Origin of the sequence: Amnibacterium sp. (genome assembly GCF_036559085.1) — a bacterium.
In the GTDB taxonomy this organism is placed as follows: domain Bacteria; phylum Actinomycetota; class Actinomycetes; order Actinomycetales; family Microbacteriaceae; genus Amnibacterium.
The window spans coordinates 1-50,605 of record NZ_DATBTU010000057.1 but is presented as its reverse complement, the minus strand read 5'-3'; the positions used below and the strand labels follow the sequence as shown (position 1 = coordinate 50,605).

General features: G+C 72.0%; 51 protein-coding genes and 1 tRNA gene. 32 read left to right on the top strand and 20 right to left on the bottom strand.

Annotation, left to right across the window (positions count from 1 at the left end; translation table 11 throughout):
- The 3 genes from VIG76_RS10355 to VIG76_RS10345 form a co-directional block, all read right to left on the bottom strand.
- Nucleotides 1-731 (bottom strand): DUF222 domain-containing protein (locus VIG76_RS10355; protein ID WP_331953798.1); only part of this gene is annotated, 731 nt, incomplete at its 3' end.
- A gap of 190 nt (nt 732-921) precedes the next feature.
- Nucleotides 922-1,830, bottom strand: a complete 909-nt coding sequence (locus VIG76_RS10350; RefSeq protein ID WP_331953797.1) for a DMT family transporter — start codon at nt 1,828-1,830, stop codon at nt 922-924.
- A gap of 485 nt (nt 1,831-2,315) precedes the next feature.
- A tRNA-Leu gene (locus tag VIG76_RS10345) sits at nt 2,316-2,400 on the bottom strand.
- 100 nt (nt 2,401-2,500) lie between these two features.
- Here VIG76_RS10345 and mgrA point away from each other — a divergent pair.
- The 6 genes from mgrA to VIG76_RS10315 all read left to right on the top strand — a co-directional run bounded on the left by mgrA (nt 2,501) and on the right by VIG76_RS10315 (nt 9,607).
- Complete coding sequence (gene mgrA, locus VIG76_RS10340; protein ID WP_331953796.1) at nt 2,501-3,523, top strand: L-glyceraldehyde 3-phosphate reductase; 1,023 nt, start codon at nt 2,501-2,503, stop codon at nt 3,521-3,523.
- Between the two features lie 45 nt (nt 3,524-3,568).
- Complete coding sequence (locus VIG76_RS10335; RefSeq protein ID WP_331953795.1) at nt 3,569-4,378, top strand: DUF427 domain-containing protein; 810 nt, start codon at nt 3,569-3,571, stop codon at nt 4,376-4,378.
- A gap of 20 nt (nt 4,379-4,398) precedes the next feature.
- Nucleotides 4,399-5,694 (top strand): M20/M25/M40 family metallo-hydrolase, encoded by a 1,296-nt coding sequence (locus VIG76_RS10330; protein WP_331953794.1) that lies wholly within the window; start codon nt 4,399-4,401, stop codon nt 5,692-5,694.
- A 109-nt stretch (nt 5,695-5,803) separates the two neighbouring features.
- On the top strand, nt 5,804-6,796 hold the full coding sequence (locus tag VIG76_RS10325) for a pirin family protein (RefSeq protein ID WP_331953793.1): 993 nt from the start codon (nt 5,804-5,806) through the stop codon (nt 6,794-6,796).
- Nucleotides 6,797-6,831: 35 nt separating this feature from the next.
- On the top strand, nt 6,832-8,013 hold the full coding sequence (locus tag VIG76_RS10320) for an MFS transporter (RefSeq protein WP_331953792.1): 1,182 nt from the start codon (nt 6,832-6,834) through the stop codon (nt 8,011-8,013).
- Between the two features lie 58 nt (nt 8,014-8,071).
- On the top strand, nt 8,072-9,607 hold the full coding sequence (locus tag VIG76_RS10315) for a CoA-acylating methylmalonate-semialdehyde dehydrogenase (RefSeq protein WP_331953791.1): 1,536 nt from the start codon (nt 8,072-8,074) through the stop codon (nt 9,605-9,607).
- Nucleotides 9,608-9,695: 88 nt separating this feature from the next.
- Here the strand turns inward: VIG76_RS10315 and VIG76_RS10310 are convergent, their stop codons facing one another.
- Both VIG76_RS10310 and VIG76_RS10305 read right to left on the bottom strand, forming a co-directional pair.
- Nucleotides 9,696-10,520 carry an endonuclease domain-containing protein gene (locus VIG76_RS10310; protein WP_331953790.1) on the bottom strand — a complete coding sequence of 275 codons (825 nt, stop codon included), beginning with the start codon at nt 10,518-10,520 and terminating at the stop codon, nt 9,696-9,698.
- Between the two features lie 375 nt (nt 10,521-10,895).
- Entirely contained in the window at nt 10,896-11,819 is a 924-nt protein-coding gene (locus VIG76_RS10305) for a PAC2 family protein (protein WP_331953789.1), read from the bottom strand.
- Nucleotides 11,820-11,933: 114 nt separating this feature from the next.
- Here VIG76_RS10305 and VIG76_RS10300 point away from each other — a divergent pair, with 114 nt between their 5' ends.
- The 9 genes from VIG76_RS10300 (at nt 11,934) to lnt (ending at nt 21,798) form a co-directional block, all read left to right on the top strand.
- Nucleotides 11,934-12,605 (top strand): HAD family hydrolase, encoded by a 672-nt coding sequence (locus VIG76_RS10300; protein ID WP_331953788.1) that lies wholly within the window; start codon nt 11,934-11,936, stop codon nt 12,603-12,605.
- The gene (locus VIG76_RS10295; RefSeq protein ID WP_331953787.1) at nt 12,602-13,576 is read left to right on the top strand and encodes a tRNA (adenine-N1)-methyltransferase; all 975 of its coding nucleotides are present in this window, start codon (nt 12,602-12,604) and stop codon (nt 13,574-13,576) included. The genes VIG76_RS10300 and VIG76_RS10295 overlap by 4 nt, the downstream gene beginning before the upstream one ends.
- A 17-nt stretch (nt 13,577-13,593) precedes the next feature.
- Nucleotides 13,594-14,583, top strand: coding sequence for an FKBP-type peptidyl-prolyl cis-trans isomerase (locus tag VIG76_RS10290; RefSeq protein WP_331953786.1), 990 nt, complete (start codon nt 13,594-13,596; stop codon nt 14,581-14,583).
- A gap of 11 nt (nt 14,584-14,594) precedes the next feature.
- Entirely contained in the window at nt 14,595-15,581 is a 987-nt protein-coding gene (locus VIG76_RS10285; RefSeq protein ID WP_331953785.1) for a helix-turn-helix transcriptional regulator, read from the top strand.
- Nucleotides 15,574-16,548, top strand: a complete 975-nt coding sequence (locus VIG76_RS10280; protein ID WP_331953784.1) for a helix-turn-helix transcriptional regulator — start codon at nt 15,574-15,576, stop codon at nt 16,546-16,548. Before VIG76_RS10285 ends, VIG76_RS10280 begins: the two co-directional genes overlap by 8 nt.
- A gap of 93 nt (nt 16,549-16,641) precedes the next feature.
- Nucleotides 16,642-16,893 carry a twin-arginine translocase TatA/TatE family subunit gene (locus tag VIG76_RS10275; RefSeq protein WP_331953783.1) on the top strand — a complete coding sequence of 84 codons (252 nt, stop codon included), beginning with the start codon at nt 16,642-16,644 and terminating at the stop codon, nt 16,891-16,893.
- A 5-nt stretch (nt 16,894-16,898) separates the two neighbouring features.
- Nucleotides 16,899-17,690: a twin-arginine translocase subunit TatC gene (gene tatC / locus VIG76_RS10270; protein WP_331953782.1), complete on the top strand. Its 792-nt coding sequence runs from the start codon at nt 16,899-16,901 to the stop codon at nt 17,688-17,690.
- 26 nt (nt 17,691-17,716) lie between these two features.
- Nucleotides 17,717-20,155, top strand: a complete 2,439-nt coding sequence (locus VIG76_RS10265; protein ID WP_331953800.1) for a DEAD/DEAH box helicase — start codon at nt 17,717-17,719, stop codon at nt 20,153-20,155.
- Nucleotides 20,152-21,798 (top strand): apolipoprotein N-acyltransferase, encoded by a 1,647-nt coding sequence (gene lnt, locus VIG76_RS10260; protein WP_331953781.1) that lies wholly within the window; start codon nt 20,152-20,154, stop codon nt 21,796-21,798. The genes VIG76_RS10265 and lnt overlap by 4 nt, the downstream gene beginning before the upstream one ends.
- Before the next feature lie 53 nt (nt 21,799-21,851).
- Here the strand turns inward: lnt and VIG76_RS10255 are convergent, their stop codons facing one another.
- The 4 genes from VIG76_RS10255 to VIG76_RS10240 all read right to left on the bottom strand — a co-directional run bounded on the left by VIG76_RS10255 (nt 21,852) and on the right by VIG76_RS10240 (nt 24,580).
- Nucleotides 21,852-22,223, bottom strand: coding sequence for an RNA polymerase-binding protein RbpA (locus VIG76_RS10255; RefSeq protein ID WP_331953780.1), 372 nt, complete (start codon nt 22,221-22,223; stop codon nt 21,852-21,854).
- A gap of 125 nt (nt 22,224-22,348) precedes the next feature.
- The gene (locus VIG76_RS10250) at nt 22,349-23,077 is read right to left on the bottom strand and encodes a glycerophosphodiester phosphodiesterase family protein (protein ID WP_331953779.1); all 729 of its coding nucleotides are present in this window, start codon (nt 23,075-23,077) and stop codon (nt 22,349-22,351) included.
- 1 nt (nt 23,078) lies between these two features.
- Entirely contained in the window at nt 23,079-24,080 is a 1,002-nt protein-coding gene (locus VIG76_RS10245; RefSeq protein ID WP_331953778.1) for an SPFH domain-containing protein, read from the bottom strand.
- Nucleotides 24,077-24,580, bottom strand: a complete 504-nt coding sequence (locus VIG76_RS10240; protein WP_331953777.1) for an NfeD family protein — start codon at nt 24,578-24,580, stop codon at nt 24,077-24,079. The genes VIG76_RS10245 and VIG76_RS10240 overlap by 4 nt, the downstream gene beginning before the upstream one ends.
- A 65-nt stretch (nt 24,581-24,645) precedes the next feature.
- Here VIG76_RS10240 and VIG76_RS10235 point away from each other — a divergent pair, with 65 nt between their 5' ends.
- The 8 genes from VIG76_RS10235 to VIG76_RS10200 all read left to right on the top strand — a co-directional run bounded on the left by VIG76_RS10235 (nt 24,646) and on the right by VIG76_RS10200 (nt 31,112).
- Nucleotides 24,646-25,425, top strand: coding sequence for an SDR family oxidoreductase (locus tag VIG76_RS10235; protein WP_331953776.1), 780 nt, complete (start codon nt 24,646-24,648; stop codon nt 25,423-25,425).
- Nucleotides 25,422-25,871: an NUDIX hydrolase gene (locus VIG76_RS10230; RefSeq protein WP_331953775.1), complete on the top strand. Its 450-nt coding sequence runs from the start codon at nt 25,422-25,424 to the stop codon at nt 25,869-25,871. The genes VIG76_RS10235 and VIG76_RS10230 overlap by 4 nt, the downstream gene beginning before the upstream one ends.
- Before the next feature lie 11 nt (nt 25,872-25,882).
- Nucleotides 25,883-27,100 (top strand): MFS transporter, encoded by a 1,218-nt coding sequence (locus VIG76_RS10225; RefSeq protein WP_331953774.1) that lies wholly within the window; start codon nt 25,883-25,885, stop codon nt 27,098-27,100.
- A 111-nt stretch (nt 27,101-27,211) separates the two neighbouring features.
- Nucleotides 27,212-28,546, top strand: coding sequence for a DUF4397 domain-containing protein (locus tag VIG76_RS10220; RefSeq protein WP_331953773.1), 1,335 nt, complete (start codon nt 27,212-27,214; stop codon nt 28,544-28,546).
- Nucleotides 28,547-28,645: 99 nt separating this feature from the next.
- Nucleotides 28,646-29,194 (top strand): RNA polymerase sigma factor, encoded by a 549-nt coding sequence (locus VIG76_RS10215; protein WP_331953772.1) that lies wholly within the window; start codon nt 28,646-28,648, stop codon nt 29,192-29,194.
- A complete protein-coding gene (locus tag VIG76_RS10210) occupies nt 29,184-29,927 on the top strand; it encodes an anti-sigma factor (RefSeq protein ID WP_331953771.1) in 744 nt (247 codons plus the stop codon). Before VIG76_RS10215 ends, VIG76_RS10210 begins: the two co-directional genes overlap by 11 nt.
- A gap of 334 nt (nt 29,928-30,261) precedes the next feature.
- On the top strand, nt 30,262-30,690 hold the full coding sequence (locus VIG76_RS10205; protein ID WP_331953770.1) for a hypothetical protein: 429 nt from the start codon (nt 30,262-30,264) through the stop codon (nt 30,688-30,690).
- Complete coding sequence (locus VIG76_RS10200; protein WP_331953769.1) at nt 30,687-31,112, top strand: hypothetical protein; 426 nt, start codon at nt 30,687-30,689, stop codon at nt 31,110-31,112. The genes VIG76_RS10205 and VIG76_RS10200 overlap by 4 nt, the downstream gene beginning before the upstream one ends.
- A 12-nt stretch (nt 31,113-31,124) precedes the next feature.
- Here the strand turns inward: VIG76_RS10200 and VIG76_RS10195 are convergent, their stop codons facing one another.
- From VIG76_RS10195 to VIG76_RS10180, 4 genes are read right to left on the bottom strand one after another with little or no spacing between them, the layout of a single operon-like run.
- Entirely contained in the window at nt 31,125-32,222 is a 1,098-nt protein-coding gene (locus tag VIG76_RS10195; RefSeq protein WP_331953768.1) for a Gfo/Idh/MocA family protein, read from the bottom strand.
- Nucleotides 32,219-32,977, bottom strand: coding sequence for a ThuA domain-containing protein (locus VIG76_RS10190; protein WP_414640634.1), 759 nt, complete (start codon nt 32,975-32,977; stop codon nt 32,219-32,221). The genes VIG76_RS10195 and VIG76_RS10190 overlap by 4 nt, the downstream gene beginning before the upstream one ends.
- On the bottom strand, nt 32,920-34,128 hold the full coding sequence (locus VIG76_RS10185) for a Gfo/Idh/MocA family protein (RefSeq protein WP_331953764.1): 1,209 nt from the start codon (nt 34,126-34,128) through the stop codon (nt 32,920-32,922). The genes VIG76_RS10190 and VIG76_RS10185 overlap by 58 nt, the downstream gene beginning before the upstream one ends.
- 31 nt (nt 34,129-34,159) lie before the next feature.
- The gene (locus tag VIG76_RS10180) at nt 34,160-35,380 is read right to left on the bottom strand and encodes a kynureninase (protein WP_331953762.1); all 1,221 of its coding nucleotides are present in this window, start codon (nt 35,378-35,380) and stop codon (nt 34,160-34,162) included.
- 180 nt (nt 35,381-35,560) lie between these two features.
- On the opposite strand from VIG76_RS10180, the gene VIG76_RS10175 reads away from it, so the two are divergent.
- Both VIG76_RS10175 and VIG76_RS10170 read left to right on the top strand, forming a co-directional pair.
- On the top strand, nt 35,561-36,115 hold the full coding sequence (locus VIG76_RS10175) for a hypothetical protein (RefSeq protein ID WP_331953760.1): 555 nt from the start codon (nt 35,561-35,563) through the stop codon (nt 36,113-36,115).
- Between the two features lie 5 nt (nt 36,116-36,120).
- Nucleotides 36,121-37,410, top strand: a complete 1,290-nt coding sequence (locus tag VIG76_RS10170) for a YihY/virulence factor BrkB family protein (RefSeq protein WP_331953758.1) — start codon at nt 36,121-36,123, stop codon at nt 37,408-37,410.
- A gap of 35 nt (nt 37,411-37,445) precedes the next feature.
- Here VIG76_RS10170 and VIG76_RS10165 read toward each other — a convergent pair whose 3' ends face one another.
- The 4 genes from VIG76_RS10165 to dhaK all read right to left on the bottom strand — a co-directional run bounded on the left by VIG76_RS10165 (nt 37,446) and on the right by dhaK (nt 40,137).
- Nucleotides 37,446-37,631: a hypothetical protein gene (locus VIG76_RS10165; protein ID WP_331953756.1), complete on the bottom strand. Its 186-nt coding sequence runs from the start codon at nt 37,629-37,631 to the stop codon at nt 37,446-37,448.
- Nucleotides 37,632-37,820: 189 nt separating this feature from the next.
- Nucleotides 37,821-38,492 carry a dihydroxyacetone kinase phosphoryl donor subunit DhaM gene (dhaM, locus tag VIG76_RS10160; protein WP_331953754.1) on the bottom strand — a complete coding sequence of 224 codons (672 nt, stop codon included), beginning with the start codon at nt 38,490-38,492 and terminating at the stop codon, nt 37,821-37,823.
- A 3-nt stretch (nt 38,493-38,495) separates the two neighbouring features.
- Nucleotides 38,496-39,131: a dihydroxyacetone kinase subunit DhaL gene (gene dhaL / locus VIG76_RS10155; protein ID WP_331953752.1), complete on the bottom strand. Its 636-nt coding sequence runs from the start codon at nt 39,129-39,131 to the stop codon at nt 38,496-38,498.
- Nucleotides 39,132-39,141: 10 nt separating this feature from the next.
- Entirely contained in the window at nt 39,142-40,137 is a 996-nt protein-coding gene (gene dhaK, locus VIG76_RS10150; RefSeq protein ID WP_331953750.1) for a dihydroxyacetone kinase subunit DhaK, read from the bottom strand.
- A gap of 200 nt (nt 40,138-40,337) precedes the next feature.
- Here dhaK and VIG76_RS10145 point away from each other — a divergent pair, with 200 nt between their 5' ends.
- Complete coding sequence (locus tag VIG76_RS10145) at nt 40,338-41,096, top strand: MIP/aquaporin family protein (protein WP_331953749.1); 759 nt, start codon at nt 40,338-40,340, stop codon at nt 41,094-41,096.
- 45 nt (nt 41,097-41,141) lie between these two features.
- Nucleotides 41,142-42,656 (top strand): glycerol kinase GlpK, encoded by a 1,515-nt coding sequence (gene glpK / locus VIG76_RS10140; protein WP_331953748.1) that lies wholly within the window; start codon nt 41,142-41,144, stop codon nt 42,654-42,656.
- Nucleotides 42,657-42,713: 57 nt separating this feature from the next.
- Here the strand turns inward: glpK and trpD are convergent, their stop codons facing one another.
- The gene (gene trpD, locus VIG76_RS10135) at nt 42,714-43,766 is read right to left on the bottom strand and encodes an anthranilate phosphoribosyltransferase (RefSeq protein ID WP_331953746.1); all 1,053 of its coding nucleotides are present in this window, start codon (nt 43,764-43,766) and stop codon (nt 42,714-42,716) included.
- Between the two features lie 131 nt (nt 43,767-43,897).
- Between trpD and ctaE the strand changes: the two genes are divergently transcribed.
- From ctaE to VIG76_RS10110, 5 genes are read left to right on the top strand one after another with little or no spacing between them, the layout of a single operon-like run.
- Nucleotides 43,898-44,527, top strand: coding sequence for an aa3-type cytochrome oxidase subunit III (gene ctaE, locus VIG76_RS10130; protein ID WP_331953744.1), 630 nt, complete (start codon nt 43,898-43,900; stop codon nt 44,525-44,527).
- 14 nt (nt 44,528-44,541) lie between these two features.
- Complete coding sequence (qcrC, locus tag VIG76_RS10125; RefSeq protein ID WP_331953742.1) at nt 44,542-45,369, top strand: cytochrome bc1 complex diheme cytochrome c subunit; 828 nt, start codon at nt 44,542-44,544, stop codon at nt 45,367-45,369.
- A gap of 13 nt (nt 45,370-45,382) precedes the next feature.
- Nucleotides 45,383-46,450 (top strand): cytochrome bc1 complex Rieske iron-sulfur subunit, encoded by a 1,068-nt coding sequence (gene qcrA / locus VIG76_RS10120; protein ID WP_331953740.1) that lies wholly within the window; start codon nt 45,383-45,385, stop codon nt 46,448-46,450.
- Nucleotides 46,434-48,065 carry a cytochrome bc1 complex cytochrome b subunit gene (gene qcrB / locus VIG76_RS10115; RefSeq protein WP_414640633.1) on the top strand — a complete coding sequence of 544 codons (1,632 nt, stop codon included), beginning with the start codon at nt 46,434-46,436 and terminating at the stop codon, nt 48,063-48,065. Before qcrA ends, qcrB begins: the two co-directional genes overlap by 17 nt.
- Nucleotides 48,065-48,550 (top strand): NUDIX domain-containing protein, encoded by a 486-nt coding sequence (locus VIG76_RS10110; RefSeq protein ID WP_331953738.1) that lies wholly within the window; start codon nt 48,065-48,067, stop codon nt 48,548-48,550. Before qcrB ends, VIG76_RS10110 begins: the two co-directional genes overlap by 1 nt.
- A 152-nt stretch (nt 48,551-48,702) precedes the next feature.
- Here VIG76_RS10110 and ctaF read toward each other — a convergent pair whose 3' ends face one another.
- Both ctaF and ctaD read right to left on the bottom strand, forming a co-directional pair.
- Nucleotides 48,703-49,119 (bottom strand): aa3-type cytochrome oxidase subunit IV, encoded by a 417-nt coding sequence (gene ctaF, locus VIG76_RS10105; RefSeq protein WP_331953736.1) that lies wholly within the window; start codon nt 49,117-49,119, stop codon nt 48,703-48,705.
- Nucleotides 49,120-49,123: 4 nt separating this feature from the next.
- Nucleotides 49,124-50,605 (bottom strand): aa3-type cytochrome oxidase subunit I (ctaD, locus tag VIG76_RS10100; RefSeq protein ID WP_331953734.1); only part of this gene is annotated, 1,482 nt, incomplete at its 5' end.

Below are 50,605 nucleotides of genomic sequence, written 5' to 3'. Positions count from 1 at the left end.
GCGTGGTCGTACTGGGCCTTGGTGCGGTCCTCGCCGACTTCGTGCCATTCGGTGTCGTCGTCGCAGTCCTCCGCGGGCTGCTGCTTCCACTGCACACCCCGCCGGTTGGCGTCGAAGATGGCCCGTAGCAGCGCGGTCTCTTCGGTCGCGGTCAGCAGCACTGAGCGGGTGATCCCGTCAGGGCCTTCGATCCCGACCTTCACTCCCCGGTTCCGGTGGGCGGCGTCCTCGGCCGGCTTGGCGCCATCGGGGTCGAGGCGGGCCTGCCACACCTCGGCCTGCACCCGGAGCAGATCCGGTGACGTCGACGCCGCGTTCTCGACGAGGGCCTGCTCGGCGATCTCGAGCTCTTCCGCATCCGCCCGTCGGGCGATCGACCCGAGCGCGTCGACGATGACGTGGGCGGCGTCGACGGTGATCGTGCCCGCTTGAAGTGCGGCGCCCACGTGTGCCCACCTGCCGGGCAGCTCTTCGCCTTGCATGGACAGTCGCGACCGGACCCGGAGGCCAAGTGCGGTGCGCTTCCTGGCTTCCCGTCCGCTGATCAAGAGTTCGCGCGCGAGGAGGTCCGTGGCGTCTCGTTCGCCGGAGCGTCGGGCGAGTCCGTGCTCGCCGAGCTGCTCCCTGGACCGCCACGCGATCTCGCCTGCGATCGCGACCCGACGGGCGTCGACGAGCCGGCCCAAGGCTTCCCAGGCCTCGGCGTCCTCGAGCAGCTGCCGGTCACCCATCCCCGCCGGTCTGCACGGGAACTCGCCGACGACGGTGGTCGCCTGCCCGAGAGGTCCGTGGTTCTGCATGCGCACATCGTGACACCGGCCACCGACACTCCCCAGCACTCGAGACACGCGACCGACCAGGGATTCGTTCTCCCCGACAACCCCGGTGAAAGGCCCCTGTGGAGGAGAGGATCCCGCGGAGTCACGCCGCGCCGGACGGCTCCTGCTCGAGATCGGGTTCGGCGATCCGCCGGCGGCGCGGCGCCAGCGAGCCGAGTGCCACGCCCGCGAACACGAGCAGCCCGCCCGCGATCTCGGGCATCGTGAGGCGGGCGCCCATCGCCACCGAGATGATCGCGGTGAAGACGGTGATGAGGTTCAGTGACAGCCCAGCGCGCCCCGCGGGCACGTGCTTCGCGGCGAGGTTCCAGAGCGCGTAGGCCCCCACGGACGGCAGCAGCGCGATGAACAGCAGCGCCTCGACGGTCGGCGCCTGCGTGGGCCAGTGCGCGCCGGTGAGCAGTGCGACGGGTGCGAGCAGCACGGCGGTCATGGCCGCCTGCACGCCGGTCGCGGCGATCGGCGGCGCTGCGAGCGACCGTCCCGCGATCGTGTAGAGGCTCCACACCACGATCGCGCCGACCATCAGCAGGTCGCCCTCGTTCGGCGTGGTCGAGAGGATGCTCGCGATCCGGCCGTCCGTGATGACGAGCAGCACGCCGACCAGCCCGAGCACGAGCCCCGCGGCCGCGGCCACCCCGATCCGCTCGCGGAGCAGCACGGCGGCGAGCACCACCATGACGGCCGGATTCGCGGCGTTGATGAGGGAGGCGGAGAGCGGCGTCGTGAACTCGAGCGCGCTGTAGAGGAAGAGCGTGTAGCCCGCGACGCCGAGCACCGCCAGCAGCAGCAGGCGCGGCCACTCGACGAGCACGGGCCGCCACCTCGGCCGCTCGATGAGCTGCGCGAGCAGCAGCAGGGGGAGCGCGGCGAGCAGCCACCGGAACCAGGTGAGCGCGACCGGATCCATCGCGTGCACCGCGGCTCCGCCGACGACGTAGTTGCCGGCCCAGAGCAGGGCTGCCGCCACGAGCGCGAGCGTCGCCTTCATCCGTCGTTCGCTCCCGAACCGGTACCGCCCGTCGGAGTCGCCGAGGGGGACGACCAGGCTACGGGACGGCTCAGGCCGTGGTCGCGGCCATGACGCGACCGAATCGCTGCCGCGCAGGCGCTCCGCGCCGTACCCCGCTCCGTCCACCGTTCGGGGGACAAGTGGAACGATCGGTCTGCCCGTGCGACCATGGGTCAATGCCGGTTTGGGGAACCGTGCTGCTCGCCGTTCTCGGAGGGTGGCTCCTGCTCAGCGTCGTCGTCGCGCTCGCCGTCGGACGAGCCATCAGGATCGCGGACGAGCGATCGCCTCGGATGTCGCGCGCCCGTCTCAGGAGAGCCACTCGGCACCCCGCTCGCGACCGGGTCGACGTGGGCCTCAGGGAGGCCGGGCAACGGCGTGACCGGCCGAGGTAGCACGCGGCCGCGCCGCCCCGAAACGGCAGATCCCCGGCTCCGCTTCCGCAGGAGACCGGGGATCGTGTGTGTCCGAGGGGGGACTTGAACCCCCACGCCCGATAAAGGGCACTAGCACCTCAAGCTAGCGCGTCTGCCATTCCGCCACCCGGACAGGGTGCGCCTTCCGGCGCCGGAGGAAGACATTAGCACGGGGTCGGAGGCCGGTTCCGACGCCCACGCGGGGGCCCGGCGCGCCATGCCAGGCTGGATGCATGGCCTACGAACCCGCCCCGAACCGCTACGACGACTTCCCCTACCGCCGCACCGGACGCAGCGGCCTGCTGCTGCCCGAGGTGTCGCTCGGCCTGTGGCACAACTTCGGTGACGGCACCCCGATCGAGACGCAACGGGCGATCCTCCGCCGCGCGTTCGACGCCGGGGTCACCCACTTCGACCTCGCGAACAACTACGGGCCACCCTACGGATCCGCCGAGTCGAACTTCGGGCGGATCTTCGCGCAGGACTTCAAGCCGTTCCGCGACGAGCTCGTGCTCTCGACGAAGGCCGGCTACGACATGTGGGCGGGCCCCTACGGCGACTTCGGGTCGCGCAAGTACCTGCTCGCGAGCCTCGACCAGTCGCTGAAGCGGATGGGCCTCGACCACGTCGACATCTTCTACTCGCACCGCGCCGACCCGGACACGCCCCTCGAGGAGACGATGGGGGCGCTCGCGACGGCGGTGCAGTCCGGCCGCGCCCTCTACGCCGGCATCTCGAGCTACTCGCCCGAGCGCACCCGGGACGCCGCGCGCATCCTGGGCGAGATGGGCGTCCCGCTGCTCATCCACCAGCCGTCGTACTCGATGCTGAACCGCTGGATCGAGAAGGGCTTGCTCGACACCGTCGACGAGCTCGGCGTCGGGGTCATCGCCTTCTCGCCGCTCGCGCAGGGCCTGCTGACGGACCGCTACTTGCAGGGCATCCCCGAGGGCTCCCGCGCCTCCCGGGTCGAGTACATGCAGTCGATGATCACGGACGAGGCGCTGGGCCACGTTCGGGCGCTCAACGAGATCGCGGCCGGCCGCGGGCAGTCGCTCGCGCAGCTCGCGCTCGCGTGGGTGCTCCGCGACCGACGGGTCACGAGCGCCCTCATCGGCGCCTCCAGCGTGCAGCAGCTCGACGACAACCTCGCCGCGGTGCGCAACACGACGTTCACGGACGACGAGATCGCGGCGATCGACGAGCACGCGATCGACGGCGGCATCAATCTCTGGAAGCGCTCCAGCGACGTGTAGGCCGTCCCGCGTGCGCGGGGGCGACCCTCGTGCCAGCATGCGCGTATGGCGGTGCAGCTGGAGGACCGGGCGTGGCGGGAGCTGAACGAGACGCGGGTCGCGCGGTCGCCCTGGCGGCTCCGCGGCGTCGACGGGGACGAGGCGGTGATCGACACCCGCCGCGCCCTCCTCGTGTGGGAGCCGCGCCGCGTGACGCCTGCGTTCGCGGTGCCGGAGGAGGACGTGCAGGCGGCGGTCGAGCTCGTCGGGGCGCCGCGACCCCTCACCCGCGGGGAATCGGCCCGCCCGGTGCTCGATCCGAGCGTCCCGTTCGACGCGCACACCGCCATGGGGGAGGCGCTGCGGATCCGCACGGCGGCCGGCCGCGAGGTCGACGCGTTCCGGATCGAGGACCCGCAGCTGGAGGGCTTCGTGGTCGTGGACTTCGACGGGCTGGACTGGTTCGAGGAGGAGACGCCGCTCGTGGCGCATCCGCGGGATCCGTACCACCGGATCGACGTGCGCACGACGGGCGCGCACGTCGTCATGTCCCTCGACGGCGTGGTGGTGGTCGACACGGCCGAGGCGCGGCTGCTCGGCGAGACGATGCTGCCGCTGCGGTGGTACGTCGAGGCGAGCGCGGTCCGGGTCCCGCTGGAGGCCAGCACCACGATGACCGCCTGCGCCTACAAGGGCCGCGCCGCCTATCGGTCCGCGCGGATCGGCGAGCGGCTCGTCCGCGACCTGTTCTGGACCTACGAGCATCCGCTGTCCGACGGTCGCGACGTGCAGGGCCTCCTCGGCGTCTACGCCGAGCGGCTCGACGTCGTCGTCGACGGCGTCCCGCAGGCCCGGCACGGACTCCTGCGCCCCTGACGGCCGGTTAGCGTGATCGGGTGACCGACGAGCTGAGCCGCACCGCCCGCTTCGCGCAGGACCTCATCCGCTTCCCGAGCGTCAACTGGGGCAACGGGCGCAGCGACGGCGAGACCGAGGCCGCCGGCTATGTCGAGGCGGAGCTGCGGCGGCTGGGGCTGACCACGCGGTCGTTCGAGCCGCAGCCCGGGCGCGTGTCGGTCGTCGCGCGCGTCGAGGGGGAGCGGCCAGGGCCGGCGCTCGTGCTGCACGGCCACACCGACGTGGTGCCGGCGGACGCCGCGAACTGGTCCGTCGACCCGTTCGCCGGCGAGATCCGCGACGGGATGCTCTGGGGCCGCGGCGCCGTCGACATGAAGGACATGGACGCGATGATCCTCGCGTCCCTCGGCGCGATCCTCGAGTCCGGGCGTCGCCCCGCGCGGGACGTCGTGGTGGCCTTCTTCGCGGATGAGGAGGCCGGTGGCGTGCACGGCGCGCACTGGCTCGTCGACCACCACCCCGAGCTGTTCGCGGGCGCCACCGAGGCGATCAGCGAGGTCGGCGGCTACTCCACCGACCTGCACGGGCGCCGGGCCTACCTGCTGCAGACGGGGGAGAAGGCGCTGCTCTGGATCAAGCTGACCGCGCGGGGACCGGCGTCGCACGGATCCCGTCTCGTCAAGGACAACGCGATCACCCGCCTGGCCGAGGCGGTCGTCGCGATCGGCCGCCGCGACTGGCCGATCCGGCTCACCGAGACGACGCAGGCGCTCGTCGACGAGCTCGGCCGGCTGCTCGATCTGGACCCGGCGACGGTCGGTGCCGACGCCGTCGTGCGCGAGGCCGGAGCGGCGAGGAGCTTCATCCTGCCGACGCTTCGCACGACGACGAACCCGACCGTGCTCGAGGCCGGGTACAAGCACAACGTCGTCCCCGACGCGGCGAGCGCCCTCATCGACATCCGCACCCTCCCCGGGCAGGAGGAGGCGGTGCTGCAGGAGGTGCAGGAGCTCGTCGGCGCCGACATCGAGATCGAGACCGTGCACACGGACATCGGTCTCGAGAACCCGTTCGACGGCCCACTCGTCGAACGGATCGTCGCGCTCCTCGGCGAGCACGACCCGGGCGCCCCGGTGCTCCCGTACCTGATGTCGGGCGGCACCGACAACAAGTCGCTCGCGCAGCTCGGCATCCGCGGCTACGGCTTCGCGCCGCTGCAGCTGCCGCCCGAGCTCGACTTCCCGGCCATGTTCCACGGCGTCGACGAGCGCGTGCCGCTCGCCGCCCTCGACTTCGGCACCCGCGTCCTCACCGACCTGCTCCTGACCTACTGACCCATCGCGCCGTTCCGGAGAAATCGCGCGACACGCCGCCTCCGGCGCCTTCGGCCCGGGGTGTCGCGCAGGAACTCCGGAACGGCGCGATGGTGGGAGGATCCTGCGCATGAGCGTGACCGAGCGGAATCCCGTGCTCAGCGAGGGCGGACCGGCGGATGGGGGCGGAGTCCGCGGCACCGAGGTGCTGCTGCCCAGGGAGGTGCCGCTCGGTGGCCCCCGCGCGATGCTCGTGAACCGCACCCTCCCGCAGCGCAGGCGCTCCCTGATCGGCGCCTGGTGCTTCGTCGACCACTACGGCCCTCATGACGTCCGGCCGGGGAAGCCCGCGATGCAGGTGCCGGGGCATCCGCACATCGGCCTGCAGACCGTCACGTGGCTGTTCGAGGGCGAGGTCGAGCACCGCGACACGACGGGCACCGTCGCGGTCGTGCGGCCCGGCGAGGTGAACCTCATGACGGCGGGCGCCGGCATCGCGCACTCCGAGTACTCGCTGCCGACCACGACGCGCGTGCACGGCGCGCAGCTCTGGGTCGCCCTGCCCGACGGCGCGCGGACGGGGGAGCGGGCGTTCGAGCACTACGTCCCCGGGGTCCTGCACGTCGACGGCGCCGAGGTGCGTGTCTTCCTCGGCACCTGGCTTGGCGCGTCGGCCACGCCGCACACGTACACCCGCCTGCTCGGCGCCGAGGTCCGGGTGGCCGCCGGCACCACCTGGCGCGCGCCGCTCGATCCGGCGGATGAGGTCGGCGTGCTCGTCGACCTCGGCTCGGTCACCGTCGACGGCGTGCGGGCCGAGCGCTCTCAGCTCGTGGCGCTCGCCGCGGGCACCGGCGAGCTCGTCCTGACGACGGGCGACGAACCCGCCCGCGTGCTCGTGCTCGGCGGGGAGCCCTTCGGTGCGCCGGTCGTGATGTGGTGGAACTTCGTCGGCCGCGACCACGACGACATCGTCGCCGCCCGCGCCGACTGGCAGCGGCAGGTCGACGAGCAGCGCGCCACCGGACACGCGGACGGCCGGTTCGGCCCCCATCCGGACGCCTGGGACGACGTGCTCGCAGCCCCCGAGCTGCCGACCGTGCGGCTGAAGCCCCGCGCCTAGAGCAGCGCTGCCCGCCCGTCGGGCAGGATGCTGCGGTGCCGGACGCGAACGACGAGCGGATCGGCTTCGGCGCAGCGCTCGGGCTCGGCGCGCTCGTGCTGGCCACGTTCGTCGCGGTGACGACGGAGGTCGTCCCGGTCGGCCTGCTGCCCCAGCTCTCGCGGGCGTTCACGGTGCCGGAGTCGGTCACCGGCCTGCTCGTGACGGTCTACGCGGCGCTCGTCGCCGTGCTCGCCCTCCCGCTCACGCGGCTCACGGTGCGCCTGCCACGGAAGCCGCTGCTCGTGGCGACGATCGTGCTCTACAGCGCCGGGAACATCGTGATCGCGCTCGCGCCCACGTTCGCGTTGCTCTGCGCTGGGCGCGCGATCGGCGGGATCGCGCACGCCCTGTTCTTCTCGCTGTCGTCCGCCTACGCGGCAGCGCTCGTGCCGCAGCGGCTGCAGGGCCGGGCGCTCGCGATCGCCGCCTCCGGGGCGTCCCTCGGCTTCGTGCTCGGTGTGCCGCTCGTCACCTCGATCGGCGCGGCCGTCGGATGGCGGGCGGCCTTCGGCGCGCTCGCGGTCGGCGGGTTGCTCGCGGCCGTCGTCACCGCGTCGGCGCTGCCGTCCAGGACCGACTCCTGGACGTCGTCGCGGGGCGCTCGCGGCCGCCGCAGCGCGCTGGTCGGCGCCGCTGCGGTGGACGCCATCGCCTTCTTCGGGCACTACGCCCTCTACACGTTCATCGCGCGGGTGCTCCTCGACGCGAAGGTGCCCGAGGCCGCGATCGGTGCGGCGCTGTTCCTGTTCGGCGCGGGCGGGGTCCTGGGGCTGTGGCTCGCGGGGCTCGTCATCGATCGCCGCCCGCGAGCCGGCTTCCTCGCCGCGCTGCTGCTCGCCGCGGCGGCGACCGCCGCGCTCCTCGTGCTCGGCGCCGCGCCCGCCGGCACGCTGACCGCGGCCACCGTCTGGGTGGTCGGGTTCGGGGCGATCCCGGTCTTCTGCACGGCTGCATGCCTCCGGGCGCATGCGTTGTCCTCGGACCTTTCGGCTGCCGTCAACAACGCCGCGTCGAACGCAGGCATCGGGCTCGGGGCCGCGGTCGGCGGCGCTGCCTTCGCCGCGGCCGGCGTCCCGGCCGTGATCGTGCTCGCGGCGGCCGCCTTCCTCGTCGCCGCGCTGCTCGTCGTGGCCCTGCGCGACGCCTTCCCGGTGCGGCCGCCCCACCGCGCCTGAACCCCGGTCCGAGTGGGATGCTGGGCGCTGTGGGCGCATCCCGCCCGGAAGGAACGTCATGACGATCACCGCCGATGCCACCGATCTCACGACCACGGAGGGCGCCGCCCTCGTCCCGCACTGGATCGGCGGATCGCCCGCGCCGGGCACATCCGGCCGCACCGGCGACGTCTTCGATCCAGCCGTCGGCGTCGTGACGAAGCGGGTCGCGTTCGCGTCCGAGGAGGACGTCGCCGCCGCGGTCGCCGCCGCGAAGGCCGCGTTCCCCGAGTGGCGCGCCACCTCGCTCGCGAAGCGCCAGGCCATCGTGTTCCGGTTCCGGGAGCTGCTCGAGGCGCGGAAGGGGGAGCTGGCGGAGATCATCACCTCCGAGCACGGCAAGGTGCTCTCGGATGCGTTGGGCGAGATCTCCCGCGGCCAGGAGGTCGTGGAGTTCGCGACCGGCCTCGCGCACCACCTGAAGGGCGAGTACGCGGAGCAGGTGTCCACGGGGGTCGACGTCTACTCGGTCCGGCAGCCGCTCGGCGTGGTCGGGATCATCAGCCCGTTCAACTTCCCGGCGATGGTGCCGATGTGGTTCTTCCCGATCGCGATCGCGGCCGGCAACACGGTCGTGCTGAAGCCGAGCGAGAAGGACCCCTCGGCGGCGAACTGGCTCGCGGCGCTGTGGCAGGAGGCGGGCCTGCCGGACGGGGTCTTCAACGTGCTGCACGGGGACAAGGTCGCGGTCGACGGCCTGCTGGCGCATCCGGACGTCCGCTCGATCTCGTTCGTCGGCTCGACCCCGATCGCGCGCTACATCTACGAGACGGCCGCGCAGCACGGCAAGCGGGTGCAGGCGCTCGGCGGGGCGAAGAACCACATGCTCGTGCTGCCGGACGCGGACCTCGATCTCGTCGCGGACTCGGCGATCAACGCCGGCTTCGGCTCCGCGGGGGAGCGGTGCATGGCCGTCTCCGTCGTCGTCGCGGTCGAACCCGTGGCCGACGACCTCATCGCCAAGGTGAAGGAGCGGATGGCGGCGCTGAGGATCGGTGACGGCCGCCGCTCCTGCGACATGGGCCCGCTCGTGACGAAGCAGCACCGCGACAAGGTCGCCTCCTACGTCGATGTCGCGGTCGAGGACGGCGCCGAGGTGGTCGTCGACGGCCGCGGCATCGAGGTCGACGGCGACCCGAACGGCTTCTGGTTGGGCCCGACCCTGATCGACAGGGTGCCCACCTCCTCGCGCGTCTACACCGAGGAGATCTTCGGCCCGGTGCTCTCGGTGGTCCGCGTCGCCTCGTACGACGACGGCGTCGCGCTCATCAACTCGGGCGCCTTCGGCAACGGCACGGCGATCTTCACCAACGACGGGGGAGCGGCCCGCCGGTTCCAGAACGAGGTCGAGGTCGGGATGATCGGCATCAACGTGCCGATCCCCGTCCCGGTCGCGACGTTCTCGTTCGGCGGCTGGAAGCAGTCCCTGTTCGGCGACACCAAGGCGCACGGCGCCGAGGGCGTGAAGTTCTTCACGCAGCAGAAGGCGATCACCGCCCGCTGGCTCGACCCCGCCACGCACGGCGGGATCAACCTGGGCTTCCCGCAGAACTAGGCGCGCGATCCTCAGGATCGTGCGCGGTCTGCAGGACGGCGCGCCGCGTCGCGTCCTGCACACCGATCGCGATCCTGCAGACATCACGTCACGTCGCGAGCGCGGTGAGGATCGCTGACATGACGCCCGGCCAGTCGTCCATGACCTGCTGGTATGTGAAGCGGAGGGTCCGGTACCCGGCGCGGGCGGCTGCGGCGTCCCTGGCGCGGTCCACGGCGAAGCGCTCGCCGTGCCACTCCCGGCCGTCGAGCTCCACGATCAGGCGCCCTTCGAGCAGCAGGTCGACCCGCCCGACGCCGGGGATCTCCACCTGCGGCACGACGCGGACGCCGGCGAGCTCGAGCAGGTACCGCGCCGCCGACTCGATGCCCGACTCGCAGCGGCCGTCCGCCCGTCGCACCACCGCCACGAGCGGGCCGGGGAGGCGCTCGCGGAGTGCGGCGAGGTCAGCCGCCCGGATCCGGCGGTGGTGCAACGCCGAGTCGACGAGGCCGATCGCGAACTCGGGAGCGAACGTCAGCAGGACGTGCTCGAGCACGAGCAGGATCGGCGCGATCCGAGTGAGTGCGGACACCGGCGGGAGCGACTCGCCGATCCAGTGCACGCGCACCGGCGCGTTCCCGAGGGGCGCAGAGGGATCGTCCGGATGCCGCAGCCGCGAGGCCGTCGCCGGCACGGCCACCGAGAGCAGCTCGTCCTCGGGTGCCCAGATCTTGAGCGCCCGGGCGGCCGTCGCGCCCGTCGCGACACCGCCCACACGGACAGCGCGGACGACGTCCGGGTCCGCCGAAGGGAGGTGGAGGTGCCCCTTCCGGGCGACCATCAGACGCCCTGCGCGGACCTCCTCATCGATCCACCGGCGGGAGCGCCCGTGCGCCAGCAGCTCACCCGTCGTCCAGAACATCCGTTGCATGCCCAGGAGGATGCGCGACCCGGCGCCCGCCCGACCGGGGATGTGCGGACAGGGCGCCTCGAGCTCCCGTCGACCGGCCTGTGGAGGAGCGGACGCCCGATGCTTCCGGTCGGGGTTCAACCGCGATCAGCCGTCCCATGCGGGCCAGGACGCTTGAACGTTCTGCAGGCTGCCGGGCGATCTGCAGGACCCGACGTGGCGCGCCGTCCTGCACACCGTCCGCGATCCTGCGGAACGCACCGCGGACCGCCCTGCGGAGCCGACGACGCGTGAACGGTCTGCAGGATCCTGCGCGGTCTGCAGGACGAAGCGCGGCGCGTCGTCCTGCAGAGACCGTCCGCGGTCCTGCAGAACGCACGAGCTCGCGGGCTCGGGTCAGCTGCCGGGGCGCCAGGGCGGGCCGTCGTCGCGACCCTGCGGGCCGTCGCCGCGGCGCAGGTAGCGCTCGAACTCGCGGGCGATGGCCTCGCCGCTCGCCTCGGGGGAGTCGACGGTGTCGCGCGCCTTCTCGAGCTGCTCGATGTACGCGGCCATGTCCTCGTCCTCGTTTGCGAGCGCGTCGATGCCGCTCTCCCAGGCGGACGCCTCCGACTCGAGGTCGCCGCGGGGCACGTGGATGTCGAGCACGCCCTCCAGCTTCTCGAGCAGCGCGAGGGTCGCCTTCGGCGACGGGGCGTTGTGCACGTAGTGCGGCACGGACGCCCAGATCGAGATCGACGGGATCCCGACCCGCGCGGCGGCGTCGGAGAGGATCGAGAGGATGCCGACCGGCCCCTCGTAGGTGCTCTTCTCGAGGTCGAGGGCGGCGCGCACCTCGGCGTCCTCGCTCGAGGCGAAGGTGGAGATCGGCCGGGTGTGCGGCACGTCGGCGAGCATCGCGCCCAGCATGACGATGCCCTCGACGTCCGCGACGAGCGCCGCGTCGACGATCTCCGCGACGAAGCCGCGCCAGCTGCGCGACGGCTCCGTCCCGAGCAGCACGAAGAGGTTGCTGCGGTCGATCCGCTCCTCGGGCACGGTCGGCACCTCGGGGGCGACCCCGCGTGTGCGGGTGCGCCGGGCGGGGCCGTACATCGTCGCGCCGGGCCAGGTGATGCGCTTCTCGCCGTGCTCGTCGACGCCGACGACCGGCCGGTTGAACTGGTAGTCCATGTACAGCTCGGGGTCGACGTCGAGCACCGGCACGAGCGGCAGCGCGTCGCGGACCATCCGGACCGCGTTCGTCGCCGCCTCTCCGGCGTCGTTCCAGCCCTCGAACGCGACCACGAGGATCCGTCCGCGCTGGAACCGCTTCGTCATGGGCACCGCCACCGCTTCCGTCGCTCCGGCCCGCGCGGGCCGGGCTGCCAGACTACGGCTCGGCCCGTGGCGGCCCCCCGGTGTTCGCTGTCCGCGTGGCTATCGTGGTCCCTCGTGCCCATCGCTCCCGCTGCCGTGCTCTGGGACATGGACGGCACCCTGGTCGACACCGAACCCGAGTGGATGGCCGCAGAGACGGCCCTGCTCGCCCGCTTCGGCCGCCCGTGGACGCGGCAGCAGGGGCTCGCCCTGGTCGGCAGCGGGCTCGAGGACGCGGCGGTCGTGCTGCAGCAGCACGGCGCCGAGCTGTCCGTGCCGGAGATCATCGAGACGCTCACCGACCACGTCGTCGACCGGCTGCGGATGCACGTGCCGTGGCGGGCCGGCGCGCTCGAGCTGCTCGCCGAGCTGCGCGACGAGGACGTGCCGACGGCGCTCGTCACGATGTCGATCCGCCGGATGGCCGAGGCCGTCGCCGCGGCGATCCCGTTCCGGGCGTTCGACGTGATCGTCTCCGGCAGCGACGTCGCGCACCAGAAGCCCCATCCGGACCCGTACCTGCGGGCCGCCGCACAGCTCGGGGTCGACATCATCGCGACGGTGGCCATCGAGGACTCGCCGCCCGGGCTCGCCTCCGCCGTCGCGTCCGGCGCCGCCGCGATCGGCGTGCCGCACACGGTGGCCCTGCCCGACGGTCCCGCGTGGACGCTCTGGCCCACGCTCGCCGGCCGCACCCTCGCCGACCTCACCGGGGTGCTCGCCCTCCGCGACGCGGTGCAGCGATGACCGGCGTCTTCGCGCCCGGCGACCGGGTGCAGCTGACCGGCCACAAGGGCCGCCGCAACACCATCACGCTCCAGCCCGGCGCGGTCTTCACGACCCACCGCGGCTCGCTCGCGCACGACCAGCTGCTCGGGCAGCCGGACGGATCCGTCGTCACCGGCTCCGATGGCACGGTCTACCTCGCGCTGAAGCCGCTGCTCACCGACTACGTGATGTCGATGCCGCGCGGCGCCGCGATTGTCTACCCGAAGGACGCGGGGCAGATCCTCGCCGCCGGCGACATCGCCGAGGGCTGCCGCGTCGTCGAGGCCGGCGTCGGCAGCGGCGCCCTGAGCCTCTGGCTGCTGCGCGCCGTCGGCCCCTCCGGCCGGCTGCACTCGGTCGAGCGCCGCGCCGAGTTCGCGGCGATCGCCGCGGACAACGTGGCGGGCTTCTTCGGCGAACGCCCCGACCGCTGGAGCCTCACCGTCGGCGACCTCGCCGACGTGCTGGACGCCGGTGAGGCGGATGCCGCCGACCGCGTGGTGCTCGACATGCTCGCCCCCTGGGAGTGCGTGCAGGCGGTGGCCCGCGCCCTCGCGCCCGGCGGCGTCGTCGTCGCCTACGTCGCGACGGTCCCGCAGCTGAGCCGGTTCGTGGAGGCGCTCCGCGAGTCCGGCGACTTCACCGAGCCGCTCTCCACCGAGACCATGGTGCGCGGCTGGCACGTCGAGGGCCTGGCCGTGCGGCCGGACCACCGGATGGTCGCGCACACCGGCTTCCTCGTCACCTCCCGCCGCCTCGCGCCGGGCGCCGAGGCGCCCGAGCTACAGCGCCGCGCGTCGAAGGGGTCGTTCGCCGACGAGGACCTCGAGGCCTGGACGCCCGGCGCCCTCGAGGTGCGCGAGCAGAGCCCGAAGCGGCTGCGCAAGACCGCCAGGCAGGCCGCCGAGATCGCCGACGCCAGGTCGGCGCAGCCGGGGGCACCCGCCTGATCTGGCAGGATGCTGCGGTGCCGCTGACCCGCCCGCTCCGCCTCGCCGCGGCGCTCGCCGCCGCCGCACTGCTCTCGGCCGGTCTCGCCGGCTGCTCCGCGAAGGAACCCGGCGGATGCACGCCGGGCGCCACCGCGGGCTCGGGCAGCGACTCGGTGAAGGCGGCCGGCGCGTTCGGCACGACGCCGACCATCTCCTTCAGCACCCCCCTGCACGTCTCGAGCACCGAGGTGAGCACCCTCATCCCGGGCAGCGGCGCGGGGATCGTGCCGGGGCAGGAGCTGGTCGCCGATCTCACGATCCTCGACGGCACCACCGGCAAGGTCGTGACGAAGACCGACTACACCGGCAAGGCCGACGCGACCGGCAGCACGGGGCCCGCGACGATCGTGGTGGGCAAGTCGCTCCCGTCCGAGGGGCTGCGCAAGGCGCTGCTCTGCGCCCAGCCGGGGGAGCGGCTCGCCGCGGTGCTGCCGCCGAACCAGGGCTTCGTTCCCGGCAGCCTCGGCGCCGGCGTGGCCACGTCCGACTCGGTCGTGGTCGTCGTCGACGTGCGCAAGACGTACCTCGCCCGTGCGAACGGCACGAACCAGGTCATGGGTGACGGCCTCCCCGCCGTCGTGCTCGGGCCGGACGGGCGCCCCGGCATCACCATCCCGGCGGCTCCCGCCCCCAAGAAGCTGGTCGTGGCGGACCTGAAGAAGGGCTCCGGTGCGGTCCTGAAGAAGGGTGACACGGCCGTCGTCCACTACACCGGCGTGCTCTGGGACCCGAACAAGACGGTGTTCGACTCGACCTGGAAGAACGGGGCGCCGACGGCCCTGCCGCTGAAGACCGGGTCCGGCGGCGTCGTGAAGGGCTTCGTGTCCGCGCTCGCCGGCCAGCGGGTCGGCTCCCAGGTGCTCGCGGTGCTGCCGCCGTCGGAGGCGTACGGGGCGACGGGAAGCGGGTCCGTACCGGGCAACGCCACCCTCGTCTTCGTCGTCGACATCCTGGGCAAGGCCTGACCGGAGGTCTGGTGGCGGTCCCGGTCTCCAACGAGGAGCGGCTCTTCAGCCTCGTCCTCGCCCTGCTCGCGACGGAGACGGGGCTGACGAAGGCCGACGTGCTCTCGAGCGTCCAGGGCTACCGGCAGCGCTACCGGCCGGGCGGCAACAACGCGAGCCTCGAGCGGCAGTTCGAGCGCGACAAGGAGGACGTCCGCGACCTCGGCGTGCCGCTCGAGTCGATCGAGCTGCCCGCGGACCAGGGCGCGTCCCAGTACACCCGGTACCGGATCCCGAAGGGCGCCTACGACCTGCCGGCGGACGTGACGTTCACCCCGCAGGAGATCGCGCTGCTGAACCTCGCCGCACTCGCCTGGCGCGAGGGCTCGTTGTCGGGGGAGTCCCGGCGAGCCCTGATGAAGCTGCGCTCGCTCGGCATCGACTCCGACGAGCCGCTGCTCGGCTACGCGCCCCGGCTGCGCGCCAGGGACGCCGCGTTCGATCCGCTGTCCGGCGCGATCGAGCGGCACCACCTGGTCCGCTTCGGCTACCTGAAGCCGGGCGACACGCAGACCCGGCGCCGGCAGCTCGCCCCGCACGCCCTCGTGCAGTTCGGCGGCCGCTGGCACGTCCACGGCACCGACCAGCGCTCCGGCGAGGCGCGCACCTTCCTGCTCAGCCGCATCGTCGGGCCGGTCGAGGAGACGTCGATCGACTTCCCGGCGCCGGAGGGCGACCCGGCAGCGGATGCGCTGGCCTCGCTCCGCGAGGAGACCGCCCGCAACGTCGCGCAGGTCACGGTGGAGCCGGGCTCGGACGCCGCGGCCCGTCTCGGCCGCCGCGCAGAGCCGGCGGACGACGGGCTGCTCACGCTGCACTACACGGACCTGCAGGTCCTCGCCGACGAGCTCGCGTCGTTCGGGCCCGAGGTGCTCGTCCACGAGCCCGCGGCCCTCGTCGCGGCGGTCCGCGAGCGCCTCGAGGCCGTCGCCGCGGCGCACGGAGGCACCGATGGCTGACGCCCAGCCGCAGCGCGTCCAGGACCGGCTCGCCTTCCTGCTCGCCCTCGTGCCGTACCTGCTCGACAACGACGGCGTCTCCGTGGGCCAGGCCGCCGCGCACTTCCACGTGCCCGAGCAGCGCATCCGTGAGGCCGTCGAGCTGATCGCGGTGTCCGGCGTGCCCGGCGACAGCCGGCAGTACCAGCACGGCGACCTCTTCGACATCGACTGGGACCGCTTCGAGACCGACGACGAGATCGCGATCACCCACCAGGTCGCGATCGACGACTCGCCGCGCTTCTCCGCCCGCGAGGCCGCGGCCCTGATCGCCGGCCTGCAGTACCTCTCGGCGCTGCCCGAGAACGCCGACCGCGCCACCATCGCGACCCTGACCGCGAAGCTGACCCGGGCCGCGGCCACGACCCCGGCCGCCGTCGGCGTCGAGGGGGAGGCGGACGACCGCCTGGGCCTCGTGCGCACAGCGATCGCCGGCAGCGCGGTGCTGCGCTTCGACTACCTCAACGGCCGCGGGCTCCGCGAGGAGCGGGCTGTCGAGCCCCTCCGCGTCGAGTCCGTGGACGAGTCCTGGTACCTGCGCGCCTGGGACCGCTCACGCGGGGCGCTGCGCACCTTCCGGCTCGACCGGATGGCGGAGGTGCGGATCGACCCGGACGCGAGCGCCGAGCGCCCCGACGACCTCGAGCTGCCCGAGCGCATCTTCCAGCCCTCCAAGCAGGACCTCACCGTCGTCATCGAGCTGGCCGAGGCGGCGGTGCCGCTGCTCGCCGACTACCTCGGCGACCGGCCGGTGCTGGAGCCCGCGAAGCGGCGCGGATGGGTGCGCACCCGCCTCCGCATCTCCCACCTGCACGGCTTGAAGCGGCTCGTCACCCAGCGATCGGGCCTCGTCCAGGTGATCGAACCCGAGGAGGCACGGCGCACCGTCGCCGACTGGGCCGCCGCCGGAGCCGCCCGATACCGGTGACCGAACCGATGCATCCGCTGCACCGAATAGCTGGACGAGCGGTTTAGACTCGGCGCCGAGCGGGCCCGATGAAGGGCCGGACAGGAGCACATCATGCTGAGTGGATTCACCGGATGGCACTTCGTCATCATCGCCGTGGTGGTGCTGATCCTCTTCGGTGGTGCGACGCGCCTGCCCATGTTCGCCAAGGGCCTCGGACAGTCGATCAAGATCTTCAAGAAGGAGGTCGACGAGGTCCGCGACGACAGCAAGAAGTCCCGTGAGGAGCCCGCGGAGCCGGTGTACTACACGGCCGAGCCGCCCAAGGAGTCCGCACCCCGGACGCCGGGCTCCACCCGGAGCTGAGGCGCGTGGCGAACGCCACGCAGGTCAGCAGCACCGACCGGCGGATGCCGCTGGTCGAGCATCTCATCGAGCTGCGGAAGCGGCTCATGCGAGCGGCGCTCGGCATCATCGTCGGATCGGTGATCGGTTGGTTCCTGTCGGACCAGATCCTGCTGCTCATGAGCGCGCCCATCAACGGCGCGGGTGACGGCCGGCTGGCGAAGCTGAACTTCACGAACGTCACGAGCGCGTTCGACGTGCGGTTCGAGATCGCGCTGATCGCCGGCATCGTGATCACGAGCCCGATCTGGCTCTACCAGATCTTCGCGTTCATCACCCCTGCCTTCACCCGCCAGGAGAAGAAGTTCGTCTTCGGCTTCTTCTTCAGCGCGGTGCCGCTGTTCCTCGCCGGCTGCGCCGCCGGCTGGTTCGTGATCCCGCACATCGTCGTGCTGATGATCTCGTTCGCGCCGGGCAACAGCGCCTCCCTGCTCGACGGCAAGGAGTACCTCGACTTCGCGCTGCGCCTCATGCTGATCGTGGGCGTCGCGTTCGTCCTGCCGGTCTTCCTCGTGATCATGAACTTCGCGCGGCTGGTCCGGGGGAAGACGATCTTCAAGGCGTGGCGGTTCGCGCTGCTCGCGATCACCCTGTTCACCGCGATCGCGACCCCGTCCGCGGACGTCATATCGATGCTGCTGCTCGCGATCCCGATGGTGGCGCTGTTCTTCGCCGCGGTCGGCGTCTCCGTGGTCCACGACCGGCGCCTGGACCGGCGTGAAGCGGCTGCACTGGCGGGCGCGGGTACCCTGGAGTAGTGCCGTCCGAACGGGCGTCGGCCGGCGTGACGCCTCCCTCGCTCTCACCCGCCGAACGCTACGCCGCGTCCCGGCAGCGCGCCGGGCACCCGGGGGTGCAGGCGTTCCGGGACCGGCTGGCCTTCGAGCTCGACCCCTTCCAGGTGCAGAGCTGCGTCGCCCTCGAGGACGGCGAGAGCGTCCTCGTCGCGGCCCCGACCGGGGCCGGCAAGACGATCGTGGCCGAGTTCGCGGTGTTCCTCTCCATGGGGACCGCGCACGAGAAGGTGTTCTACACGGCGCCGATCAAGGCGCTGTCGAACCAGAAGTACAACGAGCTCGCCGACATGTACGGGCACGACTCCGTCGGCCTGCTCACGGGCGACACGTCGGTGAACCCGCGCGCCCGGGTGGTCGTGATGACCACCGAGGTGCTCCGCAACATGCTCTACGTCGGCAGCGACCTGCTGACCGACCTGAAGTACGTCGTGATGGACGAGGTGCACTACCTCGCGGACCGCTTCCGCGGTCCCGTGTGGGAGGAGGTCATCATCCACCTCCCGCAGGAGGTGCGGCTCGTGTCCCTCTCCGCCACGGTCTCGAACGCGGAGGAGTTCGGCGACTGGCTGAACGCCGTCCGCGGTGACACCCGGGTCATCGTCTCCGAGGAGCGGCCGGTGCCGCTCGACCAGCACGTCCTCATCCGCAGCCGCCTCGTCGACCTCTTCGACGCGAAGCACGCGGCCGCGGGCGGGGCGCCGCGCCTCAACCCAGAGTTCGCGGAGATCACGCGGATCCCGAGCAGGACCCCGCAGCAGCACGGCCGGGGCGGCCCGCGGAACGGCCCACGCCCGCAACGCTTCGGGATGCCGCGCAGCGACGTGGTCGACCTGCTCGCGGACCGGAACCTGCTGCCGGCGATCTTCTTCATCTTCAGCCGGGCGGGTTGCGACGCCGCGGTACGGCAGGCGATGCGGGACGGCATCCGTTTGACGACCGCGGATGAGCGCGCCGAGATCCGCGAGATCGTCGAGGAGCGGTGCCGCACCCTGCTCGACGAGGACCTCGCCGTGCTCGGCTACTGGGACTGGCTCGAGGGCCTGCAGCGCGGCCTCGCCGCCCACCACGCAGGCCTGCTGCCGGCGTTCAAGGAGGTGGTCGAGGAGCTCTTCCAGAAGAAGCTGCTGAAGGTCGTCTTCGCCACCGAGACGCTCGCGCTCGGGATCAACATGCCGGCCCGCACCGTCGTGCTCGAGCAGCTCGAGAAGTTCAACGGCGAGGCGCGGGTGCCCATCACGCCGGGGGAGTACACCCAGCTCACCGGACGCGCGGGCCGACGCGGGATCGACGTCGAGGGGCACAGCGTGATCCTGTGGCAGGAGGGGCTCGATCCCCAGTCGGTCGCCTCGCTCGCCTCGCGGCGCTCCTACCCGCTGAACTCCTCCTTCCGGCCGACGTACAACATGGCGGTCAACCTCATCGAGCGGTTCGGCCGGGACCGCACCCGCACCATCCTCGAGTCGTCGTTCGCGCAGTTCCAGGCGGACCGCGCCGTCGTCGACCTCGCAAGGAAGGTGCGCCAGCAGGAGGACTCCCTCGCCGGCTACGAGCGCGCGATGCAGGACGAGACCGGCACCCTCGGCGACGTCACCGAGTACGCCGCGCTCCGCCGCGAGATCACCGAGCTCGAGCGGGCGGGCGCAAGGCCGGGCGACCAGTCCGCGAAGTCGCGCGAGCGCCGCAAGCGGGAGCTGATCGCCCTCCGCCGCCGCCTGAAGGCCCACCCAGCGCACTCCTCGCCTCGGCGGGACGAGCTGTCCCGCTGGGCGGAGCGCTGGTGGCGGCTGAAGCGGCAGACCGAGTCCCTGCAGGGGCAGATCGCCACCCGCACCGGTGCGGTGGCCCGCATCTTCGACCGGGTGACGGAGGTGCTGATCGACCTCGACTACCTGCGGGTCGTCGACGACGGCCGGGTGGTCATGACGAAGCACGGCGGCATGCTCGCCCGCATCTACGGCGAACGCGACCTGCTGCTCGCCGAGAGCCTCCGCCGCGGCGTCTGGCACGGCCTCGACGTCCCCGCGGTCGCGGCGCTCGCGACCACGTTCGTGTTCGAGCCCCGCCGCGAGGAGGGCATCGTGAACGAGCGGTGGCTCCCGAAGGGCCCGTTCCGCGACGCCTGGAACCGGCTCGAGGGCCTCTGGGAGCGCCTCGACGACCTCGAGCGCTCGCAGAACCTGCCGGGCTCCGACCGGCCGTCGGTGGGACTCGTCAGCGCCATGCACCGCTGGGCGCGTGGCGGCGCCCTCGACGCCGTGCTCCGCGAGGCGGACCTGCAGGCCGGCGACTTCGTCCGCTGGACCAAGCAGGTGATCGACCTGCTCGACCAGGTGTCGCAGGTCGCCGAGGGCCAGACGTCCCGCACCGCCCGGCAGGCGCTCGACGCCATCCGGCGGGGGATCGTCGCCTACTCGAGCGTCCAGTGACCGCGCTCGAGGAGCGACCCCCGGCACCGCCCGTCACGGGGGTGCCGCCCATGCGTCCCCGGCGGCGACGCCGGCCGGTCGCCGATCGACCCCCGTACGCCCTCGCGCTGCTGCCCGCGCTGCTGCTGTCCGCGCTCTCCGGCTGGATCTACGCGTTCGCGTTCCCGGCCCCGAACGTGTGGGTGCTCGCCTTCGTCGGGGTCGGCGGCATCCTCGCCGCCCTTCGCGGTCGCGGCTTCTGGAGCGGCGTGCTCGTCGCGCTCGCGGGCGGCCTCGCCTTCTGGTTCACCCTGATCGGCTGGGTGACCCTGTTCCTCGGGGCGGCGCCGCTGCTCGCCCTCGGCACCCTGCAGGCGATCGAGCTGGCGATCGGCGGGGGCCTCATCGCGCTCGTGTACCGGTCCGTGCCGCTTTTGTGGCCGTCGCGGTGGGGGCGGATCGGCGTCACCCCGCTGCTCGTCGCCGCGGCATGGACGTGCCGCGAGGTCGTCGCCGGCACCGCGCCCTACGGCGGGTTCGCCTGGGGCAGGATCGCGCTCAGCCAGTCGACCAGCCCGTTCGCGCCGCTCGCCGCCTGGTTCGGGCTGTCCGGGCTGTCGTTCGTGCTCGCCTGGCTCACCGCGTTCGCGCTCGCCTGCCTCACCGAGCCCCGCGGCGGCTTCGCCCCGATCGGGCCGCGCCCCGGCAGCGAGCACCTGCTCCCGCGCCTGCTGGCGATCGCCGTCGCGGCCGGCCTGCTGCTCGCGATCCCGCCGTTCCGGCCCACGGAAGCGGGGGTGATGCGGATCACGTCGGTGCAGCCGGACACGCACGCCGGCTACTTCGACCGGCAGAACGATCCCGCGAAGAACCTGGCCACCACCGCCGCAGCATCGCTGCAGGCGGCCGGGAAGGGCAGCCAGCTCGTCGTCTGGCCGGAGGGGTCGAGCGAGAACGACCCCTACTCGAACCCCGCGATCCTGCAGACCTTCAACAGCGTCAGCGTGCTGACCGGCGCGCCCCTGCTCGCGGGGGCGATCACGCAGCGGGACGGCCGGTTCTACAACTCGTCGCTGCTGTGGGAGGCGAACCGGGGGATCGCCGCGATCTACGACAAGGTGCATCCGGTCCCGTTCGGCGAGTACGTGCCGGACCGCGCGTTCTGGACGCCGTTCGCGCCCGACCTGCTGAAGCTCATCGGGCGGGACTACACGCCCGGCACCCGATCGTCGGTGATGAAGGTCGGCACCGTGCCAGTCGGCGTGGACATCTGCTTCGACATCGTCGACGACGGGCTCATCACCGGATCGGTCGCGGACGGTGCGCAGGTGCTCGTCGCGCAGACGAACAACGCCGACTTCGGGCACACCGAGGAGAACCAGCAGCAGCTCGCGATCGCGCGGCTCCGGGCGATCGAGACCGGCCGTTCGGTCGTCAGCGTGTCGACCGTCGCCTCGACGACGTTCCTCGACCCGACCGGCGCGACGATCTACGCGGCTCCCGGCTTCACCGCCGACGTGCACACCGACGTCGTCCCGCTCGCGGTCGGGACGACGCCGGCCGTCGCGTTCGGCGTCGCGCTCGGCGCCACGATCGCGATCCTCGGCGGCGTGCTGCCGCTGCTGCTCGCGCTCACGGCGCGGCCGCTCCGGCGGCGCCGCTAGGCGCACGAGAAAGGGCGGCCCCTCGGGGACCGCCCTCCGTCAAGAATCCCTCCTCAGGAGGCCTTCTTGTCCCCGGTCTTGCCGCGGCGCGCGCGCAGGTACTGCAGACGCTCCTCCAGCAGCTCCTCGAGCTCGGCGCGGGTGCGCCGCTCGAGCAGCATGTCCCAGTGGGTGCGAGCCGGCTTCGTCTCCTTGACGGTCGAGTCGGCCAGCGACCCGTCCGCCTCGAGCAGCTGCCCTTCCAGGCCCGACTTCGCGTTCGTCCAACGCTCAGGGATCTCGGCGTCGGCCGCGAACGTCACGGAGAACTCGCTTCCGTCGGCGGCGCGGTACTGCCGCACCTGCCGCTCCGAGAAGACGACCCCTTCCTCGCTCTGCATGCTCTGCGCTCCGAGCCGCATACCTCGAAGACTGCGATCCGCCATGTGTGAACCCCTCTCGTTCCCCGTCCTCCGGTATAACGGGCGTTCGGAGCGGGCACTTCCCAGGCTCGGTGATTCTCAGACCTCTCCCATGCAGGTCTCATCCCGCTGATACCCGGCGGGGGTCCTCAGCGGAGGAGAGCGGCGGCGAGATCGGGCCGGTCGGTGACCAGCCCGTCGGCGCCGCGAGCGACGAGCTCCCGCATCCGCGCGGGGTCGTTGATCACCCAGAAGTGCACCTCCACGCCGGCGGCGTGGAGGCGGTCGATCACGGGGGGCGCGGTCGCGTCGAGCCCCGCGAGGCGCTCGGGGATCTGCACGGCGTCGACGCCGGCGAGCGCGGCGCGCACCAGCGCGGTCGACCGCAACCGCAGGCCCACGACCGCGGCGGCGACCTGCTCGCTCGAGGCCGAGGTCGCGACGGGTCCGAGCCCGCGGAGGGCGGCACGGCGCCGCATGGTGCGGAACGAGGTGAGCAGCACGCGGTCCTGCGCCTTCGCGGCGCGCACGGCCGCGACGACGGGGGCGGCGGCGCGCGGGTCCTTCACGTCGATGTTGAAGCGGGCCTCGGGGAAGGAGGTGAGCGCGGCGCCGAGGGTCGGCACCGCCGGGTGCTCGTCCATGACGTCGACGAGGACCGTTCGCGCGATGGGCTCGGCCCATCCCGGGGGCTGCGCGTCGTGCGCGAGCACGGCGATGCCGTCCGCCGTGGCGCGCACGTCGGTCTCGAGGTGCGTCGCCCCCGCCTGGAGTGCGTCGCGGAAGGCCGACAGGGAGTTCTCGGGAGCCCTCAGCGCGAATCCGCGGTGCGCCAGGACTCGGGGAAGCGGCCCGTCGAACCAGGCGGTCCGGGTCACCTCAGGACGCGGTGGGGGCCGCCGCCGGTGCAGCGGCCGGGGCGGGCGCCGGCTCCGGGGGCCGGACCGACGACGGTGCGTCGGTCGTCGGCGCGGCCGGTGCCGAGCCGTCCGGCATGCCGCGCGAGAACGCGCCGCCGATGCCCTTCAGCGCCTCGGTGAGCTCGGACGGCACGATCCAGAGCTTGTTCGACGGGTTCTCGGCGATGCGGGGCAGCGTCTGCAGGTACTGGTAGGCGAGCAGGGGGCCGTCGGGACGGCCGGCGTGGATCGCTTCGAACACGGTGGTGATGGCCTTGGCCTCACCCTCGGCGCGGAGCACGCGGGCCTTCGCCTCGCCCTCCGCCTCGAGGATCGCGGACTGCCGCGCGCCCTCGGCCTGCAGGATGGCGGCCTGCTTCGTGCCCTCCGCCGTGAGGATCTGCGCGCGTCGGCTCCGCTCCGCACGCATCTGCTGCTCCATCGAGTCCTGGATGGAGTGCGGCGGCTCGATCGACTTCAGCTCGACGCGGTTGACCCGGATGCCCCACTTGCCGGTCGCCTCGTCGAGCACGACCCGCAGCTGCCCGTTGATGTTGTCGCGGCTGGTGAGCGCCTCCTCGAGGTTCAACCCGCCGACCACGTTGCGGAGCGTGGTGGTCGTCAGCTGCTCGACCGCGACGAGGTAGTTCGCGATCTCGTAGGTGGCGGCCCGCGCGTCCGTGACCTGGAAGTAGACGACGGTGTCGATGGAGACGACGAGGTTGTCCTCGGTGATCACCGGCTGCGGCGGGAACGAGACGACCTGCTCTCGGAGGTCGATCATCGGGCGCACCCGGTCGACGAAGGGCACGAGGAGGTTCAGTCCGGGCAGGAGCGTCTTCTGGTACCGGCCGAGGCGCTCGACGACACCGGCCCTGGCCTGCGGGACCACCCGGATCGAGCGCACGAGCACCACGATCACGAGCACGGCGACGAGGACCGCCAGCACGAGCACGAACAGCTGGACGAAGGTCGCGGTCACGGAAGGTCTCCTCGGGGTCGCGGCGCCTCGGCGTCGGCGGGGATGGGTGCGACCACGGCGGTCGCCCCGTTGACGGCCACGACCGCGAGGCGGGTGCCGAGCGGCACGTCCTCGTGCTCGTAGGACGGATGCAGCCTCGCGGTCCACGTCTCGCCGTTGTCGAGACGGGCGAGCCCGCCGCCGTCGGCGAAGCGGTCGACGGCCCGAGCCGGCATGCCGACGAGGGCGTCCACGTTCGTCAACGCGCGGGCATCCCCTCGGACGAGCCGACGCAGGAGCAGCGGGCGGGCGACGAGCAGGAGGACGGCGGACAGCGCTGCAGCCGCCAGGATCTGCAGCGGCCACGGGAGGCCGAGCGCCCAGGCGCCGAGACCGCCGACGAGGCTGCCGGCCGCGATCATGAGGAACACGAGGTTCAGGGTCAGCAGCTCGAGCACGACCGCGACGACCACGACCACGAGCCACGCGATCCAGGCCGAGCCGAGCAGATCAGGCACCATCACCGTCTCCTGACCGATTGGTCATCGAACGGTAGCACCGGGAGGCGGCCGGTAGTGTCGCACGGGTGACGAACCCTCCGACTCCGGGCTCCCTCACGGGGAAACGTATCCTGATCACCGGTTCCTCCCGGGGCATCGGCGCCGGTACGGCACGACTGCTGGCCACGGCCGGCGCCTCGATCGTCGTGAACTACCGCGACGAGCGGAAGGCCAGGCGGGCCGACCAGCTGGTGGCCGAGGTGACGTCCGCCGGCGGCACCGCCCTGGCGATCCGAGCCGACCTCACCGACGGGTCCGCGGTCGCCGCGCTGTTCGACCGCATCCGGCAGGAGTGGGGCGGCCTCGACGTGCTCGTGCTGAACGCCTCGGGCGGCATGGAGTCCGGGATGGCCGTGGACTACGCCCTGCAGCTCAACCGCGACGCGCAGGTGCGCGCCGTCGAGCTCGCCCGGCCGCTGCTCGCGCCGGGGTCCCGCATCGTCTTCGTGACGAGCCACCAGGCGCACTTCATCGCCACGACGCCGACCATGCCCGAGTACGAGCCGGTCGCGCGCAGCAAGCGGGCCGGGGAGGACGCGCTGCGCGCCCTTCTCCCCGACCTGGAGCAGGCGGGGATCGAGCTGGTCGTCGTCTCCGGCGACATGATCGAGGGCACGATCACGGCGAAGCTGCTGGAGCGGGCCAACCCGGGCGCCATCTCCGCCCGCCGCGAGGCCGCGGGTCGCCTCTACAGCGTGGAGGAGTTCGCGGTCGAGGTCGCGGCCGCCGCCGTCGAGCCGGTCCCGTCGACCCACACCCGGTTCGTCGGCGACGTCAGCGACTTCACGCCCGTCCCCGGCGAATGACCGAGCGCTCGACCGCGCGCCTGATCGTCGCGGACGAGCACGACGCCGTGCTCCTCTTCCTCACCTACGGGACGTCGCACGACATCCCTCCGCGCTGGATCACCCCCGGCGGGGGCGTGGATCCCGGCGAGGACTTCGCGGCCGCCGGTATCCGAGAGCTCCGGGAGGAGACCGGCTACGAGATCGACACGCTGGGGCAGCCGTTCAGGATCGTCCACGCGAAGGTCGAGCAGGCCTGGCATCCGTACGAGCTCGGGCACTGGGCGTGGTTCGCGCTCCGCACCGGCCGGTTCGAGCCGAGCGACGCCGGATGGATGCCGGACGAACGCGTCGACATCGTCGCGTCGCGCTGGTGGACCGCCGACGACCTCGCCGCGTCGGGGGAGCGGTACGAGCCCGACGACCTCCCCACGCTCATCCGGGAGGGTCTCGGCACCCTCGGGTAGCGTCGTCCCCGATGACCACCGAGATCCCGGCCCGTACCCGGACGGCGCCGGAGCTCGTGCGCTGGCGCAACGCCGTCTTCACCATCTTCGCCCTCGCCGGGTTCGGCTTCGCCACCTGGGTGAGCCGGGTGCCGGAGGTGCGGGACCTGCTGCACGCGAGCACCGACGAGATGGGCCTGCTGATCTTCGCGATCGCCGTCGGCTCGATCCTCGGCCTGCTCGGCTCCAGCCACCTGGTCGCCCGGATCGGAGCGACCCGCACGATCGCCTGGTGCTACTCCGTGGGGGCGGTCGCGATCGTCGCCATCGGGCTCGTCGCGGCCCTGGCGCCGAGCTTCTGGGCGCTCGCCGCGGCGCTCGCGGTCCTCGGCGCGGGCACGAGCACCACCGACGTCGCGATGAACCTCTCCGGGGCCGCCAACGAGCGGGCCATCGGCCGCACCCTGATGCCGCTCTACCACGCGGCGTTCAGCCTCGGCACGGTGCTCGGCGCGGGCCTCGGCGCGCTGCTCATCCTGATCGGGGTCCCGCTCGTCGTGCATCTGACCGCGGTCGGCCTCGGCGCGATCGTGGTCACCCTCGTGCTCGTGCGGTACCTCCAGCCCGCGGAGCCCGACTCCGACGACCACCCCGACGCGGCCGAGCACGGCTGGCGCAACCGGCTCAGCGTGTGGCGGGACCCGCGGGTGCTGCTCGTCGGCGTGATCGTGCTCGGGATGGCGTTCGCGGAGGGCAGCGCGAACGACTGGCTCGCTCTCGCGATGGTCGACGGCCACGGTGTCACGCACTCGGCCGGCGCCGCCATCTTCGGCGTGTTCGTCGCGGCCATGACCATCGGCCGGGTCGGGGGAGTGGTGCTGCTCGACCGGTTCGGCCGGGTCCCGGTGCTCCGCGCCTCCGCCGCGCTCGCGATCGTCGGGCTGCTGCTCGTGATCCTGGTGCCGAGCACCGCGGTCGCCATCGTCGGCACCGTGCTCTGGGGCCTCGGCGCCGCCCTCGGCTTCCCGGTCGGGATGTCCGCGGCCGCCGACGACCCGCGGAAGGCCGCGGCGAGCGTCAGCGCCGTCGCCACGATCGGCTACTGCGCGTTCCTGGTCGGGCCGCCGGTGATCGGGTTCCTCGGCCAGTCGATCGGCCTGCTGCACGCCCTCTTCGCGGTGCTCGTGCTCATCGTCGCGGCGGGCTTCGCCTCCGGCGCGGCCCGGCAGCGCCCCGCCGCGGAGCGCTGAGGAGACCACTCACAGCGTTTTGCCAGCGTCCGGCGCATCCGGATGTGGGCTCCCGGGGGAAGTAGAGGTGATGGCGGCGATCCGCCGCCCCTACCCTCCGAGGAGAAACCCGTGCGATTCCGTTCGCTCCTGATCGGCCTGACGGCCGGCGCAGTCGCCGCCGTCGGCGTCGTGGTGCCGGCGCAGGCCCACACGTCCCAGCATCCCGCCAAGGCCACGGTGTCGGTGCTGCACGCCGTGCCCGGCGTCCCGGTCGACGTCTACGTGAACCACCACCGCCTGCTGAACGACTTCCAGCCCGGCACCCTTGCCGGCCCCCTGCAGGAGCCGGCCGGCACGTACGTCGTCACGATCACGGCGGCGACCGCGACGAACGACAAGAACCCGATCATCGGGCCGCTCACGGTCCGCTTCGCCGGGCACCACGACTACACGATCGCAGCGCACCTCACCGCGAAGGGCGTCCCGACCGCCACCCTCTACGACAACAGCCTGAAGCCGACCGCCTGGGGCAACGGCCGCCTGATCGTGCGTCACGACGCCGCGGCTCCGGCGGTCGACGTCCTCGCCAACGGCGCGGCGATCGTCCAGGGCCTCACCAACCCGCACCAGGCCGCCCTCCAGGTCAAGGCCGGAACCTACAGCGCTGCAGTCGCCCTCGCCGGCACCACCAAGCCCGTCATCGGACCGGCGAAGCTCCCGGTCCCGAAGGGCAAGGACACGATCGTCTACGCCTGGGGGAGCGCCGCCGCCGGGAATCTCGCCCTCGCGGTCCAGACCGTGACGCTGCCGAAGCGCCGCCCGGCCACCGCGACCGTGTCGGTGCTGCACGCGGTGCCGAACACGCCGGTCGACGTGTACGTGAACCACAAGCGGCTGCTGAACGACTTCCAGCCCGGCACCTTCGCCGGACCGCTGCAGGTCAAGGCCGGCACCTACGTGGTCACGATCACCGGCGCCACGGCGACGAACGACAGGAAGCCGGTCATCGGGCCCCTGACGGTCCGCTTCGCGGGACACCACGACTACACGATCGCGGCGCACCTCACCGCGAAGGGTGCCCCGACCGCCACGCTCTACGACAACAGCCTGAAGCCGACCGCGTGGGGCGACGGCCGCCTGATCGTGCGTCATGACGCCGCGGCTCCGGCCGTCGACGTCCTGGCGAACGGCTCGGCGATCGTGAAGGACCTCACCAACCCGCACCAGGCCGCCCTCCAGGTGAAGGCCGGCACCTACACCGCCGCCGTCGCCGTCGCAGGCACCACCAAGCCCGTCATCGGGCCCGCGCAGCTCACGATCCCGAAGGGCAAGGACACCATCGTCTACGCCTGGGGGAGCGCGGCCGCCGGCAACCTCGCGCTCGCCGTGCAGACGGTCGACCTGCGTCACGGGAAGTGCTCCTTCTCCGGGATGCACGCCTACAGCGGCTCCGTCCGCTGGTGAACCGTCCGGGGAGCGGTCGCATCGGGCCTGACCGTTCCCCGGACCTCCCCGGCGTCCGCCAGAATGGGCGCCACGACGAAGGCGTGGCCTGGAGGCCGGATGAGCGAGGACGACGAGGATCTCCTCGTCGCGGCGTTCCTCGCCGGCGACCCCCGAGCGCTCGCCGAGGTCTACTCCCGCTGGTCCGCGCTCGTCCACACGCTCGCGCTCCGCTCGCTCGCCGATCCGGGGGAGGCGGAGGACGTGACGCAGCAGGTCTTCGTCGCCGCGTGGCGGTCGAGGGCCGGCTACGACCCGACGAGGTCACGCCTCCCGGCGTGGCTCGTGGGGATCACGAAGCACGCGATCGCGGACGCGATCTCCGCCCGCATCCGCCTCACCGAGCTGACCGACCGGCTCGAGGGGGAGGAGCGGGGCAGGCCGGAGACGGACCTGGCCGACCGCCTGCTCGTGGCCGACGAGCTGCAGCGGCTGCCGGCGGAGGCGCAGCGGGTGGTGCGCCTCGCGTTCTTCGACGGCATGACGCACGTCCAGATCGCCGACCGGCTGGGTCTGCCGCTCGGTACCGTGAAGAGCCACATCCGGCGCAGCCTCGCCCGGATGCGCGACCGCTTGGGGGTGAGCGATGCAGCAGCACGTGAACCCTGACACGCTCGCGCTCCTCGCCCTCGGCGAGGACGTCGCCGGGGCCGAGGAGCGAGCGCACCTCGAGGGCTGCCCCGAGTGCCGCGCCACCCTGGCGGCGATGTCGGGCGCCGCCGCCGTCGGTCGCACCACCCTCGGGCTCGAACGGCTCGCCGAGCCGCCGGCGCGCGTGTGGTCCGGCATCTCCGCCGAGCTCGGCCTGCCCGCCGACGTCGTCCCCGCCTCCGTCGCGCTGCTCGCGCCGCCGGGGGAGGGGAGCGGCCCCACGGCCGGCGCACCCCAGGTCGTGCCGCCACGACGCCGTCGCCGCCGCCTCGTGCTCGCGCTCGCCGCGGCGGTCGTCCTCCTGGCCGCGGGTATCGGCGGCATCGTCGCGACGGTCCAGCAGGCGGACGCGCCGCGGATCGTCGCTCGCGCCGAGCTCGCGCACCTGCCCGGCTGGGACGGCTCGTCCGGGCAGGCGAAGATCGAGCAGTACAGCGACGGACGGCGCGTGGCGGTCGTGACCACGAATCTGAAGCCGAGTGCGACCGAAGGTCACGAGGTGTGGCTGATGGACGCCGCAACGGGCAAGCGGGTCGGGCTCGGGTTCCTGAAGGGTGAGTCGGGGGCTTTCGTGCTGCCGGCCCACGTGGACCTGTCGACCTACTCGAACATCGACGTCTCGGCCGAGCCCCGTGACGGGAACCCGGCGCCCTCCGGCGCCTCGATCATCCGCGGACCCCTGGAGTCCTGACCCGGACGACGAGCAGTCTTCCGTTCCCCGGATGACGGCTGACCTGACATAAGAGGCATTATCGGCAGCGGAATCGAAGCCCCGTTCCAGCGCGCCGATAATGCGCATTATGTCAGGTCAAGCGTCGCGAGACAGTCCCTCCCTCCCGGGGGTTGCCACTCGTGGCGACTTCCGGTCTCGAGAAGTCACCACCAGTGGCAACCCGATCGGCTGCACCTCCAACTGGGGCCTGTCGGCTGTCCGCGGCGGTCGGTAGGTTCGGGGCACCACCACTCCCCCTCGGTACCGCCGGCGCCCCACGTCGCGGCCCTTCTCCTTCCCCCAGGAGCCCCCGATGTCCCAGCTCGGTTCGACGACCCGTTCCCTCGACCGCCACGACATGGCACGGCCGACCGGGGCCCTCGGGTTCGTCTGTCTCAGCGCGTACCTGACGATCCAGTTCGGCGTGCTCGGTGTCGTCGAGGCATCCGACTTCGTCGCCGCCATGGCGGTGTTCTCGGTCGGCGTCCTCGCGGGCGCGACGGTGCTGCACCTCCGCCTCGTCACAGCCGGACGGTTCGCCCAGGGCGCGGATGTGGACCGCAACAGCCTGTCGACCGTTTCGCTCCAGGTGCTCATCGCCTGCACGGCGCTCTCCTCCGTGGCGCTGCTCGCGGGACGGCCCGGCGACAAGGCGCCCGCCGTCGCGATGGCGATCACGGCCATCGTCGCGGGCGTCATCCGCGTCACGCCCGCCGCATCCCGGTTCCTCGGCAGCCGGTGACGACGACCGGCGCAGAGCGCCGGCACACGGCCGCGTCGGGCCAGGCGCTCTCCGCGCTGTACCTGACGCTCCTGTTCACGGTCGCCTCGCTGCTCGAGCGGGACGGCGTGCCCGCCGTCGCCGCCCTTGTCCTCGCCGTCATCGCGGCGTCCTTCTGGACGCGCCATCGGTTCCTCGTCCGCCACGGCCGGTTCGCGACGGCCCCGAACCGGCTCACGCCGAGGCGCGCATCCGGGAGCACAGCGATCGTCCTGGCCACGTTGGCGGTCATGGACGGCAGCGAGCCGCTGCTGCATTCCGGCCGCTGGATCGGTGACGGCCCGGCCTTCTTCGCCGCATCGCTCGCGACGGCATTGATCGCGGCGGTCGTGTGGCTCCTGCTCATCCGCCGCGACCTGCGGAGTGCCGCTCAGGCGTCCTGAGCGGCACTCCCCTCACCAGGTCGCGGGGTCGGCTCCCTCGGGCACGGCCTCCGGCCGGTCGACGGTCGTCTGCAGCTCCACGACGGTGTGCGTCTCGCTCGAGACGGTGACCGCGGCCATGATCTCGAGCACGTGCAGCGCGAGGTCGCCGGACGCCCGATGGGGCCGCCCGGTCTCGATCGCCCGAGCCATGTCGGCCAGGCCGGTGCCGCGTGCCGCGCCGGGGTAGCCGGCGTTGGCCGGAGCAGCGCGCCACTCCCCCGTCCCGGCGGTCCAGAGCTCGACCGGGTCGTCGAAGCGGTTCGGGTCGGGCACCGCGATGGTGCCCTCGGTGCCGTAGACCTCGAACAGCGGCCGCCTGGTGGCCCAGAGGTCGAACGAGAACGACACGGTCGAGACCGTCCCGTCGCGGTGCTCGAGGATCGCGTTCATCGACGTGTCCGTGGTGACCGGGACCGGCGCCCCGGCGTTCGGGCCCGTGCCGACGCTCCGCTCGCGCGGCGAGCGACGGCTCGTGCCGGACACGCGTTCGACCGGCCCGAACAGGGTGACGAGCGCCGTCAGGTAGTACGGCCCCATGTCGAGCAGCGGTCCTCCGCCCGGCTGGTAGTAGAAGAAGGGCGCCGGGTGCCAGCGCTCGTGGCCGGGGCTGCTCCAGGCGACCGCCGCGGACAGCGGCGCGCCGACGGCACCGTCGTCGAGCAGGCGGCGCGCGGTCTGGATGCCGGTGCCGAGCACGGTGTCGGGTGCGCTGCCGACCCGCAGGCCCCGCTCCTCGGCGAGGGCGAGCATCGGCGCCGCCTCCGCCGGGTCGAGCCCGAGGGGCTTCTCCGCGTACACGTGCTTGCCCGCGCGGAGCGCATCCGTGCCGACGGGAACGTGCGCGGCGGGGATCGTGAGGTTCAGCACGACGTCGACGTCGTCGGATGCGAGCAGCTCCGGCACCGTCAGCGCGGCGACGCCCTGCTCGGCCGCGACGGCCTTCGCGCGCTCGACGTCGAGGTCGGCGACGGCCGTCAGGCGCAGGTTCGACAGCCGCGGGAACGTCTCGAAGTACTGCTTGCTGATGACGCCGACGCCGATCACGCCGACGCGAAGCGGCGCGCTCACCGGGACGCCCACAGCAGGCCGCGCTCGATGATGGTGCGCACGTTCGGGTTCCGCAGGATGTCGACGTGGTGCCCTGGGGTGCACACGAAGATGCGCCCCTTCCCCCACTGCCGGGTCCAGACCGCCGGAGAGGTGATCGGCCGGTTCCACGGATCCCATGGCCGCGCGGCCTGCGTCGTGGTGGCGAGCACGTCGTTGTAGTCGTCGTGCAGCACCCAGTACTGCTCGGACACGAGGTCGAAGTCCTCGATGCCGGCGGTGATCTCGTGCTGCCGGCCGAGGTCGGTGATCTCGATCGTGTACGGCACGTAGTTGTCCGACTGGTCGCCGTTGCCGTTGCGCTCGGACGGGTGCTTGCCCGGGTGCTCGGCGAACTGGCCGCCGATCATCTGCAAGTACTGGGACGTGTTCCGGTAGGAGTCCGCGATGCCGCCGTGCCAGCCCGCCATCCCGGTCCCCGCCTCGATCGCCGCTCGGAGGCCGAGGAACTCGTCCATCTCGATGGTCGACATCGTCATCGTCTGCAGCACGAGGTCGACGGTCGCCATGTAGGCGGCGTCCGCGTAGACCTCTGGCGACTCCTCGATGCGCACCTGGAAGCCGTTCGACTCCAGGAAGGGGATGAACTCCTCCGTCGCCTCGACGGGTTCGTGCCCGAACCAGCCTCCCCGGACGACCAGTGCCTGCTTCGTGTCGCTCACGCGCCCATCCTCCGCTCCCCCGTCTCGGCGTCCGCCGAGTCGACCGTGGTCCATGCGCTGCCGTCGGCGGCGCTGCGCTCGACCGCGTCGAGCACCCGCTGCACCTGCAGCCCGTCGTCGAACGACGGCCTCGGCTGCCGCCCCGCGCCGATGTCGGCCACCAGGTCGGCGACCTCGTTCACGAAGCCGTGCTCGTAGCCGAGGCCGTGGCCGACCGGCCACCAGGCGTCCGCCCACGGGTGCACCGGCTCGGTCGCCTGGATGCGCTGGAAGCCGAGCGTCTCCTGCGGCAGCCTGGCGTCGTAGAACTGGAGCACGTTGGGGTCCTCGAAGTCGAAGGCGATCGCGCCGTCGGAGCCGGAGAGCTCGACCCGCAGGGCGTTCTTCCGCCCCGTCGCGAACCGCGTCGCCTCGAAGGAGGCGATGGGACCGCGGGCGAAGCGCGCCGTGAAGAGCGCCGCGTCGTCGACCGTGACCTGCCCGCGCTCGGTGCCGGCGACGCCCGAGAGCCCGCGCTGCTCGGCGAGCCGGGGCCGCTCGTGCACGAAGGTCTCGAGGATGCCGCTGACGCTGGAGACGGTGTCCCCGGACAGGTGCTGCGCGAGGTCGATGGCGTGCGCACCGATGTCGCCGAGGGCGCCGGAGCCGGCGAGCGCCTTGTCGAGGCGCCAGGTCATCGGCGCCTCCGCGTCGCTCAGCCAGTCCTGCAGGTAGACGGCGCGGATCTGGCGGATCTCGCCGAGGCGGCCCTGCTCGACGAGCCGCTTCGCGAGCCCGATCGCGGGCATCCGCCGGTAGCTGAAGCCGACCATCGCGAAGACGCCCCGCTCCGCGGCGGCGCGGGCGGCCTCGGCCATCCGCTCCGCGTCCTCGACGGAGTTCGCGAGCGGCTTCTCGCAGAGCACGTGCTTGCCGGCCTCGAGCGCCGCGATCGCGATCTCGACGTGGCTGTCCCCCGGGGTGCAGACGTCGACGAGCTGCACGTCGTCCCGCTCGAGCACGCTGCGCCAGTCGGTCGACGCCTCCTGCCAGCCCCAGCGGGATGCGGCCTGCTCGGTCGCATCCCGCCGACGGCCGACGACCACGCGCCGCTCCGGCGCGAGCGGCAGATCGAAGAAGGCGGGCGCCACCCGCCAGGCCTGGGAGTGCGCGGCCCCCATGAAGCCGACTCCCACCATCGCTACCCCGAGCGTGTCCTGCACCATCGCAGTCCTCCCTTTTGTTGCCGACCCCACCTTATCCGGTGGCGAGCTCCTCCCCCACGACCGAGAGTCCCGCGTGCACCTCGGCGAAGGATGTGCTGAGCGGGGAGAGACCCACGCGCAGCCCGTCGGGCGGCCGGAAGTCCGGGATGACGCCGCGCGACCACAGCCGTTCGACGAGGTGGCCGAACCGCGGATGGCCGAGCATCAGATGGCTCCCCCGCCGTTCGGGGTCGCGCGGCGAGTCGAGGCGCACGCCGAGCGGCGCGAGCAGCGCGTCGGCGACCTCGACCGCGAACGCGGTGAGCGCCGCCGACTTCGCCCGCACCGCGGGCATGCCGGCCTCGTCGAGCAGCGCGAGCATGTCGGCGATCGGCAGCATCCCGAGCACCGGGGGCGTGCCACTCGTGAACCGGCGGATGCCCTCGGTGGGCTCGTACCGCTCCCCCATCAGGAAGGGGTCGGCGGCGCCCAGCCAGCCCTGGATCGGCTGCCGCAGCTCGCCCTGCAGCCGGCGCGCGACGTAGACGAACGCCGGTGCGCCGGGCCCGCCGTTCAGGTACTTGTAGGAGCAGCCGGCGGCGAGGTCGGCGTCCCAGCCGTCCAGGTCGACGGGCACCGCGCCCGTCGAGTGGCTGAGGTCCCACAGCACGAGCGCGCCGGCGTCGTGGGCGATCCTCGTGATCGCCGCAGCCTCCGCCACATACGCGGAGCGGAATGCGACGTGGCTGAGCAGCACGAGCGCCGTGTCCGGGCCGGCCGCCCGGGCGACCATCTCCGGCGTCACGCCGCCGTCGTCCGGCGGATCGAGCACCACGAGCCGATGGCCCTGCTCCTCAGCGATGCCGGCGAGGAGGTAGCGGTCGGTCGGGAAGTTCGCCGAGTCGAGCACGATCTCGCGGCGCTCCGGGCGGGCGGCGAGGGCGGCGCGGGCCGCCTTGTAGAGCAGCACGGTGGTCGAGTCGCCGACGAGGGTCTGCCCGGGTGCCGCGCCGAGCGCGATCCGCCCGATCTCATCCCCGATCCGCTGCGGTTCCGCCATCCACGACTCGTCCCAGCCCCGGATCAGCCGGCCGCCCCACTGCTCCCGCACGAACGCGGCCATCCGCTCGGCGGTGACCGCGAGCGGGCGGCCGAGGGAGTTGCCGTCCAGGTAGGCGACGACGCCGGGAGCGGGCTCGAAGCGGCCGCGGAAGGCCCCGAGCGGATCGGCGTCGTCGAGCTCGGCGGCGCGTCTCGCGAGTTCGGTCGTCATAGGTGCTCCTCGAGATCGGCCGGCATCCGCCGATTCTGCCCCGATCGCAGCGGGTGGGAGCCGCTGAGGAAGTCCGAGGATCGCCCGGCAGCATCCTGGACGTCCAGCGTCCCTCCGCTGTGCGGCTGGCACCATGGCTGCCGACCCGGACCGGGTCGACCGAAGGAAGGCTTCTCCCCCATGAAGAACAAGGTCCTGTTCGTCGCCGGTGTGGCGACCGGCTACGTCGTCGGCGCGCGCGCCGGCCGCTCCGCATACACCGCGCTCGCCGAGAAGGTGCGCACCGCCAGGAGCAGCGACGCCGTCCGGTCCGCCGTCGGCCGGGTCAAGGCGGTCGCGGAGGACAAGATCCCTGGCGTCACGTCCGCCGTCTCCACCGTCACGGAGACGACCGCGTCGATCGCCGAGGCCGCCGCGTCGGCGGCGGACCCCGAGGGCGACGCCGGCGACGGCTCGCAGACAGCCTCCACGGAGAGCAGCGCGCCGGAGTCCGACGCACCTGCGCAGAAGCCGGCCCCGAAGCGCAGCGGCCGCAGCAGGTCCTCGAGCCCGGTGTCCGCCGTCCCGGGGCCCGATGAGGCCGACGGCACCGGTCCCGAGTCCGCTGAGGAGGCCGCGAAGGTCTTCGAGGAGCAGCTGCCCGAGTCCGGTGGCGCGATCGACGACTCCGCGTCGAGCATCGCCACCGATGCCGGCGCCGCCGACGAGTCCGAGAACCCGACCGCGACCTCCTGATCCCGATGACCGAGATGATCTCGCCGAGCGGCGCGCCCCGCGACGGCGGCCGCACGCTGCTCGGCGCCTCCGCGCTGACCGCGGGCGTCGTCGGTGCGGTCGCGGCCGCGTCGGCCGCCGCCCGCCGCACCGGCGCCATCCCCCGCACCCCTGAGCAGCGGTGGCGCGAGGCGCACCCGCACGAGTCGGGGCAGCGCGGCGGCACCGGCACCGCCGAGCGCGCGGACGGCACCGGGAGCGCCGGTGGGCAGCCCCGCCCCGGCAAGGCGCCCTCGCCCGACGACCCTCGGAAGCCGAAGGGTCCCGAGGACCTGCACAAGCCGACCCTGCGCTACTCCCTCCGGAAGACGGGGCGGGAGTTCGGCAGCGACCAGTGCACCGACCTCGCGGCCGCCCTCGTCTACTACTCGGTGCTGGCGCTCGGCCCCGCGATCATCGCGATCGTCTCGATCCTCGGCCTGCTGAGCCCGGACACCATCGCCCAGCTCGATACGCAGGTGCTGCAGCCCGCATTGGCGAGCTCGCCCAGCACCTACTCCCTCATCCACGGGCTGCTCACCAACGCCAGCAAGGCGCCCAGCGCCGGCCTCGGGCTGATCATCGGCATCGTGGGCGCGCTCTGGTCCGCCTCGGGCTACGTGGGCGCCTTCGGACGGGCGATGAACCGGATCTACAGCATCCCTGAGGGCCGGCCCGTCTGGAAGCTGCGCCCGACGCAGCTGCTCGTGACGATCGCCGTTGTCGTGCTCGTCGTGCTCGGCGCGCTGATCCTCGTGTCCACCGGCCCGATCGTGCAGCAGATCGCCGGCCAGCTCGGCATCGGGGACGCGGCCTTCGTCGTCTTCTCGATCGTGAAGTGGCCGATCCTCATCGTCATCGCGATCGCCGCGATCGCGATCCTGTACTACTTCTCGCCGAACGTGCGGCAGCCGAAGTTCAGGTGGACGAGCATGGGGTCGATCTTCGCCCTCGTCGTGTGGGCGGTCGTCACCGTGCTGTTCGGTCTCTACCTCTCGTTCTCCGGCGGCGGCAGCTACTCGAAGACCTACGGCCCCATCGCCGGGATCATCATCTTCCTGCTGTGGCTCTGGATCACGAACCTCGCGCTGCTGTTCGGCGCGGAGTTCGACGCCGAGCTCGAGCGGAGCCGCGAGCTGCAGGGCGGCATCGCCGCGGAGGAGCAGATCCAGCTCCCGATGCGCGACACCCGGGGCAGCGACAAGAAGGAGCAGAAGCACGAGGAGGACGTGCAGAAGGGCCGCGAGCTGCGACAGTCCCGCGGCACGAAGGCCTGAACCGATTCATGCCCGACCGGGCATGAATCGGCGCGTCAGCGCTGCAGCTGCATCGGGGCAGCGAGCCTCGGCGCGGCGAGCGGCCTCGCCGGCACCGGCCGGACGACGTCCGCGTCCTCCCGCCTCCGGCGCACGAGCGGCCCGACGGTCAGCGCGAGGGCCAGGGAGGCCACGCACCAGGCGGTGATACCGGCCAGGATCCAGACGAGCGACTCGAGCATGTCCGAATCGTGACATCCGCTCGGGTCCCGGACCGGTAACCGCTCGGCGTGCCGCGCGCACCGATCGCGACCGCGCCGCCGACGCGCGCACCTCGTCGCGCCGTTCCGGAGAAATCACGCGACGCGCCGCATCCGTCGTCGAGATCGCGGCGTGTCGCGCAGGAACTCCGGAACGGCGCGATGGGGAGGTCAGCCCGGCGTCGACTCGAGCAGCTCGCGGACGGCGTCGACCGCGTCGGCGGCGTCCGGTCCCACGGCCTCGATCCGCACCCGGTCGCCCTGCCGGAGCCCGAGCGCGAGGATCCCGAGCAGGCTCCGCGCGTCCTTGCCGTTCACCTGGACCCGCGCGACGAACCGGCCGGCGAGCTTCACCAGCTCGGCAGCGGGCCGGGCGTGCAGCCCCTCCGGATCCGTGAGCACGACCTCCGCGAACGCCGTCCCGGACGCCGGCTCGGATGCGCGCCCTGCCTCCTCCGCAGGCGTCCCTGCTGCCGTCCGGGCTGCGGCCGCCACCGCCGTGAGGTCACCGCCGCCCTCCGCGGCCACCGCGGCCGCGACACCGCCCTCGACGAGCGGCACGTCGAGCACGAGCACCCCGCCCGCCGGCGGCGGATCGAGCAGCTCGACAGCGGTCTCGGCCGTCATGATCGCCGAGCCGAGGTCACCGATGACGAGCACGCCCTGCCCGCCGTCGGCCCGGCCGATCGCGCCCTCGACCTTCTCGTAGCTGGTGCCGATCCCGCCCTCGTCCGTGCCGCCCGCCGCCTCCAGCGCGACCGACGGCGCCATCTGCGCGGCGAGCTCAACGAGGCCCGCCGCGATCCGCTCGCTGTGGGAGACGAAGACGATCCCGACGGCCACGCCTCAGCCCGCCGCGGCGTCTGCGGCGGCCCGGAGCTGGAGCGCCGACGACACCGCGCCGGGGTCCCGGTGACCGATCGCGCGCTCGCCGAGGTAGCTCGCCCGGCCCTTGTGGGCGATGAGCGGATCGGTCGAGACGGCGCCCCGCTCGGCTGCTTCGGCGGCCGCGGCCAGCACCGCCGCGGGCTCCTCCCCCGCTTCCGCAGCCGCCGAGGCGGCGTCGACCGCGGGCGTCCACGCGTCGATCATCGTCTTGTCGCCGACGGCCGCCTTGCCCCGCAGCACGACACCGTCCCTCGCGGCGGTGAGCAGCGCGGCGATCCCTGCCGAGTCCACCTCGGCGGTGTCGCCGAGCACGCCGGCCGCCTTGAGGTACGCGGTGCCGAGCAGCGGCCCGGAGGCCCCGCCGACGGTCGAGATGAGCGTGGTCGCCACGACCTTGAGCACGCCGCCGGGTGTCCCGGGCGCGCCGGCGTCGAGCTTCGCGACGACGGCGCGGAACCCGCGGTCGAGGTTCTCGCCGTGGTCCCCGTCACCGATCTCCCGGTCGAGCCCGGACAGCTCGGCGCGGTGCTCCGCGACCGCCGCGGCGCTGCCGCGCACCCAGGCGATCGCCCACTCGGTCGTCAACGCCGCCATGATCGTCCTCTCACCGGCCCCAGCGCAGCGCCGCGGTCTGCACCGGCGCGTCCCAGAGGGCCTTCATCTCGTCGTCCAGCTTCAGCAGGGTGATGGAGCACCCGGCCATGTCCAGGCTCGTGACGTAGCTGCCGACGAGTGTCCGCGCGATGTGGAGGTTGCGGTCGCCGAGCAGGTTCGCCGCGGCGTCGAACACGATGTAGAGCTCGACGAGCGGGGTCGCCCCCATCCCGTTGACGAACAGCAGCACGTCGTCGGTCGAGGTGAACGGCAGGTCGTCGAGGATCGGCTCGAGCAGGCGCCGCACGATGCCGTCGACGGGCTCCCACTCGATCCGCTCGCGTCCGGGCTCGCCGTGGATGCCGATGCCGATCTCGATCTCGTGGTCGGAGATGTCGAAGCTCGGGGTGCCGGCGTGCGGGACGACCGGGGCGGTGAGCGCGACGCCCATCGACCGGACGTTCTCGTTGACCCGCCGGGCGATCGCCGCGACCGATGCCAGGTCGTCGCCGCGCTCGGCGGCCGCCCCCGCGATCTTCTCGACCAGCACCGTGCCGGCGACGCCGCGTCGCCCCGCCGTGTACAGCGAGTCCTTCACCGCGACGTCGTCGTTCACGACGACGGTCTCGACGGTGAGGTCCTCCGCGGCCGCGAGGTCGGCGGCGGTCTCGAAGTTCAGCACGTCGCCCGTGTAGTTCTTCACGATGTGCAGCACCCCGGCGCCGCCGTCGACGGCCTTCGTCGCCTCGAGGATCGGGTCGGGAGTCGGCGAGGTGAACACCGGGCCGGGAACGGCGGCGTCGAGCATGCCGTAGCCGACGAATCCGCCGTGCAGCGGCTCGTGGCCGGAGCCGCCGCCGGAGACGATGCCGACCTTGCCCGAGACGGGCGCGTCGGCGCGGAGGATCACCTCCCCCTGGACCCTCAGGAGCCCGGGGTGGGCCTGAGCGACCCCGGAGAGGGCGTCCTGCAGGACGGTCTGCGGATCGCGGATGAGCTTCTTCATCGAATGCCTCCAACGCGCGGCGGACGCCGCATCGGGGCCAATCTACGACTCGCGGGCGTGCCCCGGCAGGGCGGATCCCGCGGGCTGCATGAACGACGGAATGCGCCCGGGACGGCGCTTGCCGCCCGGAGTATGGTGACGAACGGAGGGCGGGTCGACGGGGCTCCGCCTGATATTCCGGACTCGAGGAAGAGGCACACGTGACCGCGTCTGTTGGTGTCCAGTTTCTATCCGAGCTCGTCGGGACGGCGATGCTGCTCCTGCTGGGTGGGGGCGTGGTGGCGACCGCGATCCTGACCAAGAGCAAGGGCCTCGGCGGCGGCTGGCTGCTGATCAACTTCGGCTGGGGCCTCGCGGTCTTCGCCGGTGTGACGGTGTCGTACGCCTCTGGCGCGAACATCAACCCGGCGGTGACGGTCGGGCTGCTCGCGGCCGGCAAGTTCACCCAGGGCTTCGGCGTGGCCCTGCTGTACATCCTCGCTCAGCTCATCGGGGCCATGATCGGCGCCCTGCTCGTCTGGCTGGCCTTCAAGAAGCACTTCGACGAGGAGGTGGACCCGGGCACCATCCTCGGCGTCTTCTCCACGGGACCGGCCATCCGCTCCTACTTCTGGAACTTCGTCACCGAGGTCATCGGCACCTTCGTCCTGGTGTTCGTCGTCATCGGTTTCGGCCATGCGGGCGATCCGGCGACGAAGACCCCGGCCGGCCTCGCCGCCCTCGGCGCGCTGCCGGTGGCCCTGCTCGTCGTCGGCATCGGCGCCTCGCTCGGTGGCCCCACCGGGTATGCGATCAACCCGGCCCGTGACCTCGGGCCGCGGATCATGCACGCGGTCCTGCCGATCCCCAGCAAGGGCACGAGCGACTGGTCCTACGCCTGGGTGCCGATCGCCGGCCCGCTGGTGGGCGGTCTGCTCGCCGGCTGGCTGTCACTGGTCCTGCTGCCGGTGCTCCAGTAGCCCCCACCCCGAACCCACACCCACAACGGAACGAAGGAGTACCACGTGGCCGACTACGTCCTCGCCATCGACCAAGGCACCACATCCACCCGCGCGATGGTCTTCGACCACTCGGGCAAGGTCGTCTCGACCGGCCAGCTCGAGCACGAGCAGATCTTCCCGAGGGCCGGATGGGTCGAGCACGACCCCGAGGAGATCTGGCGCAACACCCGCGAGGTGATCGGCCAGGCCCTGTCCCGGGCGGACATCACCCGGCACGACATCGCCGCGGTCGGCATCACCAACCAGCGCGAGACGACCGTCGTCTGGGAGAAGGCGACCGGCAAGCCCGTCTACAACGCGATCGTCTGGCAGGACACGCGCACGCAGTCCATCGTCGACCGCTTCGCGGCGGACGGCGGCGTCGAGCGGTTCAAGCAGAAGGTCGGCCTGCCGCTGTCGACGTACTTCGCCGGGACGAAGATCGTCTGGATCCTCGAGAACGTCGACGGCGCGCGCGAGAAAGCCGAGGCCGGGGAGCTGCTCTTCGGCACGACCGACTCCTGGGTGCTCTGGAACCTGACCGGCGGCGTGGACGGCGGCGTGCACGTCACCGACGTCACGAACGCCTCGCGCACCCTGTTCATGGACCTCGCGACCTGCGCCTGGGACGACGAGATCCTCGGCATCCTCGGCATCCCGAGGTCGATGCTCCCCGAGATCAAGAGCTCGTCCGAGGTGTACGGGCAGGTGGAGTCCTCCAGCCTGCTCCGCGAGGTGCCGATCGCCGGCATCCTCGGCGACCAGCAGGCCGCGACCTTCGGGCAGGTGGCGTTCGAGCCCGGTGAGGCGAAGAACACCTACGGCACGGGCAACTTCCTGATCTTCCCGACCGGCACCGAGATCGTGCACAGCACCAACGGGCTGCTCACGACGATGGCCTACCGGCTGGGCGACGGGGAGCCGCACTACGCGCTCGAGGGGTCGATCGCCGTCACCGGGTCGCTGATCCAGTGGCTGCGCGACAACATCGGCCTCATCGGCTCCGCGCCCGAGGTCGAGACGCTCGCCAAGACGGTCGAGGACAACGGTGGCGCGTACTTCGTGCCGGCGTTCTCCGGCCTCTTCGCCCCGTACTGGCGCTCGGACGCCCGCGGCGCGCTCGTGGGCCTCACCCGCTACGTCAACAAGGGCCACATCGCCCGCGCGGCGCTCGAGGCCACGGCCTTCCAGACCAAGGAGGTCCTGGACGCGGTCAACGCGGACACGGGCAAGCCCTTCACGGAGCTGAAGGTGGACGGCGGCATGGTGCAGAACGACACGCTCATGCAGTTCCAGGCCGACATCCTCGACATCCCGGTCGTCCGGCCGCAGGTCGCTGAGACCACCGCGCTCGGCGCCGCGTACGCGGCGGGTCTCGCCGTCGGGTTCTGGAAGGACTTCGACGACCTGCGCAAGAACTGGCAGGAGGACAAGCGGTGGGAGCCCTCGATGGACTCGGCCGAGCGCGACCGCCAGTACCGCAACTGGAAGAAGGCCGTCACGAAGACCTTCGACTGGCTGGACGAGGACGTCAGCTGACGCGATCCCGTCCGCAAGGGCGTCGCTCCCCGGAAGGAGCGGCGCCCTTCGTCGTCGTCAGGCGGTCGTCGACCGGGTCCAGGCCTCGAGCTTCGCGGCCGCCGCGCCGGAGTCGACCACGTCGACAGCCGTGGCAAGCCGCTCCCGCAGCCGCCGCGCCATCGGGCGCTCGGCCTGACCCGAGTCCTGCAGCAGGTCCCAGGCGACGAGGCCGGCAGCCGCGTTCAGCAGCACGAAGTCCCGGACGGGTCCACCGTCGCCGGCGAGCACGCTGCGCACCGTGGCGGCGTTCTGCTCGGGCGAGCCGCCGGTCAGGTGCTCGATGCGGGAGACCGCGAGCCCCACGTCCGACGGATGCACGTCGTGCTGGGTGACGGCGCCGGCCGACACCTCCCAGATGTGGCTGTGGCCGGTGGTCGAGAGCTCGTCGAGGCCGTCGTCGCCGCGGACGACGAGCGCGGTCGCGCCGCGGGTCTGCAGCACCCCGGTCACGAGCGGCACCACGGCGGGCCTGGCCACCCCGATGACGTTCGCGTCGGGCCGCGCGGGGTTGCAGAGCGGTCCGAGGAAGTTGAACACCGTCGGCACGCCGAGCGCGCTGCGCGCCTCGGCCGCGTGCCGGAACCCCGGATGCACGGCGGAGGCGAAGACGAAGGTGATGCCGACCTCGTCGAGCACCCGCGCGACGTCCTCGGGTCCGAGGTCGATGCGCACGCCGAGCGCGGACAGCACGTCGCTCGCTCCGGAGGCCGAGCTCGCGGCGCGGTTCCCGTGCTTCACCACGGGCACGCCCGCAGCAGCGACGATCACCGCGGCGGTCGTCGACACGTTGACCGTGCGGAACCCGTCCCCGCCGGTGCCGACGATGTCGAGAGCGTTCGGCCCGACCGGCAGGGGCACCGCATGGGCGAGCACGGCGTCCCGGAAGCCGACGATCTCGTCGACCGTCTCCCCCTTCGCGCGGAGGGCGACGAGGAACCCGGCGAGGGTCGCGGCGGGCGCCTCGCCGGCCATCACGCGCTCCATCGCCCAGGTCGCCTCGGCGACGCGGAGATCCTGCCCGTCGAGCAGGGCGGACAGCAGTCGGGCCCACTCGGCGGCATCCGTCACGGCCCCAATCGTAACGATCCGGCCCTCCTCGCCGTCGCGCCCCCGTTCCGCGCCCCCACGCGCCCCCAAATCCCTCGAGACAACCGACCCGCCGTCAGGTGGCACGGCCGCCGAGCGGCCATAATGGATCCGTGAGCAGTGCGTCAGTGCTTCAGTCCACGAACGCGCCCGTGGTGAACCGGCCGAACTCGATCGCCGTCGGCACCATCGTGTGGCTCGGCAGCGAGGTGATGTTCTTCGCGGGCCTCTTCGCGATCTACTTCACGCTCCGGACGTCGCTGCCGGATCTCTGGGCATCGAGCACCCAGCACCTCGACGTGCCGTACGCGCTCGGGAACACGATCATCCTGGTGGCGAGCTCCTTCACGTGTCAGTTCGGCGTCTTCGCCGCCGAGCGCCTGCAGTCGAGGGCGACGGGCTGGCGGCCGTCCGAGTGGGGCATGGTCGAGTGGTTCTTCCTCACCTACGCCATGGGCGCCGTGTTCGTCACCGGCCAGGTGTTCGAGTACGCGAACCTCGTGAGCGAGGGCATCATGCTCTCCTCCTCCGCGTACGGCTCGGCCTTCTACCTGACGACCGGCTTCCACGCGCTGCACGTGACCGGCGGTCTGCTGGCGTTCCTGCTGACGATCGGCCGTGCCTTCGCCGTCAAGAACTTCGGCCATCGAGAGGCGACGACCGCGATCGTCGTCTCCTACTACTGGCACTTCGTGGACGTGGTGTGGATCGGCCTGTTCCTCGTCATCTACGTGCTGAAGTGATCGTGAGGACACCTGTGATTCGAACCCGCCGCGCCGCCGCGTCGCCCGCGCCCGCCCGAGCCCGCCGCACCGGCCGTCGCTCCCCGATCGCCTCCGTCGCGCTCGTCGCCGTCGGACTGCTGCTCACGGGCGGCGCCTACACGCTCTTCACCGCGTCCTCCGGGGCCTCCGCGGCGATCGACCTGAACAGCGCGCAGACGATCGCGGAGGGCAAGAAGCTCTTCCAGGCCAACTGCGCCACCTGCCACGGCCTCGCGCTGCAGGGCACCGCCGCCGGTCCGTCGCTCGTCGGCGTCGGCGCCGCCGCCGTCGACTTCCAGGTCGGCACCGGCCGCATGCCCCTCGCACAGGACGCGCCGCAGGCCGAGCAGAAGCCGCCGGTGTTCACCGACACCCAGACGAAGCAGCTCGCCGCCTACGTCGCGTCCGTCGCTCCCGGGCCGGGCATCCCCGAGTCGAAGTACCTGCAGGCGGACGGCAACGCGACCCGCGGCGCCGAGCTCTTCCGAATCAACTGCGCCATGTGCCACAACGTCGCCGGCGCCGGCGGCGCGCTCACCGAGGGCAAGTACGCGCCCAACCTGCACGACGTGTCGCCGACCCACATCTACGAGGCCATGCTCACCGGCCCGCAGAACATGCCGGTCTTCAACGACGACAACCTCTCGCCGCAGGACAAGGCCGACATCATCACGGCCCTGAAGCAGACCCAGCAGAACGAGAACGTCGGCGGCTTCGCACTCGGCAGCCTCGGACCGGTCGCGGAGGGCCTCTTCCTCTGGATCTTCGGCCTCGGCGCGATCGTGGCCTTCACCGTCTGGCTGACGGCCAAGGCGAACTAGGGGAACGGGAACCATGGCGAACGACGAGACCAGCACCGAGGTCGTCAGGACCGGCCGCGCGACCGCGAGCAGCGGCACCGCGGTCGAGCGCTCCGACGCCTTCGTGAACCCGGGCATGCCCCCGCACCGCCCGCGGGTCACCGACACCGACCCACGTAAGGCGAAGCGCGCCGAGCGCACGATCGTCGCGCTCTTCTACCTGTCGATCGTGGGCGCCGTCTTCGCGATGGCGGCGTACTTCGCCTTCCCGATCCAGGCGAACGACCTCGGCTCGGTGCGGCTGAACAACCTGTTCCTCGGGCTCGGCCTGTCCCTGGCGCTCCTCGCCATCGGCGTCGGAGCGGTGCACTGGGGCAAGGTGCTCATGGCCGACCACGAGGGCGTCGACATCCGGCACCCCATCCGCGGTGACGAGAAGACCCGTGCCCGTGCGGTCGAGATCTTCGACCTCGCGAACGAGGAGTCCGGCTTCGGCCGGCGCACCCTCATCCGCAACTCGATGATCGCGGCGATCGCCGTGCTCCCCTTCCCCGCGATCTTCCTGTTCCGCGACCTGGCGCCCGCATCGGGCACGCCCGCCGAGGCCTACTCGCACACGCTCTGGAAGCACGGCACCCGGCTCACCAAGGACCCGTCCGGCGTGCCGATCAAGGCGGCCGACGTCACGATGGGGTCGATCTTCCACGTGATCCCCGAGGGGCTGAACGAGTCACCCGACGCCCTCGAGGAGAAGGCGAAGGCGGCGGTGATCCTCGTCCGCATGAACCCCGCGGACCTGCACCCGTCGCCCAACCGCGAGTCCTGGGCGTATGACGGCATCGTCGCCTACTCGAAGATCTGCACCCACGTCGGCTGCCCGGTGGCGCTCTACGAGCAGCAGACGCACCACCTGCTGTGCCCGTGCCACCAGTCGCAGTTCGATCTCACGCACCAGGCCGAGGTCATCTTCGGTCCGGCCAAGCGCCCGCTGCCGCAGCTGCCGATCGCGGTGGACAGCGAGGGCTACCTGGTCGCTCAGAGCGACTTCCACGAACCAGTCGGACCGAGCTTTTGGGAGCGTCGCGGTGACTACAACGTCTGAACCACTCGCCTACGACCGGACGGAGCCGGCGGACGCCCGCCGCTCCTCCGGGGGCATCACGGGCTGGGCGTCGAACTACCTCGACGAGCGCACCGGGATCTCCTACGTCGTCCGCGAGTTCGGCCGCAAGATCTTCCCGGACCACTGGTCCTTCATGCTCGGCGAGGTCGCCCTCTACAGCTTCGTGATCATCCTGCTGTCGGGCTCCTTCCTCACCTTCTTCTTCCAGGCGTCGATGGCGGATGTCGTCTACAACGGCAGCTACGTGCCGCTGAAGGGCCTGCAGATGTCAGCGGCGATGCAGTCGACGCTGAACATCTCGTTCGAGGTGCGCGGCGGCCTGCTCATGCGGCAGGTGCACCACTGGGCGGCGCTGCTGTTCGTGGCCTCGATCGGCCTGCACATGCTCCGCATCTTCTTCACCGGTGCGTTCCGGAAGCCGCGCGAGATCAACTGGCTCATCGGCTTCGTGCTCTTCGTGCTCGCGATGGCGGAGGGCTTCACCGGCTACTCGCTCCCCGACGACCTGCTGTCCGGCAACGGCCTGCGGATCATCGCCGGCATGGTGCAGGGCATCCCGTTCATCGGCAGCTGGATCGAGTGGTTCGTCTTCGGCGGCCAGTTCCCCGGCACGGCGATCGTCGGCCGCCTCTACACGCTGCACATCCTGCTGCTGCCTGCCGCGGTGCTCGCCCTGATCGGCCTGCACCTCGTGTTCGTGGTGGTGCACAAGCACACGCAGTTCGCCGGGCCCGGCCGGACCAACGACAACGTGATCGGCTACCCGATCCTCCCCGTCTACGCGGCGAAGGCCGGTGGGTTCTTCTTCATCGTGTTCGGCGTCGTCATGCTGATGGCGACGTTCTTCGCGATCAACCCGATCTGGACGTACGGCCCCTACGACCCCTCCCCCGTCTCCGCCGGCACCCAGCCGGACTGGTACATCGGCTTCGCCGACGGCGCCCTGCGGCTCATCCCGCACGGCTGGGAGTTCGTGCTGTTCAACACGACCTACTCGCTGAACATCCTGGTTCCGGTGGTCGGGCTCGGTGCCTTCCTCGCCGTGGTCGCGGCGTACCCGTTCCTCGAGGCCTGGGTCACGGGCGACCGGCGTGAGCACCACATCTCCGACCGGCCGCGGAACATGCCGACCCGCACCGCCATCGGTGCGGCCGGTGTGACCTTCTACGCGACCCTCTGGGCGGCAGCGAGCTCCGACCTCATCGCGACGCACTTCAGGGAGTCGATCGAGGGCGTGATCACGACGATGCAGTTCGCGCTGATCCTCGGTCCGTTCATCGCCTACTTCGTCACCAAGCGGGTCTGCCTCGCGCTGCAGAAGAAGGACCGCTCGATCGCGCTGCACGGCTTCGAGTCGGGCCGCATCGTCCGGCTGCCGGGCGGCGAGTACATCGAGGTGCACGAGCAGGTCGACGACTTCGAGCGGTGGAGGCTTGTGAGCTTCAACGACTACGAGCCGCTGATGGTCCGCCCGAACGCCTCGGGTCGCATCCCGCCGCAGGAGCGGGTGCGGGCGGTGCTGAGCCGCTGGTTCTTCGAGGACCGCATCGAGCCGGTCACGCGGACCGACGTGGAGCTCTCCTCGCACCACTGATGTCCACCGCACCGAGAACGCCCGCGCTGCAGAGCGCGGGCGTTCTCGTGTTCCGGCGGCTCGGCGGCCTGGAGCTGCTCCTCGGCCACATGGGCGGTCCGTTCTGGGCACGGAAGCAGGATGGCGCCTGGTCGGTCCCGAAGGGTCTTCTCGAGCCCGGGGAGGATGCGATGACGGCTGCCCGGCGGGAGTTCACCGAGGAGACGGGTCTGCCGCTGCCGGAGGGCGCACTGCTCCCGCTCGGCGACGTACGCACCGCTGCCGGCAAGACCGTCACGGTCTGGGCGCTGGAAGCCGACCCCGAGGTGGACGCCTTCTCCCCCGGCACCTTCCCGCTGGAGTGGCCGCCGCGCTCCGGACGGACCATCCAGGTCCCGGAGATCGACGTGCTCCGGTGGGTGGCCGCCGATGAGGCGGTGGCGCTGCTCACGACCGCTCAGCGCCCCCTCGTGGCCCGGCTCAGCGCGATGCTCGGCGCCGACTGAGCGCGCCCCTCAGCACCACCCGTGGCCGCGCCCCCGGCCGGCGGGCGACTCCGGGCATCCGATGACGCCCAGAAGTGCCCGAAGCGGCCCGGCGCGCCGGCACGAACGACGACACCGCCCGGCCCAGGAGGCGTCGTGGATGAGCGGTGGGCTCAGCGGGCGAAGTAGCCCCGGTAGTACTCGTAGACCCAGCCCGTGATCGCGACGATGAACAGGGCGAGGCCGATGGCCCCGATCCAGAGCCCGACGGCGATGCCGAGGAAGCCCAGCGCGGCGGCTGTGGCGAGCAGCAGCGGCCACCAGCTGTACGGGCTGAAGAAGCCCATCTCCGGGTCGCCGTCGTCCACGCTGGCGTCGAGCCGGTCCTCGGGCAGATCCCCGCCCTGCGACCGGTACGAGCGGCTCAGGTAGAAGGCGATGAACACCGCCATGATCGTCACGAGCCCGAGGCCGACGGTGCCGACCCACTCCGGCTCGCCGTAGACGATCAGCGCCCAGATCGTGTAGGTCGCCAGCGCCAGGAAGAAGAACCCGGCGAGGATCCAGAAGACGTTGATGCTGGCGCGCATGGCCCTATCGCACCTCTCCGTGAGCGACGTCGTACGTCGGCGCGTCGGGCGCGTCCTTCGCCGGCCCGATGCCGAACGGGATGCCGGCCTCCGGGTGGTTCAGGTCGAACGCGGGCGACTCCGAGCGGATCCGCGGGATGGACGTGAAGTTGTGCCGCGGCGGCGGGCAGGAGGTCGCCCACTCCAGGCTCCGCGAGAAGCCCCACGGGTCGTTCACGGTGACCTTCGGCGCCCGGCGGCTGGTGGTCCACACGTTGTAGAGGAACGGGAGCATCGAGAGCGCCAGGATCGCGGCCCCGATCGACGACACCTGGTTCATGGTCGTGTACCCGTCACCCGGCTGGTACGTCGCGTAGCGACGGGGCATGCCGAGCACGCCGAGCCAGTGCTGGATCAGGAACGTCGTGTGGAACCCGATGAACAGCAGCCAGAAGTGCAGCTTGCCCAGCCGCTCGTTCAGCATCGTGCCGGTCCACTTCGGCCACCAGAAGTAGAAGCCCGCGAACATCGCGAACACCACGGTGCCGAACACCACGTAGTGGAAGTGCGCGACGACGAAGTACGAGTCCGACAGGTGGAAGTCGAGCGGCGGCGACGCCAGGATGACGCCCGTGAGCCCACCGAAGATGAACGTGATCAGGAAGCCGAGCGACCAGAGCATCGGGGTCTCGAAGGTCACGGACCCGCGCCACATGGTGAAGGTCCAGTTGAAGATCTTCACGCCCGTCGGCACCGCGATGAGCATCGTGGTCAGCGCGAAGAACGGCAGCAGCACGGACCCGGTGACGTACATGTGGTGCGCCCACACCGCCACCGAGAGTGCCGCGATCGAGATCGTCGCGTAGATGATCGTCTTGTACCCGAAGAGCGGCTTCCGGCTGAAGACCGGCATGATCTCCGAGATGATGCCGAAGAACGGCAAGGCGATGATGTAGACCTCGGGGTGGCCGAAGAACCAGAACAGGTGCTGCCAGAGGATCGACCCGGCGCTCGCCGAGTTGAAGACGTGGGCGCCCAGCTGCCGGTCGGCGCCGAGCGCGAGCAGCGCCGCGGCGAGGATCGGGAACGCCATCACGACCAGAAGGGACGTGATGAGCGCGTTCCAGCTGAAGATCGGCATCCGGAACATGGTCATGCCCGGCGCCCGCATGGTGATGATCGTCGTGATGAAGTTCACGGCGCCGAGGATCGTGCCGAAGCCGGAGAGCGCCAAGCCGAACACCCACAGCGTGCTGCCCAGGTTCGGGGAGAACGTCGCCTCGGACAGGGGCGCGTAGGCGGTCCATCCGAAGCTCGCCGCGCCACCGGGGACCAGCTCGCCAGACACGGCGATGAAGCTGCCGATGAAGTAGAGCCAGTACGCGAAGGCGTTCAGCCGCGGGAACGCGACATCCGGAGCACCGATCTGCAGCGGCATCAGCACGTTCGTGAACCCCGCGAACAGCGGCGTCGCGAACATCAGCAGCATGATCGTGCCGTGCATCGT

Excerpts from the sequence above, each read along its gene's own strand:
- VIG76_RS10350 (WP_331953797.1), bottom strand. The coding sequence starts at position 1,830 with ATGAAGGCGACGCTCGCGCTCGTGGCGGCAGCCCTGCTCTGGGCCGGC.
- mgrA (WP_331953796.1), top strand. The coding sequence starts at position 2,501 with ATGGCCTACGAACCCGCCCCGAACCGCTACGACGACTTCCCCTACCGC.
- VIG76_RS10335 (WP_331953795.1), top strand. The coding sequence starts at position 3,569 with ATGGCGGTGCAGCTGGAGGACCGGGCGTGGCGGGAGCTGAACGAGACG.
- VIG76_RS10325 (WP_331953793.1), top strand. The coding sequence starts at position 5,804 with ATGAGCGTGACCGAGCGGAATCCCGTGCTCAGCGAGGGCGGACCGGCG.
- VIG76_RS10315 (WP_331953791.1), top strand. The coding sequence starts at position 8,072 with ATGACGATCACCGCCGATGCCACCGATCTCACGACCACGGAGGGCGCC.
- VIG76_RS10310 (WP_331953790.1), bottom strand. The coding sequence starts at position 10,520 with ATGCAACGGATGTTCTGGACGACGGGTGAGCTGCTGGCGCACGGGCGC.
- VIG76_RS10305 (WP_331953789.1), bottom strand. The coding sequence starts at position 11,819 with ATGACGAAGCGGTTCCAGCGCGGACGGATCCTCGTGGTCGCGTTCGAG.
- VIG76_RS10295 (WP_331953787.1), top strand. The coding sequence starts at position 12,602 with ATGACCGGCGTCTTCGCGCCCGGCGACCGGGTGCAGCTGACCGGCCAC.
- VIG76_RS10280 (WP_331953784.1), top strand. The coding sequence starts at position 15,574 with ATGGCTGACGCCCAGCCGCAGCGCGTCCAGGACCGGCTCGCCTTCCTG.
- VIG76_RS10275 (WP_331953783.1), top strand. The coding sequence starts at position 16,642 with ATGCTGAGTGGATTCACCGGATGGCACTTCGTCATCATCGCCGTGGTG.
- VIG76_RS10255 (WP_331953780.1), bottom strand. The coding sequence starts at position 22,223 with ATGGCGGATCGCAGTCTTCGAGGTATGCGGCTCGGAGCGCAGAGCATG.
- VIG76_RS10240 (WP_331953777.1), bottom strand. The coding sequence starts at position 24,580 with ATGGTGCCTGATCTGCTCGGCTCGGCCTGGATCGCGTGGCTCGTGGTC.
- VIG76_RS10230 (WP_331953775.1), top strand. The coding sequence starts at position 25,422 with ATGACCGAGCGCTCGACCGCGCGCCTGATCGTCGCGGACGAGCACGAC.
- VIG76_RS10225 (WP_331953774.1), top strand. The coding sequence starts at position 25,883 with ATGACCACCGAGATCCCGGCCCGTACCCGGACGGCGCCGGAGCTCGTG.
- VIG76_RS10215 (WP_331953772.1), top strand. The coding sequence starts at position 28,646 with ATGAGCGAGGACGACGAGGATCTCCTCGTCGCGGCGTTCCTCGCCGGC.
- VIG76_RS10205 (WP_331953770.1), top strand. The coding sequence starts at position 30,262 with ATGTCCCAGCTCGGTTCGACGACCCGTTCCCTCGACCGCCACGACATG.
- VIG76_RS10190 (WP_414640634.1), bottom strand. The coding sequence starts at position 32,977 with ATGGACCACGGTCGACTCGGCGGACGCCGAGACGGGGGAGCGGAGGAT.
- VIG76_RS10185 (WP_331953764.1), bottom strand. The coding sequence starts at position 34,128 with ATGGTGCAGGACACGCTCGGGGTAGCGATGGTGGGAGTCGGCTTCATG.
- VIG76_RS10180 (WP_331953762.1), bottom strand. The coding sequence starts at position 35,380 with ATGACGACCGAACTCGCGAGACGCGCCGCCGAGCTCGACGACGCCGAT.
- VIG76_RS10175 (WP_331953760.1), top strand. The coding sequence starts at position 35,561 with ATGAAGAACAAGGTCCTGTTCGTCGCCGGTGTGGCGACCGGCTACGTC.
- VIG76_RS10170 (WP_331953758.1), top strand. The coding sequence starts at position 36,121 with ATGACCGAGATGATCTCGCCGAGCGGCGCGCCCCGCGACGGCGGCCGC.
- VIG76_RS10165 (WP_331953756.1), bottom strand. The coding sequence starts at position 37,631 with ATGCTCGAGTCGCTCGTCTGGATCCTGGCCGGTATCACCGCCTGGTGC.
- dhaL (WP_331953752.1), bottom strand. The coding sequence starts at position 39,131 with ATGGCGGCGTTGACGACCGAGTGGGCGATCGCCTGGGTGCGCGGCAGC.
- dhaK (WP_331953750.1), bottom strand. The coding sequence starts at position 40,137 with ATGAAGAAGCTCATCCGCGATCCGCAGACCGTCCTGCAGGACGCCCTC.
- qcrA (WP_331953740.1), top strand. The coding sequence starts at position 45,383 with ATGGCGAACGACGAGACCAGCACCGAGGTCGTCAGGACCGGCCGCGCG.
- VIG76_RS10110 (WP_331953738.1), top strand. The coding sequence starts at position 48,065 with ATGTCCACCGCACCGAGAACGCCCGCGCTGCAGAGCGCGGGCGTTCTC.
- ctaF (WP_331953736.1), bottom strand. The coding sequence starts at position 49,119 with ATGCGCGCCAGCATCAACGTCTTCTGGATCCTCGCCGGGTTCTTCTTC.